This is a genomic window from Cupriavidus sp. BIS7, assembly GCF_000292345.1.
GTDB lineage: Bacteria > Pseudomonadota > Gammaproteobacteria > Burkholderiales > Burkholderiaceae > Cupriavidus.
Map to the genome: position 1 here is coordinate 1 of NZ_ALOU01000036.1, position 57,671 is coordinate 57,671.

The 57,671-nt window shown below is 65.2% G+C and carries 49 protein-coding genes and 1 tRNA gene (1 of these 50 running past the window's edge); 22 read left to right on the forward strand and 28 right to left on the reverse strand.

Translation table 11 applies throughout. From position 1 onward, the window contains the following. Positions 1 to 141: 141 nt before the first annotated feature. On the reverse strand, positions 142 to 1,425 hold the full coding sequence (locus B552_RS0113040; protein ID WP_019449467.1) for an ATP-binding protein: 1,284 nt from the start codon (positions 1,423 to 1,425) through the stop codon (positions 142 to 144). Continuing rightward, complete coding sequence (locus tag B552_RS0113045; RefSeq protein WP_019449468.1) at positions 1,422 to 2,156, reverse strand: response regulator; 735 nt, start codon at positions 2,154 to 2,156, stop codon at positions 1,422 to 1,424. Before B552_RS0113045 ends, B552_RS0113040 begins: the two co-directional genes overlap by 4 nt. A gap of 284 nt (positions 2,157 to 2,440) precedes the next feature. Between B552_RS0113045 and B552_RS0113050 the strand changes: the two genes are divergently transcribed. Genes B552_RS0113050 through B552_RS0113065 form a run of 4 tightly spaced genes read left to right on the forward strand, consistent with a single transcriptional unit; the run spans position 2,441 to position 11,867 of the window. Then, on the forward strand, positions 2,441 to 3,889 hold the full coding sequence (locus B552_RS0113050; RefSeq protein WP_019449469.1) for an MdtA/MuxA family multidrug efflux RND transporter periplasmic adaptor subunit: 1,449 nt from the start codon (positions 2,441 to 2,443) through the stop codon (positions 3,887 to 3,889). Between the two features lie 21 nt (positions 3,890 to 3,910). Then, positions 3,911 to 7,066: an MdtB/MuxB family multidrug efflux RND transporter permease subunit gene (locus B552_RS0113055; protein WP_019449470.1), complete on the forward strand. Its 3,156-nt coding sequence runs from the start codon at positions 3,911 to 3,913 to the stop codon at positions 7,064 to 7,066. Continuing rightward, positions 7,066 to 10,371 carry an efflux RND transporter permease subunit gene (locus B552_RS0113060; RefSeq protein WP_019449471.1) on the forward strand — a complete coding sequence of 1,102 codons (3,306 nt, stop codon included), beginning with the start codon at positions 7,066 to 7,068 and terminating at the stop codon, positions 10,369 to 10,371. The genes B552_RS0113055 and B552_RS0113060 overlap by 1 nt, the downstream gene beginning before the upstream one ends. 14 nt (positions 10,372 to 10,385) lie before the next feature. Next, entirely contained in the window at positions 10,386 to 11,867 is a 1,482-nt protein-coding gene (locus B552_RS0113065) for an efflux transporter outer membrane subunit (protein ID WP_019449472.1), read from the forward strand. 56 nt (positions 11,868 to 11,923) lie between these two features. On the opposite strand, the gene B552_RS0113070 is transcribed toward B552_RS0113065, so the two are convergent. From B552_RS0113070 to B552_RS0113080, 3 genes are all read right to left on the reverse strand, one after another. Next, complete coding sequence (locus tag B552_RS0113070) at positions 11,924 to 12,316, reverse strand: hypothetical protein (protein ID WP_019449473.1); 393 nt, start codon at positions 12,314 to 12,316, stop codon at positions 11,924 to 11,926. After that, positions 12,309 to 12,545, reverse strand: a complete 237-nt coding sequence (locus B552_RS0113075; RefSeq protein WP_019449474.1) for a DUF2164 family protein — start codon at positions 12,543 to 12,545, stop codon at positions 12,309 to 12,311. The genes B552_RS0113070 and B552_RS0113075 overlap by 8 nt, the downstream gene beginning before the upstream one ends. Before the next feature lie 149 nt (positions 12,546 to 12,694). Continuing rightward, complete coding sequence (locus tag B552_RS0113080) at positions 12,695 to 13,594, reverse strand: LysR family transcriptional regulator (RefSeq protein WP_019449475.1); 900 nt, start codon at positions 13,592 to 13,594, stop codon at positions 12,695 to 12,697. 262 nt (positions 13,595 to 13,856) lie between these two features. On the opposite strand from B552_RS0113080, the gene B552_RS0113085 reads away from it, so the two are divergent. Beyond that, positions 13,857 to 14,327, forward strand: coding sequence for a PACE efflux transporter (locus B552_RS0113085; protein ID WP_019449476.1), 471 nt, complete (start codon positions 13,857 to 13,859; stop codon positions 14,325 to 14,327). Positions 14,328 to 14,426: 99 nt separating this feature from the next. Further along, positions 14,427 to 15,992, forward strand: coding sequence for a D-alanyl-D-alanine carboxypeptidase/D-alanyl-D-alanine-endopeptidase (dacB, locus tag B552_RS0113090; protein WP_019449477.1), 1,566 nt, complete (start codon positions 14,427 to 14,429; stop codon positions 15,990 to 15,992). A gap of 129 nt (positions 15,993 to 16,121) precedes the next feature. Here the strand turns inward: dacB and B552_RS0113095 are convergent, their stop codons facing one another. The 7 genes from B552_RS0113095 to B552_RS0113125 form a co-directional block, all read right to left on the reverse strand. Beyond that, a complete protein-coding gene (locus B552_RS0113095) occupies positions 16,122 to 17,114 on the reverse strand; it encodes an L-threonylcarbamoyladenylate synthase (protein WP_026035614.1) in 993 nt (330 codons plus the stop codon). Between the two features lie 15 nt (positions 17,115 to 17,129). Next, on the reverse strand, positions 17,130 to 18,374 hold the full coding sequence (locus B552_RS0113100) for a 5-(carboxyamino)imidazole ribonucleotide synthase (protein ID WP_019449479.1): 1,245 nt from the start codon (positions 18,372 to 18,374) through the stop codon (positions 17,130 to 17,132). 39 nt (positions 18,375 to 18,413) lie between these two features. Continuing rightward, positions 18,414 to 18,911 (reverse strand): 5-(carboxyamino)imidazole ribonucleotide mutase, encoded by a 498-nt coding sequence (gene purE, locus B552_RS0113105; protein ID WP_019449480.1) that lies wholly within the window; start codon positions 18,909 to 18,911, stop codon positions 18,414 to 18,416. A gap of 19 nt (positions 18,912 to 18,930) precedes the next feature. Further along, positions 18,931 to 19,839, reverse strand: coding sequence for a phosphoribosylaminoimidazolesuccinocarboxamide synthase (locus tag B552_RS0113110; protein WP_026035615.1), 909 nt, complete (start codon positions 19,837 to 19,839; stop codon positions 18,931 to 18,933). Between the two features lie 102 nt (positions 19,840 to 19,941). Then, entirely contained in the window at positions 19,942 to 21,006 is a 1,065-nt protein-coding gene (fba, locus tag B552_RS0113115) for a class II fructose-bisphosphate aldolase (RefSeq protein WP_019449482.1), read from the reverse strand. Positions 21,007 to 21,254: 248 nt separating this feature from the next. Next, positions 21,255 to 22,694, reverse strand: a complete 1,440-nt coding sequence (pyk, locus tag B552_RS0113120) for a pyruvate kinase (RefSeq protein WP_026035616.1) — start codon at positions 22,692 to 22,694, stop codon at positions 21,255 to 21,257. Positions 22,695 to 22,769: 75 nt separating this feature from the next. Further along, positions 22,770 to 23,966 carry a phosphoglycerate kinase gene (locus B552_RS0113125; protein WP_019449484.1) on the reverse strand — a complete coding sequence of 399 codons (1,197 nt, stop codon included), beginning with the start codon at positions 23,964 to 23,966 and terminating at the stop codon, positions 22,770 to 22,772. A gap of 376 nt (positions 23,967 to 24,342) precedes the next feature. On the opposite strand from B552_RS0113125, the gene B552_RS0113130 reads away from it, so the two are divergent. After that, positions 24,343 to 25,449: a helix-turn-helix transcriptional regulator gene (locus B552_RS0113130; RefSeq protein WP_019449485.1), complete on the forward strand. Its 1,107-nt coding sequence runs from the start codon at positions 24,343 to 24,345 to the stop codon at positions 25,447 to 25,449. A 20-nt stretch (positions 25,450 to 25,469) separates the two neighbouring features. Continuing rightward, positions 25,470 to 26,594 carry a helix-turn-helix transcriptional regulator gene (locus B552_RS0113135; protein ID WP_237718205.1) on the forward strand — a complete coding sequence of 375 codons (1,125 nt, stop codon included), beginning with the start codon at positions 25,470 to 25,472 and terminating at the stop codon, positions 26,592 to 26,594. A 54-nt stretch (positions 26,595 to 26,648) separates the two neighbouring features. Here the strand turns inward: B552_RS0113135 and B552_RS0113140 are convergent, their stop codons facing one another. From B552_RS0113140 to B552_RS0113160, 5 genes are all read right to left on the reverse strand, one after another. Then, positions 26,649 to 26,972: an AzlD domain-containing protein gene (locus B552_RS0113140; protein WP_019449487.1), complete on the reverse strand. Its 324-nt coding sequence runs from the start codon at positions 26,970 to 26,972 to the stop codon at positions 26,649 to 26,651. Continuing rightward, positions 26,969 to 27,781, reverse strand: coding sequence for an AzlC family ABC transporter permease (locus B552_RS0113145; RefSeq protein ID WP_026035617.1), 813 nt, complete (start codon positions 27,779 to 27,781; stop codon positions 26,969 to 26,971). Before B552_RS0113145 ends, B552_RS0113140 begins: the two co-directional genes overlap by 4 nt. Before the next feature lie 203 nt (positions 27,782 to 27,984). Beyond that, positions 27,985 to 29,310 (reverse strand): MFS transporter, encoded by a 1,326-nt coding sequence (locus tag B552_RS0113150; RefSeq protein WP_019449489.1) that lies wholly within the window; start codon positions 29,308 to 29,310, stop codon positions 27,985 to 27,987. A gap of 46 nt (positions 29,311 to 29,356) precedes the next feature. Then, entirely contained in the window at positions 29,357 to 30,841 is a 1,485-nt protein-coding gene (locus B552_RS0113155; RefSeq protein WP_019449490.1) for an amidase, read from the reverse strand. Positions 30,842 to 31,162: 321 nt separating this feature from the next. Then, positions 31,163 to 34,105, reverse strand: coding sequence for a DEAD/DEAH box helicase (locus tag B552_RS0113160; RefSeq protein WP_157160249.1), 2,943 nt, complete (start codon positions 34,103 to 34,105; stop codon positions 31,163 to 31,165). Positions 34,106 to 34,265: 160 nt separating this feature from the next. On the opposite strand from B552_RS0113160, the gene B552_RS0113165 reads away from it, so the two are divergent. From B552_RS0113165 to B552_RS0113190, 6 genes are all read left to right on the forward strand, one after another. Next, positions 34,266 to 35,186 carry a branched-chain amino acid transaminase gene (locus tag B552_RS0113165; protein WP_019449492.1) on the forward strand — a complete coding sequence of 307 codons (921 nt, stop codon included), beginning with the start codon at positions 34,266 to 34,268 and terminating at the stop codon, positions 35,184 to 35,186. Positions 35,187 to 35,243: 57 nt separating this feature from the next. Further along, the gene (locus tag B552_RS0113170) at positions 35,244 to 35,438 is read left to right on the forward strand and encodes a zinc-finger domain-containing protein (RefSeq protein ID WP_019449493.1); all 195 of its coding nucleotides are present in this window, start codon (positions 35,244 to 35,246) and stop codon (positions 35,436 to 35,438) included. A gap of 115 nt (positions 35,439 to 35,553) precedes the next feature. Then, positions 35,554 to 36,576 carry a lipopolysaccharide heptosyltransferase II gene (waaF, locus tag B552_RS0113175; RefSeq protein WP_026035619.1) on the forward strand — a complete coding sequence of 341 codons (1,023 nt, stop codon included), beginning with the start codon at positions 35,554 to 35,556 and terminating at the stop codon, positions 36,574 to 36,576. A 10-nt stretch (positions 36,577 to 36,586) separates the two neighbouring features. Then, positions 36,587 to 37,027, forward strand: a complete 441-nt coding sequence (locus tag B552_RS0113180; RefSeq protein ID WP_019449495.1) for a nuclear transport factor 2 family protein — start codon at positions 36,587 to 36,589, stop codon at positions 37,025 to 37,027. A gap of 17 nt (positions 37,028 to 37,044) precedes the next feature. Beyond that, positions 37,045 to 38,079 carry a hydrolase gene (locus tag B552_RS0113185; protein WP_019449496.1) on the forward strand — a complete coding sequence of 345 codons (1,035 nt, stop codon included), beginning with the start codon at positions 37,045 to 37,047 and terminating at the stop codon, positions 38,077 to 38,079. 67 nt (positions 38,080 to 38,146) lie between these two features. Further along, on the forward strand, positions 38,147 to 38,719 hold the full coding sequence (locus B552_RS0113190; RefSeq protein ID WP_019449497.1) for a DUF2946 family protein: 573 nt from the start codon (positions 38,147 to 38,149) through the stop codon (positions 38,717 to 38,719). 58 nt (positions 38,720 to 38,777) lie between these two features. Here the strand turns inward: B552_RS0113190 and B552_RS0113195 are convergent, their stop codons facing one another. Next, the gene (locus tag B552_RS0113195) at positions 38,778 to 40,580 is read right to left on the reverse strand and encodes a M48 family metalloprotease (RefSeq protein WP_237718206.1); all 1,803 of its coding nucleotides are present in this window, start codon (positions 40,578 to 40,580) and stop codon (positions 38,778 to 38,780) included. Positions 40,581 to 40,651: 71 nt separating this feature from the next. Between B552_RS0113195 and moaC the strand changes: the two genes are divergently transcribed. From moaC to B552_RS0113210, 3 genes are all read left to right on the forward strand, one after another. Further along, positions 40,652 to 41,137, forward strand: a complete 486-nt coding sequence (gene moaC / locus B552_RS0113200) for a cyclic pyranopterin monophosphate synthase MoaC (protein WP_019449499.1) — start codon at positions 40,652 to 40,654, stop codon at positions 41,135 to 41,137. Positions 41,138 to 41,417: 280 nt separating this feature from the next. Continuing rightward, positions 41,418 to 41,894, forward strand: coding sequence for a hypothetical protein (locus tag B552_RS0113205; protein WP_019449500.1), 477 nt, complete (start codon positions 41,418 to 41,420; stop codon positions 41,892 to 41,894). Next, positions 41,891 to 42,421, forward strand: a complete 531-nt coding sequence (locus tag B552_RS0113210) for a glycine zipper family protein (RefSeq protein ID WP_019449501.1) — start codon at positions 41,891 to 41,893, stop codon at positions 42,419 to 42,421. Before B552_RS0113205 ends, B552_RS0113210 begins: the two co-directional genes overlap by 4 nt. 55 nt (positions 42,422 to 42,476) lie before the next feature. Here the strand turns inward: B552_RS0113210 and B552_RS0113215 are convergent, their stop codons facing one another. The 10 genes from B552_RS0113215 to recA form a co-directional block, all read right to left on the reverse strand. Then, positions 42,477 to 44,264 (reverse strand): O-antigen ligase family protein, encoded by a 1,788-nt coding sequence (locus tag B552_RS0113215; RefSeq protein ID WP_026035620.1) that lies wholly within the window; start codon positions 44,262 to 44,264, stop codon positions 42,477 to 42,479. A 99-nt stretch (positions 44,265 to 44,363) separates the two neighbouring features. Further along, positions 44,364 to 44,888 (reverse strand): pilin, encoded by a 525-nt coding sequence (locus B552_RS0113220; protein WP_083860290.1) that lies wholly within the window; start codon positions 44,886 to 44,888, stop codon positions 44,364 to 44,366. Positions 44,889 to 44,968: 80 nt separating this feature from the next. Next, complete coding sequence (locus B552_RS29365) at positions 44,969 to 45,496, reverse strand: pilin (protein ID WP_083860291.1); 528 nt, start codon at positions 45,494 to 45,496, stop codon at positions 44,969 to 44,971. 238 nt (positions 45,497 to 45,734) lie between these two features. Continuing rightward, positions 45,735 to 46,277, reverse strand: coding sequence for a pilin (locus tag B552_RS0113230; protein WP_019449505.1), 543 nt, complete (start codon positions 46,275 to 46,277; stop codon positions 45,735 to 45,737). Between the two features lie 315 nt (positions 46,278 to 46,592). Beyond that, positions 46,593 to 47,288, reverse strand: a complete 696-nt coding sequence (locus B552_RS0113235; protein WP_019449506.1) for a TerC family protein — start codon at positions 47,286 to 47,288, stop codon at positions 46,593 to 46,595. Positions 47,289 to 47,609: 321 nt separating this feature from the next. After that, entirely contained in the window at positions 47,610 to 48,491 is an 882-nt protein-coding gene (gene sucD, locus B552_RS0113240; RefSeq protein WP_019449507.1) for a succinate--CoA ligase subunit alpha, read from the reverse strand. A gap of 58 nt (positions 48,492 to 48,549) precedes the next feature. Further along, a complete protein-coding gene (gene sucC / locus B552_RS0113245; protein ID WP_019449508.1) occupies positions 48,550 to 49,716 on the reverse strand; it encodes an ADP-forming succinate--CoA ligase subunit beta in 1,167 nt (388 codons plus the stop codon). An 89-nt stretch (positions 49,717 to 49,805) separates the two neighbouring features. Further along, positions 49,806 to 50,477, reverse strand: coding sequence for a DUF2889 domain-containing protein (locus B552_RS0113250; protein WP_019449509.1), 672 nt, complete (start codon positions 50,475 to 50,477; stop codon positions 49,806 to 49,808). A gap of 338 nt (positions 50,478 to 50,815) precedes the next feature. Then, on the reverse strand, positions 50,816 to 51,280 hold the full coding sequence (recX, locus tag B552_RS0113255) for a recombination regulator RecX (RefSeq protein WP_019449510.1): 465 nt from the start codon (positions 51,278 to 51,280) through the stop codon (positions 50,816 to 50,818). 238 nt (positions 51,281 to 51,518) lie between these two features. Next, entirely contained in the window at positions 51,519 to 52,580 is a 1,062-nt protein-coding gene (gene recA / locus B552_RS0113260; protein WP_019449511.1) for a recombinase RecA, read from the reverse strand. Positions 52,581 to 52,807: 227 nt separating this feature from the next. Between recA and B552_RS0113265 the strand changes: the two genes are divergently transcribed. The 5 genes from B552_RS0113265 to B552_RS0113285 all read left to right on the forward strand — a co-directional run. After that, positions 52,808 to 53,497 carry a response regulator transcription factor gene (locus B552_RS0113265; RefSeq protein WP_019449512.1) on the forward strand — a complete coding sequence of 230 codons (690 nt, stop codon included), beginning with the start codon at positions 52,808 to 52,810 and terminating at the stop codon, positions 53,495 to 53,497. 21 nt (positions 53,498 to 53,518) lie between these two features. Further along, positions 53,519 to 55,093: a sensor histidine kinase gene (locus B552_RS0113270; protein ID WP_019449513.1), complete on the forward strand. Its 1,575-nt coding sequence runs from the start codon at positions 53,519 to 53,521 to the stop codon at positions 55,091 to 55,093. After that, a complete protein-coding gene (locus tag B552_RS0113275) occupies positions 55,090 to 55,410 on the forward strand; it encodes a DUF4212 domain-containing protein (RefSeq protein WP_019449514.1) in 321 nt (106 codons plus the stop codon). Before B552_RS0113270 ends, B552_RS0113275 begins: the two co-directional genes overlap by 4 nt. 337 nt (positions 55,411 to 55,747) lie before the next feature. Beyond that, entirely contained in the window at positions 55,748 to 57,445 is a 1,698-nt protein-coding gene (locus B552_RS0113280; protein ID WP_019449515.1) for an MFS transporter, read from the forward strand. Between the two features lie 167 nt (positions 57,446 to 57,612). After that, positions 57,613 to 57,671, forward strand: a tRNA-Met gene (locus B552_RS0113285); it runs 18 nt beyond the window's last position.

Sequence of the window (57,671 nt, forward strand, 5' to 3'; positions counted from 1 at the left end):
CTCCCCTCTCCCACTTGTGGGAGAGGGGCGGGGGAGAGGGCAAGCGAGTCAAGTTGGGACGTGTCGCAATTTGAACCTCGGTACCCTCTCCCCCAACCCCTCTCCCGCACAGCGGGAGAGGGGAGCAAGAACAGAAGGCAACTAAGCTGCCTGCGCCATTGCCGTGAAGGGGAACACCATCTCCACGCGCAGGCCGCCTTCCTCGCGGTTGGTGATCGACAGGCGTCCGCCGGCCTGCCGCACGAGCCGATCCACGATCGCCAGTCCCAGTCCCGAATGTGCGTTGCCGCCGCGCGCCGGATCGAGCCGCACGAATGGCATCGTCACGCGGTCGATCGCTTCGTCCGGAATTCCCGGTCCCTGGTCCTCTACCGTCAGCCGCCAGCCTTCCTGCGTGCGCGCAGTCGCCACATAGACCGGAGGCTGGCCATAGGCGTAGGCATTGTCGACGAGATTGCCGACGATGCGGTCCAGCTGCGTCGCGATCATGCGGAAGCCGTCGCCGGCACTCAGTTCCAGTACCACAAGCCTGTCCTGTTCGTGCAGCGACGCAGCCAGTTCGCCGATGCGCTTGTCCACTGGAACCGGCCGCGCGGTCGGCTCGCTGCTTTGCGCGAACGTCAGGAATTGCTCGACGATTGCGGACATCGATTCGACATCACGCGTTACCCCTGCGGCCGCCTTCGGGTCGGACAGCATTTCCGCGCGCAGGCGCAGCCGTGCCAGGGGTGTCTTGAGATCGTGGGCGATGCCGGCCAGCATCGTATTGCGCTCGTGGTCGATGCGCACAAGGTCCGCCACCATGCGGTTGAATCGTACGATCAACTGGCGCAGCTCGTGCGGCCCGCGTTCGCGCAGCGGCGAGACAAGCTGCTGGCGCGACAGCTTTTCGGCCGCCTCGGCCATGTCGCGCACCGGGCGCTGGATCTGCCACGCAATCAGCAGCGCAAAAATGATTGCTATGCCCACCACCAGCACCACACCCGGCACCAGCCGGTTATCGGGCGGCGGGTTGTGGACGAACAGGATCGGCATGGCGATCCAGCGGCTGCGCTTGGGCAGCTTGATCCACAGGCGCGGCGTGGTCGAGTCGTCCTCGAGCCGCACCTCGGTGCCCGGCGGCAGGCGCCGCGTGAACTGCTCAACCAGCCGGCGCGGACGCGTGCTCTTCGGCGCGGTCGCATGTTCGTCGGCAGTGGCGGTATCGGCCACTTCCACCAGGCTCGGCAGCGCCAGCGGCGGGTTCGCGTCAAGCGCACGCTGGATACTGTCGAGCTGGAACATCATCTGCTCGACCGAATAGTCGATCTGCTGCTGGCGCCGATCCATGCGAAGGATGGCCAGCCAGGAGAAATGGCTGATCACAAGCACGGCCGCAATCAGCAGCGCCATGCGGCCAAACAGGGTGTCGATGCGAAGCTTCATTGCGGAATGCTGTCCTCGGCCTCATCGGGCACAAAGGTGTAGCCGCGGCCACGTACGGTCTGGATATAGCGCGGGCGTTGGGCGTCCTCGTCAAGCAGGCGGCGCAGGCGCCAGATCTGCACGTCGATGCCGCGGTCGCTGATGCCGTTGGCGGTGCCATACATCAGCTCGACAATACGTTCACGCGACAGCACTTCCAGCGGGTGCGACAGCAGCAGCTTGAGCAGCGCGAATTCGGTATCGCTGATCGAAACAGCCTGGCCACTGCGCTCCAGCGAGCGCTGGCGGAAATTCACGCGGAACGGGCCGAACACCACGGATTCGCGGTCCTCGGGCGCCGCCGCAGGCCGGGCCAGCTTGCGGCGCAGCACGGCATTGATCCGCGCCAGCAGCTCACGCGGCGAAAACGGCTTGCCGAGGTAATCGTCGGCACCGATTTCCAGCCCGACGATGCGGTCGATCTCGTCGCTGCGCGCGGTCAGCAGGATCACGGGGATATCGTCATTCTTCGCGCGCAGGTTGCGCAGCGCGGTCAGGCCGTCGACCTTCGGCATCATCAGGTCAAGCACGATCAACGACGGGCGTTCGCGCTCGAGGCGGGCCTGCAGGCCGTCGCCATCATGCAGCACGGATACAGCGAACCCCTGGGACGTCAGGTATTCGCGCAGCAGGTCGCGCAGTTCGGGGTCGTCATCGACGACGAGGATCTGGGTGGGCTGGTTAGTACGCATAGGCACATGATAGTCAGGGCAGGCATGCGGCTTTGCAAATGGCCCAAACCGTTTTGTTTCCGGAGGTTACACCCATGCCGCTGGTAATCCGCTGTAATAAAAGCCGGATGCCGCGAAACACGTGGGATGGCGGCTCCACATTATGCTTCAGCCCATCCCCTCTGATGGCGGGGCACCCTGCCCGTGCGATGCGGCATACTGCTGCAACTTCGCCGTCACATAGCTAGTGCGAATACCGTTGGCACGCACCTCCTTTTCGTCGTGCCGCTCCCAGGATTCCGGTCATGTCCAACCCACAACAAGGTCAACCCACCCCTCCCAATCCGCCTGCTCCGCGCGGCGGGAATGACAGGTCGCACCGCCGCACCTGGATTGTTGCCGCCATCGTCATCGTGCTCGCGGGCGCCGGCTGGTACTGGCACGGCCACCGCAAGGCCGCCCGGGAAGCCAGCGCCGCAAGCGCCGGCGCGGCCAGTAGCGCGGCGGGGATGGGCGCGGGCCGACGCGGGCCCGGTGGCGCAAGTGGCGCTGGCGGCCCGGGAGGCCCAGGCGCACAGCAGCGCTCGCCGGTGGTGGTCAACACGGTGACGCGGCGCAACATGGACGTCGTACTGAACGGACTGGGCAATGTGACGCCGGTGGCCAACGTCACCGTGCGCGTGCAGGTCTCGGGCCCGCTGCTCAAGGTGCTCTTCAAGGAAGGCCAGATGGTCAAGGCCGGCGACGTGCTGGCGGAAATCGATCCCCGCCCGTTCCAGGCCACGCTCGATCAGGCCGTTGGCCAGCTTGCGCGCGACCAGGCGCTGCTGCAGAACGCGCGGCTGGACCAGAAACGCTACAAGACGCTGCTGGCGCAGGACTCGATCTCCAGCCAGCAGGTTGATACGCAGGACGCGCTGGTGCGCCAGTACGAAGGCACGGTCAAGACGGACCAGGGCAACGTCGACAACGCACGGTTGCAGCTTGGCTACACGCGCATCGTGGCACCGGTGTCAGGCCGCATCGGCTTGCGCCAGGTCGATCCTGGCAATATCGTCAACACCACCGACACCAACGGCATTGCGCTGATCACGCAGATCCAGCCGATTGCTGTGCTCTATACGATTCCCGAGGACAACCTGCCGTCCGTGCTCAAGAAGCTCAACGCCGGCGAGAAGCTCCCGGTGCAGGCCTGGGATCGCCAGATGCGCAACCAGATCGGTGACGGTACGCTGCTGACCACGGACAACCAGATCGACACCACCACGGGCACCGTCAAGCTCAAGGCAATCTTCCCGAACACGGACGGCCTGCTGTTCCCGAACCAGTTCGTCAACGTGCGCACGCGCATCGATACGCTCGAGAACGCTGTCGTGATGCCAATTGCCGCGATCCAGCGTGGCCAGCAAGGCACGTTCGTCTATGTGGTTGGCGATGACAGCAAGGTCAAGGTGCAGGTGGTCACGCTCGGACCGGGCGACGGCAGCCACACCGCGGTGCTCAAGGGCCTGGAGCCCGGCCAGCGCGTGGTGGTGGATGGCGCGGACCGTCTGAAGGAAGGCATGACAGTGGAGGCGGTGGACCCGGCCGCACGGGCCGCCGCGCTGACGCCGGCAAGCTCGCCGCGTGGCCGCGGTCGTCGTGGCGGTGCCAGTGGCGCGCATGCAGCCAGCGGCGCACACGGCGCGGGTGCGAGCGCAGCCGCGGCCGCAGGCGCAGGCGCAGGCGCAGGCCAGCAGCGGCCGCAGCAGTAACGCGAGAAGTCGAGGAGCAGCATGAATCCCTCACGCATCTTTATCGAGCGGCCGGTAGCCACGGCGCTGCTGATGGTGGCCATCCTGCTGTCGGGGCTGGTTGCGTTCCGGCTGCTGCCACTCTCGGCCCTGCCCGAGGTCGACTACCCGACCATCCAGGTCACCACGCTCTACCCCGGCGCCAGCCCGGACGTGATGACCTCGTCGATCACCGCGCCGCTCGAGCGCCAGTTCGGCCAGATGCCGGGCCTCAAGCAGATGTCGTCGTCGTCGTCGGGCGGCGCTTCGGTGATCACGCTGCAGTTCGAGTTGACGCTGTCGCTGGACGTGGCCGAACAGGAAGTGCAGGCCGCCATCAATGCGGGCAGCAACCTGCTGCCGGCTGACCTGCCGATGCCGCCGATCTACAGCAAGGTCAACCCGGCCGATGCGCCGATCATGACGCTGGCGATGATGTCCGACACGCTGCCGCTGCCCAAGCTGCAGGACATGGTCGATACGCGCGTGGCAGCGAAGATCTCGCAGATCCAGGGCGTGGGCCTTGTCACGATCAGCGGCGGCCAGCGCCCCGCGGTACGCATACAGGCCAACCCCACTGCACTGGCCAACCTTGGCATGTCGATCGACGACCTGCGCACGGCCATCGGCAATGCCAACGTCAACGGCGCGAAGGGCAGTTTCGACGGCCCGGCGCGCGCCTCGACGATCGACGCCAACGACCAGCTCAAGTCGGCCGACGAGTACAAGCAGATCATCATCGGCTACCAGAACGGCGCACCGATCCGCATCACGGACGTGGCCGACATCGTCGACGCCGCGGAGAACAGCCGCCTGGCCGCCTGGGCCAACGCCAGGCCCGCCATCGTGCTGAACATCCAGCGCCAGCCCGGTGCCAACGTCATCGAGGTGATGGATCGCATCAAGACGCTGCTGCCACAGTTGCAGGCTTCGCTGCCGGCGTCGGTGCACGTGCAGCAACTGACCGACCGCACCACGACGATCCGCGCCTCCGTCGAGGACGTCGAGTTCGAACTGCTGCTGGCCGTCGCGCTGGTGGTGATGGTGATCTTCATCTTCCTGCGCAACCTGTCGGCCACGATCATTCCGGGCGTGGCCGTGCCGCTGTCGCTGGTCGGCACGTTCGGTGTGATGTACCTGGCCGGTTTCTCGATCAACAACCTCACGCTGATGGCGCTGACGATCGCCACGGGCTTCGTCGTTGACGACGCCATCGTGATGATCGAGAACATCATGCGCTACATCGAGGAAGGCGACCCGCCGATGGAGGCGGCGCTCAAGGGCTCGAAGCAGATCGGCTTCACGATCATTTCGCTGACGTTCTCGCTGGTGGCGGTGCTGATTCCGCTGCTGTTCATGGGCGATGTGGTGGGCCGGCTGTTCCGAGAATTCGCGATCACGCTGGCGGTGTCGATCCTGATCTCCGCCGTGGTGTCGCTGACGCTGACGCCGATGATGTGCGCGCGCCTGCTGCGCCACGTGCCGGAGAGCGAGCAGTCGCGCTTCCATATCACCACGGGCCGCTTCTTCGACTACGTCATCGACCGCTACGGCCGCGCGCTGAACTGGGTGCTCGAGCGCCAGACGGCCACGCTGCTGGTTGCGGTGGGCACGCTGGTGCTGACAGTGCTGCTCTATGTACTGGTGCCGAAGGGCTTCTTCCCGGTCCAGGACACGGGCATGATCCAGGCGATCACCGAGGCCGCGCAGACCAGCTCGTTCCAGTCGATGGGCCGCAAGCAGGAGGCCGTGCAGAAGGTCATCCTCGAAGACCCGGCCGTGGCCAGTGTGTCGTCGTTCATCGGTGTCGACGGCACCAACACGACGATCAACGCGGGCCGCATGCTGATCAACCTGAAGCCGAAGGGCGAGCGCGACCCGATGGATGTGGTGACGCAGCGGCTGCAGAACTCGGTGCAGAACCTTGGCGGCGTGGCGCTGTACATGCAGCCGGTGCAGGACCTGACGATCGAGGATCGCGTGGCGCGCACGCAGTACCAGTTCACGGTGGAAGACCCAGACCCGGCCGTGCTGGCGGAGTGGGTGCCGAAACTGGTCGAGCGGCTCAAGCAGGAACCCGAGATGCGCGACGTGGCCAGCGACCAGCAGAACAACGGCCTGCGCGCGTTCGTGGAGATCGACCGCGACGCCGCCGCGCGCTTCGGCATCACGACGGCGGTGATCGACAGCGCGCTGTACAGCGCATTCGGCCAGCGCCTGGTGTCCACGATCTTCACGCAGTCGAACCAGTACCGCGTAGTGCTGGAAACGATGCCGCAGTTCCGCACAAGTCCGGAGTCGTTGTCCGAACTTCGCCTGCCTTCGTCGTCGGGTGGCCAGGTGCCGCTCGGTTCGGTTGCGCATATCTCGGAGCGTACCGGCCCGCTCGTGATCAACCACCAGGGCCAGTTCCCGTCGGCGACGATCTCGTTCAACCTGGCGCCCGGTGAATCGCTTGGCGCGGCCGTCGACAAGATCACCAAGGTCGAGAACGAACTCGGCCTGCCGATCTCGATGGCCACCGAGTTCCAGGGCGCCGCGCTGGCGTTCCGTGCATCGCTTTCCAATACGCTCTGGCTGATCCTGGCCGCCGTGATCACGATGTACATCGTGCTCGGCGTGCTGTACGAAAGCACGATCCACCCGGTAACGATCCTGTCGACGCTGCCGTCTGCCGGCGTTGGCGCGCTGCTGGCGCTGTTGGTATCCGGCCAGGAAATCGGCATCATCGCGATCATCGGCATCATCCTGCTGATCGGTATCGTCAAGAAGAACGCCATCATGATGATCGACTTCGCGCTGGAGGCCGAACGCGATGGCGGCATGGCGCCGCGTGATGCGATCTTCCAGGCCTGTCTGCTGCGTTTCCGCCCGATCCTGATGACCACGATGGCCGCATTGCTGGCGGCACTGCCGATGATGCTTGGCACGGGTATCGGTTCCGAACTGCGCCGTCCGCTCGGTATCACGATGGTGGGCGGCCTGCTGGTCAGCCAGGTGCTGACACTGTTCACCACGCCGGTCATCTACCTGGCGTTCGACAGTGTGGCCGTGCGCCTCAAGGCCTGGCGCCGACGCCGCTTTGGCGACCCTGACGAGGGTGGCGATAGCGGAGACGACGGCCAGCACGCACCGCGTCCGCAGGAGCCAAACGTCTGATGAACCTGTCGGCCACATTCATCCATCGCCCGGTTGCCACCGCACTGCTGACCATCGGCATCCTGCTGGCGGGCATCGCGGCGTTCCGGCTGCTGCCGGTTTCGCCGCTGCCGCAGGTGGACTTCCCCACGATCTCGGTCACGGCAACGCTGCCGGGCGCCAGCCCCGAGACGATGGCCGCCACCGTGGCCACGCCGCTCGAGCGCGCGCTGGGGACGATCGCCGGCGTGACCGAGATCACGTCGACCAGTTCGCTCGGTTCCACGCGCGTGACGATGCAGTTCGACCTGTCGCGCAATATCGATGGCGCGGCGCGTGACGTGCAGGCAGCAATCAATGCCTCGCGCGCCACGCTGCCCACGAGCCTGCCGAACAATCCGACCTATCGCAAGGTCAACCCGGCCGACGCGCCGATCATGATCATCGGCCTGACCTCGCAGACGATGACGCGCGGCCAGCTTTACGATGCGGCATCGACGATCCTGGCGCAGAAGCTCTCGCAGGTGGATGGCGTCGGCCAGGTCACGATCGGCGGTTCCTCGCTGCCGGCCGTGCGCGTGGAGCTGAATCCCACGGCGCTGAACAAGTACGGCATCTCGCTGGAGGATGTGCGCAACACGATCAGCGCCACCAACGCCAACCGGCCGCTTGGCGTGCTGGAGAACAGCAACAACGCGTGGCAGGTCTATGCGAACGACCAGGCGATGGCGGCCAAGGACTACATGCCGCTGATCATTCGCTACGCCACACCGGGTACCTATTCGTCGGCTTCGGCCGGTGCGCTGATCGCCAGCACGGCCAATGCCGCAGCCGGCGGCAACGTGAGCACGAAGACCGTCAACGGCGTCACGACCACGACGATCACCACCAGCAGCGGCACCACCACCATCACCACCGGCGCCACGGGCGGCAGCACCGGCAACAAGGGACCGAACGGCTTCGCCGTGCCGATCCGGCTGCAGGACGTGGCCAATGTGACCGATTCGGTGCAGGACATCCGCAACGCCGGATCGGCCAATGGCAAGCCGTCCGTGCTGCTGGTGCTGAACCGCTCGCCCGGCGCCAACATCATCGAGACCGTCGACCGCGTCAACGACATCCTGCCGCAACTGCGCAAGATGATCCCCGGGGCGATCTCGATGGACGTGATGATGGATCGCACGCCGACCATCCGCGCCTCGCTGCGCGAGGTGGAACGCACGCTGATCATCTCCGTGGCGCTGGTGGTCATGGTGGTGTTCCTGTTCCTGCGCAACGTGCGCGCCACGCTGATTCCGAGCGTGGCGGTGCCGGTGTCGCTGGTCGGCACGTTCTCGGTGATGTACCTGGCCGGGTTCTCGCTGAACAACCTGTCGCTGATGGCGCTGACAATTGCCACGGGCTTCGTGGTCGACGATGCGATCGTGGTGCTGGAGAACATCTCGCGCCATATCGAGGAAGGCATGAAGCCGCTGGCCGCCGCGCTGCGTGGCGCACGCGAGGTGGGCTTTACGGTGTTGTCGATGAGCCTCTCGCTGATTGCCGTGTTCATCCCGCTGCTGCTGATGGGCGGCATCGTGGGCCGCCTGTTCCAGGAGTTCGCGATCACGCTTTCGGTTGCCATCATGGTGTCGCTGGTGGTGTCGCTGACCACCACGCCGATGATGTGCGCGCGGCTGCTGCGCCCGGTGTCCGAGCATTCGCCGGGCCGTTTCCATCACGCCACCGAACGCGTCTTTACATGGATGCAGCGGAGCTATGCGCGCACGCTGGACGTTGCGCTGCGCCGCAGCGCACTGGTCTGGGTCGTGCTGCTGGCAACCATCGTGCTCAACGGCTACCTGTACGTGATCGTGCCAAAGGGCTTCTTCCCGCAGCAGGACACGGGGCGGTTGATCGGCTTTATCCGCGCGGACCAGGCCACGTCGTTCCAGGCGATGACCACCAAGCTCGACAACTTTATCCGGATCGTGCAATCCGATCCGGCCGTGGTCAACGTGGTGGGCTTCACGGGCGGCACGCAGCGCAACACCGGCATGATGTTCGTCACATTGAAATCGCTGTCCGAACGCAGTGAATCGGCCGACGGCGTGATTGCGCGGTTGCGCGGCAAGCTTGCCAAGGAGCCGGGCGCGAGCCTGTTCCTGCAGTCCGTGCAGGACATCCGCGTTGGCGGACGGCAGAGCAGTTCGCAGTACCAGTTCACGCTGCAATCCGATGACCTGGACGTGCTGCGCGAGTGGGAGCCCAAGGTGCGCGCGGCAATCTCGAACATCAAGGGCATCGAGGACGTAGACACCGACACCAACGACAAGGGCCTGCAGACCACGGTGACCATCGACCGCGACACGGCGTCGAAGCTTGGCGTCACCGCGCAGCAGATCGACGCGATCCTTAACGATGCGTTCGGCCAGCGCCTGGTTTCAACGATCTACCACCCGCTCAACCAGTACCGCGTGGTGATGGAACTGAGCCCTGAGTATCTGCAGGGTCCGCATGCGCTGCAGGACATCTACGTGGTGGTCGGCGGCGGCAAGCGCGTACCGCTCTCGGCATTCACACACGTGACGCCGACCAGCACGCCGCTTGGCGTGAACCACCAGGGCCAGTTCGCCGCATCGACGATCTCGTTCAACCTGGCCGAAGGGTACTCGCTGTCGCAGGCCACCGACGCGATCAAGGGCGCATTGGCCCGCATCGGCGCGCCCGAGACCCTGCAGGCCAACTTCGCCGGTGGCGCCAAGGCATTCCAGGACTCGCTCAAGAGCCAGCCGATCCTGATCCTGGCGGCAATCATCACGATCTACATCGTGCTGGGCATTCTCTATGAGAGCTACGTGCACCCGCTGACGATCCTGTCCACGCTGCCATCGGCGGGCGTGGGCGCGCTGCTGGCGCTGCTGCTGTTCAAGACGGAGTTCAGCATCATTGCGCTGATCGGCGTGATCCTGCTGATCGGTATCGTGAAGAAGAACGCGATCATGATGATCGACTTCGCGATCGATGCCGAGCGGCGCGACGGCCTGAGCCCGCGCGAAGCGATCCACCGCGCCTGCCTGCTGCGCTTCCGCCCGATCATGATGACGACGATGGCCGCGATGCTGGGTGCGATTCCGCTGGCGCTGGGTCATGGCGACGGCGCCGAGCTGCGCGCGCCGCTGGGTATCTCGATCGTCGGCGGCCTGCTTGTCAGCCAGTTGCTGACGCTGTACACCACGCCGGTGGTTTATCTCACGCTGGACCGCTGGCGTCTGAAGGTCAAGGCGTGGCGCGCACGCCGCCGCGGCCAGGAAGGTGGCGACGCCACGCCGCACCTCGAACACTGATAAAGGCGATTGCCATGTATCGAAGCTCTTTCTCGTTCACTGTCATCGCGCTGGTTTGCGCGCTGCTGGCCGGGTGTGCGGTCGGCCCCGACTACAAGCGCCCCGACGCGCCCGTGCCGAAGGCGTTCAAGGAAACCGCGGCAGATATGCCCGCATGGACCGGTGACTGGAAGACCGCCGAGCCACAGGATGTGATGGGACGCGCCGACTGGTGGCGCGTGTTCAACGATCCGGTGCTGGACGAGCTGATGCCGCAGGTCAAGGTCTCGAACCAGAACATCAAGGCAGCCGAGGCGCAATATCGCCAGGCCACCGCATCGCTGGCCGCGGCACGCGCGGGCTACTTCCCCACGCTCAACGCCAACGCCGGTGTGTCGCGCGGCGGATCGTCGACGTCGTCCAGCGGCAGCCACATCATCAACGGCCAGAACCTGACGTTGTCCGCCAGCTGGGAGATCGACGTCTGGGGCCGCGTTCGCCGTCAGGTGGAAAGCGCCCAGGCCGGCGCACAGGCAAGCGAGGCCGACCTCGCCTCGGCGCTGCTGTCGACACAGGCCACGCTTGCGCAAAGCTACTTCCTGCTGCGCGTGGCTGATGCCCAGCGCGCGCTGCTGGACCGCACCGTGGCCGACTACGCGAAGTCGCTGCAGCTTGTTCAGAACCAGTACCAGGTGGGCACCGCGCAGCGGTCTGACGTGCTGCAATCGGAAACGCAGCTCAAGTCCGCCCAGGCGCAGCAACTCGATATCCAGATCACGCGCGCGCAGCTGGAGCACGCGATAGCGGTGCTGGTTGGCAGGCCGCCAGCGGACCTGAACGTGGTTACCGTCGACAACCGCGACGCGATTCCCAAGGTGCCGGTGGCCGTGCCGTCGGAACTGCTGGAACGTCGCCCCGACATTTCGGCAGCGGAACGCCGCATGGCATCGGCCAACGCCAATATCGGCGTGGCGGAGGCTGCCTACTACCCGACGCTTACGCTGTCGGCCACTGGCGGCCTGACGGCCAGCACGCTGGCACGCTGGCTGTCGCTGCCCGATCGCGTCTGGTCACTCGGCGCGGGCCTGGCCGGCACCATATTCGATGGCGGCCTGCGCAGCGCCAACAAGGCGATCGCCGTGGCATCGTACGACCAGACCGTGGCGAACTATCGCCAGACGGTGCTGACCGCTTTCCAGGAAGTCGAGGACAACCTTGCCGCAGCACGCGTGCTGGAACAGGAATCGGCCGTTCAGGGCGATGCGCTGCGATCCGCGCGCGAAGCACTCTCGCTAGTCAACAACCGCTACAAGGCTGGCACCGCCGCATTGCTGGACGTGCTGACAGCCCAGACCGCCGCCTATACGGCGGAGAACACCACGCTGACGATCATGGGCCGCCAGTACACGGCTTCCATCACGCTGATCAAGGCGCTGGGCGGGGGGTGGCATGGGCAGGATGTGGAGGTGGGGAAAGCGGAGGGAGCACCGGCAAGCGCGGGGGCGACGCCGCAGTAACGCCACCTCGCCGTCGGCCTCGTTGGAGTCGGGTCGCACATAGGACCGCGCCACGGCTACTTTTCGGCGGCCCCGCTTTTGTCCCGAAGGTAAAGCGACGCGATGCGCCAGCTGCCTTCGGTGGATATCCAGAATTCAGAGAAATCGCAGTTGCTGATCTGTCGGCCATTTCGGCTGGAGACGAAGGATCCCACAACGGTCGCCCATGACTCACGCTCCAGCGTTCTATGGACGGATTGCGTGAAGCTGAAGTCGCCGGTCCGACCACCAGGAAACTTCTGCCGGCTTCGCTCAAGATACGCGATCTGCTCAGCCTTCGATACCAGCGTTGGACCGTCCACGACGACAAAGCATGGTGCTTCCAGATATTCCAGCCAGCCCGCGTCTCCATTGAGGTATGCATCCAGCCATACCTCTCTGATGCTCGCCAGCGAATACTTCCTACTCATCCTGCAACAAGAAATCGAACTGCTCCGAGACATCGGCCAGCTTTCGATCAACAACCCGTTTCGCGTCGAATATGGCCTCGTTATAGGCTTGTGCGCGGATCATCTTGTATAGCTTCTCGGCAAACGGCACGACCTCCATATTGCCGACCGACACGCCCAGCTCGCTATCCAACAAGTCTCGAATTTTCGAGGAGAAGCGGATCAGATCGAATTTCTCGCTGCTTGTCATCGGCACGTCTCCTCTAGCATGAATATCGGTAGGCGCCACATGCTATCGAACCTTGCCAGCACATCGTTTGATGCGGGTCACCGGCGACGATGGCCGCTAGGCCAAATTCGAACGATGGCCTCGCGATCGTGGAAATGGTTGGCCGTTGCCTACCGCCCCTCAGGCACCGGCAACGGCTGCTGACTGACCCGTTCCCGCAGCCATGTGGCCGCTTTCCCCAGCGGGCGCTGCTTGTGCCAGACCAGTTCCATCGCCACGGGCCAGTCCTGGTCCTGGAAGGTCAGTTGTGGCGATACCAGCCCGGCGGCGGCTGGTGAGTTGGCCGCCACGTGCCACGGCACGAAGGCCCAGCCGAGCTTGCGCTTGACCAGTTCGACGATCACCCACTGGCTTTCCACCCACCAGACCTCTGCTGCCACGCGCAGCCGTTTCTTTTCCTCGCTGTCGCTGCGCGTGGCCACCATCAGTTGGCGGTAGCGCTTTAGTTCCTCGAAGTCCACACGCGGCTGCGCAGCCAGCGGATGGTCGGGCGCGCAGATGATCGGCATTGGCACCCAGCCGAGCGCGTGGAATCCCAGTTCGGGCGGCAGCACTTCCTGGCGCCACATGATGCCGAGGTCCGCTGACTGGCTCAGCACGAGGCGGCTCACGTCCTCCATCAGCGGGAACAGCAGTTCAAGCTCGACCGAGGGGAAGCGTTGCGAGAATTCGTCGAGCAGCACGCCGAGCGTTTCTTCCGGATAGAGTTCGTCGACGGCCAGCGTCAGGCGTGATTCGACGCCCTCCCCCAGGCTCTTGGCCACGCCGCGAAAGTGCTCGCAGCGCTCCAGGATCACACGCGCTTCGACAAGCAGCCGCTCGCCAGCCGGCGTCAGCACGGGATAGCGGGCGCTGCGGTCGAACAGCGCGTTGCCGAGGTCGATTTCGAGATTGGCAACGGCTGCGCTGACAACGGATTGGGCCTTGCCGAGCTGGCGGGCTGCCGCGGAGAACGATCCGGTTTCGGCGGCGGCGGCAAACGCTTGCAACTGGTCGATGGACAGGCTCATGGCGTGGGTCTCGCGTTGGGTGGCTCCCCTCTCCCACGCGTGGGAGAAGGGTTGGGGGAGAGGGCAGGCGGGTCAGGCAAAGTGACGCCGCCACGCAAAACAACCGCTGGCCCTCTCCCCCGCCCCTCTCCCGCAGGCTGGAGAAGGGAGAGAACCATAGGGAACTCAATCCCCCTCCTATCGGAATAACCGATACTACCCAACTTGCGATTAGCTGTCCTGCCGATAGAATGCGCTCCATCGTTTGACAAAGGAGAGCTTCATGCGCACCACCGCAGACCGGATCCGTCACACCGTCGGTTTCGAGCTGATCGGGCTGCTGATCTTCGCGCCACTTGCCAGCCTGGTATTCGGCTTTGCGCTGCACCAGATGGGCCTGGTGGGCGCCGTCGCGTCACTGATCGCGGCGGTCTGGAACTATGTCTACAACATCATTTTCGATCGCTCGATGCTGCGCTTCACGGGCCAGCTCAAGAAATCGGTGCCGATCCGCGTGCTGCACGCGATCCTGTTCGAAGGCGGCCTGCTGATCGTGTTCCTGCCGTCGGTGGCGTGGTATCTGAACATCAGCCTGATCGACGCCTTCATCATGGACATCGCCGTGGCCGGCTTCTATATGGTCTATGCGCTGATCTACAACTGGATCTACGACTGGGTCTTCCCGATCCCGGGCACCAGGTCGACGCAGGCTCGCCAATCGACTGATTCGGTCGATTGCCAGTCGGCCAGCTAGCAGTGACCGGCCGTGCGGCGCACGGTCGACCTCACCAGCGAATTGCGGCCCGAAACGGCTGCATTCGCGTCATCCGGCGGGCATGGACCATGCGTTAACATGCTCGCCATGTCCATTCGCCTCTCCCTGCTCCGCCGCAGCCTGCCTTCCGTCATCACGGCGGCCATGCTGCTCGCACTCGGCCTGTCCGGAGCCCAGGCCAAGTCCGCCAAGTCCATTAAAACCGCCCAGGCCGGCAAACCCACCGTACAGCGTGTCAGCGCGGAAGCCGCCGACCCGGCCGCCGCGCGCACGGGCCTGCCCACGGCGGTCACAGCGGCCTTGCGCCGTGCGCACGTGCCGCTGTCGGCCGCAAGCTTCTATGTGATCAAGGTTGGCGCCCCGCAGGCGCGCGTGAGCTGGAATGCGCAAACGCCGATGAATCCAGCGTCGACGATGAAGCTCGTCACCACGTTTGCGGGCCTGCAGCTGCTTGGGCCCGACTACCGCTGGCTGACCTCGCTCTACGCGGACGGCCAGCCCGGCCCAGACGGCGTGATCAACGGCAACGTCTATCTGCGCGGGCGTGGCGATCCGAAGCTGGTGCCCGAGGAAATGGCCAAGCTCGTGGCCACGGCCCGCTCGACTGGCGCCACGGCCATCAACGGTGACCTGGTGCTTGACCGCAGCTTCTTCTCGGACAGCCTGGACGGCAATTTCTCGATCGATGGTGAATCGCAGCGCGCCTACAACGTCAATCCCGATGCGCTGCTCTATGCGTTCAAGACGCTCTCGTTCACGATTACGCCCGACGCCGCCGGCCGCAGCGTAGACGTGGCCGTCACGCCGGCGCTGGCGCAGTTGCGTGTGGATAATCGCCTGACGCTGGCCAATGGCCGTTGCGGCGACTGGCGCACGCGCGCCACGCCGAACATCATGCCGCAGCCCGACGGCACCATCGTCGCCGCGTTTGACGGCAGCTACGCGGCCGATTGCGGCGAGCACGTGGTGAACCTGGCCACGCTGTCGCACAGCGACTTCATCTGGGGTGGCTTTGTCGCCGAATGGCAGCAGGCCGGCGGCCGCTTCGTGCGTCCACCGGGGCTGCGCAGCGGCACCGTGCCGCGCGGCGCATTCCTGCTGGCGCGGCACTATGGGCAGCCGCTCGGCGATATCGTGCGCGACATCAACAAGTTCTCGAACAACGTGATGGCGCGCCAGCTCTTCCTGACGATCGGCGCGGAGATTGATCGCAGCGGCCCGGCCAGTACCGAGAAATCGTCGCGCGTGATCAAGCGCTGGCTGGCACGCCAGGGCCTGGACATGCCGGACCTGGTGCTGGAAAACGGTTCGGGCCTGTCACGTGACGAACGGATCAGCGCCTATGACATGGCGCGGTTGCTGCAACAGGCAGTGGCCAGCGATGTAGGACCGGCGCTGATCGATTCCCTGCCGATCCTCGGCGTGGACGGCACGCTACGCAACCGCCTGACGCGCGCCAATGCGGCCGGCAACGCCTACCTGAAGACGGGCACGCTGCAGGACGTGCGCGCACTGGCCGGCTATGTCGATGCACTCAATGGCCAGCGCTATGTGGTGGTGGCGTATATCAATCACCCCAACGCATCGGCCGCGCAGGAAGCGCACGATGCGTTGATGCAGTGGGTGTACAAGGGCGCGCCTTGATCTTCTGCGGGGTGGGGATTTGATGCGCTGCCCCTGGAGAACACCAAGGGCATATCAAACGCTGCGGGTCTGCTCCCCTCTCCCGCCTTGCGGGAGAGGGGCCGGGGGAGAGGGTTCAGCCGTGAATCTTCAGGAATCCTCGAACGCAGCCGCAGCCCTTCCCAGGCGGTCCCGCACGCCATCCCACTCCAGGCTCTCAGGCACCGGCTCGAACACCAGCCGCTGGAATCCTTCCTTGTCGAGCCGGCGCAGCAGCCGGTACAGCTCATGGGCATAGGCATCTGGCGTTGCCGGTGCCTCGACGAACCTGCAACGTGAATCAGTAGTGGCCGGAGTGCGGCCCACCCACGCGAGCGTGCCATCGGCAGGCAGCGCATGCAGGTACTGCGGCAATGCATCGGCAGGCGCCAGCGTCAGCGTGGTGCGCGGCGCGTAGTGGGCCTTGAGCGTGCCCGATGCACGCGGCGCGGCTGCGTCCGGCGGCAGCGGCATCGTGCCGAGCACGTCAGCCATCATCGCCGCGGTAATCGCGCCGGGGCGCAGCAGCACAGGTCCGGCAGTATCGAGACGTGACAAATCGACGATCGACGATTCGATCCCCACATCGACACCATCGCCCTCCAGCACATAGACCGATCCACCAAACTCGTCGCGCACATGCTCGGCCGTGGTCGGGCTGACCTGGCCGAACTTGTTCGCCGACGGCGCCGCAATGCCGCCACGGCCACGACGGAAGCGCGACAGCAGCGCCTGGGCCACCGGATGCGACGGGCAGCGAAGGCCGATGCTGTCCTGCCCGCCGGCTACGGCGGCTGGAATATGCGCGGCGCGCTTCAGGATGATCGTGAGCGGGCCGGGCCAGAACGCGTCGATCAGCTTCTGCGCGGCCTCGGGGACTTCATCGCTCCAGTAGCCAACATCGGCGCCATCGACCAGATGAACGATCACCGGATGGTTCGACGGACGGCCCTTGGCGGCGAAGATACGCGCCACGGCTTCGGGGTTCTCGGCGTCAGCACCGAGACCGTAGACGGTCTCGGTCGGAAACGCCACCAGCTCGCCAGCTTCGAGCAGACGAACGGCTTCATCAAGCTCGGCGGCGGTGGGCATGCGTGAGGACATTGCAACCACCCGATGTCAGAGCGGAATATGCAGCGCCCTGGCGGCGGCGTCGAACGCGTGTGCGGCGCCTTCGGCGTGCTCGCCCACACAGTTCACGTGGCCCATCTTGCGCGACGGCCGCGCGTCGTTCTTGCCATACAGATGCAGCTTGGCACCGGGCTGGATCAGCACTTCGTTCCAGGCCGGCGTACGTTCGAGGCCGAATTCGAACCAGCAGTCGCCCAGCAGGTTCAGCATCTTGCCCGCCGAGTGCTGACGTGTGCTGCCCAGCGGCAGGCGCGCCATCGCGCGGACCTGCTGCTCGAACTGGCTCGTCTCGCAGGCATCCATCGTGATGTGCCCCGAGTTGTGCGGGCGCGGCGCCATTTCGTTGGCTACCAGCGTGCCGTCGGTCAGCACGAAGAACTCGATGCACAGCACGCCGACGTAGCCCATTTCCGAGGCAATCGTCGCGGCGGCTGCGCGTGCGCGGTCGGCGATGTCATCAGACACGCTTGTCGACGGCATCGTCGTCGAGAACAGGATGCCGTCGCGGTGCACGTTCTCGGCCAGCGGCCAGGTGGCGGTGGTGCCGTTGGCCGCACGCGCGGCCAGCACCGAAACTTCATACGCCAGCGGCAGCATGCGCTCAAGCACGCATGGCACGTGCTGCATTGCCTTCCAGGCAGCGCGCACGTCCTCGCGCGTCTTCACACGCGCCTGACCCTTGCCGTCATACCCCATGCGCGCGGTCTTCAGGATGCCGGGCAGTACCTCGTCCGGAAGCTGGTCGACATCGGCATCATGCTGGATCACCCAGTGCGGGGCGGGCGGCACGCCGGTACGCTCCGCGCAGGCCGCGAAGAACTTCTTTTCGCCGATACGGTTCTGCGCAATCGACACGCAGTAGCCGCGCGGCGCCACGAACACGCCGGCCTCTTCCAGACGCTCCAGCGAGATCGACGGCACGTTCTCGAATTCGGTGCTCACGGCCTCGCACAGGCTGGACAACTCGGCCAGCGCCGCATCATCGGTAAAGGCGGCACAGATATGGCGATCGGCCACGTTGCCGGCCGGGCTGTCCTGGTCCGGGTCGAGCACGCACACGCGGTAGCCCATCGACTGCGCCGCGTGCGTGAACATGCGGCCAAGCTGGCCGCCGCCGAGCATGCCGAGCCACGCGCCGGGCTGAATCGGCGAGCTAGGGCTGTCCACGCCGAACTCGGCGCGCGATTCCGGCGTGTGCGCTTCGGACAGGTAGGGATGGATATCGGTCGGCATGGCTTGGGGCCTGAAGGCTACGGTGGAACTTGAATCAGTTTATACGGGCAGCGTCATCGCGCGCGCGGCTTCGGTCTGCTTGGCGCGGAACGCTTCCAGCGCGCTGGCCAGCGCGTCATCGGTGGTGGCCAGCGTGGCGATGGCATGCAGCGCGGCGTTGGCGGCACCGGCCTCGCCAATGGCGAACGTGGCCACCGGCACGCCCTTGGGCATCTGCACGATCGACAGCAGCGAATCCTCGCCGCGCAGGTACTTCGACGGCACCGGCACGCCAAACACGGGCACGATGGTCTTGGCGGCGATCATGCCCGGCAGGTGGGCGGCACCGCCGGCACCGGCGATGATCGCGCGGATGCCACGGCTGCGCGCCGACTCGGCATAACGGAACATGTCGTCGGCCATGCGGTGCGCGGACACCACCTGGGCCTCGAACGGCACGTTGAAATCCTTGAGCATGGCCACGGCGTGCTGCATTACGTCCCAGTCGGAACTGCTGCCCATCACCACGCCCACCACCGGCTTTGCTGCGTTGCTCATGTCTGTTCTTCCTCGCGCCTTATTGCAGTTGCTCGCCGGTCAGGCGGGTCAGCGCTTCCTTGTACTTGTCGGCGGTCTTCTGCACCACGTCCTCGGGCAGCTGCGGCGCCGGCGCGGTCTTCGGCCACGGCTTGCCGTCGATGCGCACGGCTTCGAGCCAGTCACGCACGAACTGCTTGTCGAACGACGGCGGGTTGGTGCCCACCTGGTACGAATCGGCGGGCCAGAAGCGCGACGAATCGGCGGTCAGCACTTCATCCATCAGCGTCAGCGTGCCGTTCTCGTCCAGGCCGAACTCGAACTTGGTGTCGGCGATGATGATGCCGCGCGTGGCCGCGTAATCGGCCGCTTCCTTGTACAGGCGGATCGAGATGTCACGCATCTTCTCGGCCAGCTCCTTGCCGATGCGCTGCTCGACTTCGTCGAACGAGATGTTCTCGTCGTGCTCGCCCATCTCGGCCTTGGCGGCCGGCGTGAAGATCGGCTCGGGCAGCTTCTGCGCGTTCTGCAGGCCGGCCGGCAGCGCAATGCCGCACACCTTGCCCGTTGCCTGGTAATCCTTCCAGCCGCTGCCAGCCAGGTAGCCGCGCACCACCGCTTCCACCAGGATCGGCTTCAGGCGCTTGACCACCACGGCGCGCCCCTTCACCTGGGCGACTTCGTTCGGCGCCACCACGCTCTCGGCGGTCACGCCGGTCTCATGGTTCGGCACGATATGCGCGAGCTTCTTGAACCAGAAATTCGCCATCTGGTTCAGCACGCGGCCCTTGGCCGGAATCGGCTCGCCCATGATCACGTCGAAGGCCGACAGGCGATCGGTGGTCACGATCAGCAGCTTGTCTTCGCCAACGGCGTAGTTGTCGCGGACCTTGCCTTTGCCGAGCAGCGGCAGGGACTGGATGGAGGATTCGTAGAGGGCGTCGGACATGGTGATAAAGCGGCAGCGGCTGAAAAACAAGCGGGGCTTCGAGCGCGATGCGAAGCCCCATGAACAAGCAATGCCCCGCACCGGGCGGGGCAACGACACAATTTACTGCACGACCTGGGCGAGCTTGCCGGCCTTGTACTGACCAGCGATGTCGACCAGCGACACCGACTTGATCTTGCTGGCCTGGCCTTCGCAGCCGAAGGCGATGTAACGGGCCTTGCACACCTGCTTGGCGGCTTCGCGGGCCGGCTTCAGGTACTCGCGCGGGTCGAACTTGCTCGGGTTCTCCACGAAGAAGCGGCGGATCGCGCCGGTCATCGCCAGACGGATGTCGGTGTCGATGTTGATCTTGCGCACGCCGTACTTGATGGCTTCCTGGATTTCTTCCACGGGCACGCCATACGTTTCCTTCATGTCGCCACCGAACTTGCGGATCTCTTCCAGCAGTTCCTGCGGCACCGACGACGAACCGTGCATCACCAGGTGCGTGTTCGGGATACGGGCGTGGATTTCCTTGATGCGGTTGATCGCCAGGATGTCGCCGGTGGGCTTGCGCGTGAACTTGTACGCGCCGTGCGAAGTGCCGATGGCGATGGCCAGTGCGTCGAGCTGGGTGGCCTTGACGAAGTCGGCGGCCTGCTCCGGATCGGTCAGCAGCATCGAGTGGTCGAGCTTGCCAACGGCGCCGATGCCGTCTTCCTCACCGGCTTCGCCGGTTTCCAGCGAGCCCAGGCAGCCCAGTTCGCCTTCCACGGTCACGCCGACCGCGTGGGACAGTTGCACGACCTTGCGGGTCACGTCGATGTTGTACTCGTAGTCCGACGGGGTCTTGCCGTCTTCCTTGAGCGAGCCATCCATCATCACCGACGAGAAGCCCAGGTCGATCGCGGCCTGGCAGATCGCCGGCGACTGGCCGTGGTCCTGGTGCATGACCACCGGGATGTGCGGATAGGCTTCCACGGCGGCTTCGATCAGGTGGCGCAGGAAGTGCTCGCCCGCGTATTTGCGCGCGCCAGCCGAGGCTTGCATGATCACCGGAGCATTGACCTCGTCGGCGGCCTGCATGATGGCCTGCACCTGTTCGAGGTTGTTCACGTTGAAGGCCGGCAGACCGTAGTTGTTCTCGGCGGCATGGTCCAGTAGCTGGCGCATGGATACGAGTGGCATGTCTAACTCCTGAATAAAGAAATCTTTTGGGGTATCGGTGTTCTTGTCGATGCGAGCCGTGAGACGCTATAAAAACGAAGCGAAGCGGTTCTGGCTAGGGTGTAGCAGGGGTTTCGGCTCGCATGCGAGCCGCCTGCGTAACAACATGTGCCTGCCAGCACATGTGCGCCCTGCAAGGGTGCGACCGCAGACAGTACAAGTGGTACGGCAAGGTCGCGCAACGACGCCAGAATCGTTTTTATAGCGTCTCATCTGGTGCCTACCCTCACAATTTTCAGCGTGTTCGTGCCGCCCGGCTGGCCCATCGGCTCGCCGATCGTCAGCACGATGAAATCGCCACGCTGCACCACGCCTTGCGCCAGCAGCAGTTCTTCGGCCTGCTCCAGCGCCACATCGCGATCGGTGCTCGAGTGCAGCGGCAGCGGTATCACGTTGCGATAGAGCTGCATCTTGCGCTGCGAGGCCAGGTTCGGCGTCATCGCGTAGATCGGCACATGAATGCGGTGACGGCTCATCCACAGCGCCGTGGCGCCGGAATCGGTCAGCGCCGCAATCGCCTTGACTCCTAGATGATAGGCGGTGAACAGCGCACCCATCGCGATCGACTGGTCGATCCGCGCGAACGTCTGGTTCAGGAAGTCGGTGTCCAGTTGCACCACTTCCGACTTCTCCGCCTCCAGGCAGATCGCGGCCATCGCCTCCACCGTCTCCACCGGATAGCGCCCGGCGGCGGTTTCGGCCGATGTCATCACCGCGTCGGTGCCGTCCAGCACCGCGTTGGCCACGTCGGACACTTCCGCGCGCGTCGGCACCGGATTGACGATCATGCTTTCCATCATCTGCGTGGCGGTGATGGTCAGCTTGTTGGCTTCGCGCGCGAGCCTGATCATGCGCTTCTGCAGCGCGGGCACGGCGGCGTTGCCGACTTCCACGGCCAGGTCGCCACGCGCGACCATGATGCCGTCGGACGCCTGCAGGATTTCCTCGAGCACACCCGGGCGGATCGCCTCGGCGCGCTCGATCTTGGCGATCATGCGCGCCTTGTGGTTGTGCTGCTGGCCCGCCACGTTGGCAAGCTGGCGCGCCATTTCCATGTCGGTGGCGTTCTTCGGGAAGCTCACCGCGACGTAGTCCGCGCCCAGCGCCATGGCGGTCTTGATGTCCTCCATGTCCTTGGCGGTCAGCGCCGGCGCCGACAGGCCGCCGCCCTGGCGGTTGATGCCCTTGTTGTTGGACAGGTCACCGCCCACGCGCACCGTGGTGAATATCTCGGTGCCAAGCACGCGATCCACCACCAGCACGATCAGGCCGTCGTTGAGCAGCAGCAGGTCGCCCGGGCCCACGTCGCGCGGCAGGTCCTTGTAGTCCAGGCCCGCGCGCTCCTGGTTGCCCATCTGGCAGGCCGAATCCAGGATGAATGCGTCGCCCGGCGCAAGCGTGATCTTGCCGTGCTCGAACTTGCCCACGCGGATCTTGGGGCCCTGCAGGTCGGCCATGATGGCCACCTCGCGCCCGCAGGCCGCTGCCGCCTCGCGCACCATGGCGGCGCGATCGATATGGTCCTGCGCGGTGCCGTGGGAGAAGTTCAGGCGCACCACGTCGACCCCTGCCGCGATCATGCGGGTCAGCACGTCCAGCGTGCTGGATGCGGGGCCAATCGTGGCGACGATCTTCGTGGAGCGTGTCATGCGGGCGGCTTCCATGGGTCGGGGGCGTTTCAGTTCGGACCGAACGGGGACACCCCGCACCGGCCCGGCAAGTCGTCAGCCGGCGGCGCGCTGTTCCAGCACTTCGAATGCGGGCAGCTTCTTGCCTTCCAGGAATTCCAGGAACGCACCGCCACCGGTCGAGATGTAGCCGATGCGATCGGCAATGCCGTACTTGGCGATGGCGGCCAGCGTGTCGCCGCCACCGGCGATGGAGAATGCCTTGGACGAGGCAATGGCTTCGGCCAGCACCTTGGTGCCGTTGCCGAACTGGTCGAATTCGAACACGCCGACCGGGCCGTTCCAGACGATGGTGCCGGCGGCCTTGAGCTGGTCAGCCAGCATGGCGGCGGTCTTCGGGCCGATGTCGAGAATCATGTCGTCGTCGGCCACGTCCTTGACGTCCTTGACCGTTGCGGCGGCCGAGGCGCTGAATTCCTTGGCGCAGACCACGTCCACGGGGATCGGCACCGATGCGCCGCGGGCGGCCATGATGTCGATGATCGCCTTGGCATCGCCAACGAGATCGGCTTCGGCCAGCGACTTGCCGATCTTCAGGCCGGCGGCCAGCATGAACGTGTTGGCGATGCCGCCGCCAACGACGAGGTTGTCCACCTTGTCGGCCAGCGACTTCAGGATGGTCAGCTTGGTCGACACCTTCGAACCGGCGACGATGGCCACCAGCGGGCGGGCCGGCTGGCCCAGCGCGCGGCCCAGCGCATCGATCTCGGCGGCCAGCAGCGGGCCCGCGCAGGCGACCGGCGCAAACTTGGCGATGCCGTGGGTGGTGGCTTCGGCGCGGTGGGCGGTGCCGAACGCGTCATTGACATAGACGTCGCAGAACTTGGCCATCTTCTGGGCCAGCTCGTCGCTGTTTTTCTTCTCGCCCTTGTTCACGCGGCAGTTTTCCAGCAGCACGACCTGGCCGGGCGCCACTTGCACGCCGTCGACCCAGTTCTGCACCAGCTGGACAGGCTTGCCGAGCAGTTCCGACAGCCGCGCGGCGATCGGAGCCAGCGAATCCTCGGGCTTGAATTCGCCCTCGGTCGGGCGGCCCAGGTGCGACGTCACCATCACGGCCGCGCCGGCGTCCAGGCAGGCCTGGATGGCCGGTACCGAGGCGCGGATACGGGTGTCTTCGGTGATGTTGCCTGCGTCGTCCTGCGGCACGTTCAGATCGGCGCGGATGAACACACGTTTGCCGGAGATGTTGCCTTGGGAAATGAGATCGGTAAGACGCAGGACAGAGGTCATGGCGGTAAGAGCGGGACGTGGGCGACATGCGCCGCCCGTGAAAATCGGAAAACGGGCATTTTACCTGATCGCCACCAAGGATCGACGCGATCTGGTCGTTTCAGGGCATATCGATCACATCGTCCGCCATACAGGAAATGTCCCCTACCGAAGTAGGGGAATTCGATTGCACCCGACACCCCTCGAATGGAGTAAGGTACGCGGCAATGTACTAAACATATGCATTGTCAGAAGATCGCACTATTTTTGGCGATTTTGGTACATCATCACAAATCCGGCTCGACCGGAAAAACAAAAAAACAGACTCGCGGACCGGGGCACATCGGCTACCGCGACGGAAGAAGCAACTGTCGAGAACGCAAAGGGGTAGTCAGAAATGGATCAAGCGACCATGCATGGCGCGATCCGGGGGCTTTACGAGGGCATCCTGGACCCAGCAGCCTGGCAACAGAGCTTGCGCGCACTGTCCGAATTGGCCGGTAGCGAGCACGCCTCCATGATGGTCTGGGACACCGTTCGCGACCAGGTGACCGTCAACGAGACCGTCAACCCGGTCGAGGAACTGTTCCTCGCCTATGAAAACGATTTCCAGGCCATCGACCCGGCCAAGGGCTTTGCGCCCAGGCTGGTGCCGGGCGCCTGGTATGTGGACGCGCGCGACCTGGGCCCGCACCGGATGGCGCGGGACCCGTTCTACGGCGATTTCCTCAACAAGTTCGAACTGGGCTCCTACATGGCCTGCCTGGTCGAGCGCCAGCCGCATTACGAAGTCTATTTCTCGATGCAGCGCGCGCTGTCGCAGGGGCACTTCGCCGGCGACGATTCGCGCAGGATGGACTGGGTGGTGCCGCATATGCGCTCCGCAATCGCCATGCGCGACCGCACGCTGGCACTGTCCACATTGGCCACGCTGGCCACGCGGATGATCGAACGGCTGGCCTTTGCCGTGGCCGTCTATTCCCCGGAGCGGCTGCTCCTGCTTGCCAACATGGCCGGCGAGCGCTGGGCGCGGCGCCTTGACCCTTCTGGCAAGACTTCGGAATGGCAACTGTCGCGCAGCTTCAACGAAATGCTGCAGGCGGCCTGCGATCCGGCAACGCCGCAGGCCGCGCTGGCCGCACGCGCCATCGACACGCATGGCAATCAGGCCGAAGTACTGGTGCTGCCGCTGCCCGCCACCCATGCGTTTGCCGCATCGTGGCAACAGCCCGCCGCGCTGGTCGTCGTGCATGAAGCGGGGGCGCCGTCGGTGCTGCTTGATTCGGTCATGCGCAACCTGTATGGGCTGACGCCGGCCGAGACGCGGCTGGTTGCGCGGCTGGCCACCGGTGAAGGGCTGCCCGAGGCAAGCCGCCACCTGCACATCCAGCACGAGACCGCGCGCACGCAGCTCAAGTCGATCTTCCTGAAGACCGGTTGTACCAGCCAGCCGCAGTTGACGAACCTGCTGACGCGACTTGCCTCCACGCTGGACGGGGGCTGATCTCGATGCTGACACAGGACATGCACGAGACCATTCGTGGTCTCTATCAGGGCATTCTCGAGCCGCGGGCATGGCAACGCAGCCTGTCCGCGCTATGCGACATCACCGGCAGCGCGCAGGCGACGCTGCTCGTGCGCGACACCGAACGCGGCGGCTTGCAGGTCAGGCAGACGGCCAGCCGGCTGCCCGACGATCTCGCCATGCAAAACCTGCACGAAGGGACTGCCCGGAGCCTGACGTTCCCTGACCGGCTGCAGGTAGGCGGCTGGCACATCCACCGGCCAGACCCTGGCTTCACGGCAATGCGCAGCCTGTACGCGCACGACGACTTCGCCGACATGGCGATAGCCTCGACGATGACCTGCCTGGTGGACCGGCAGCCCGGCCAGGAGCTTTACCTGACACTGCAGCGGCCAGCCGGCGCCGAAGGCTTCCTGGAAGACGATGCCCGCGCGCTGGACTGGGTCATTCCGCATGTGCGCGATGCCGTGACCATGCGCGATCGCACGCAGGCCACCGCCACGCATGGTCATGTTTCGGCAAACCTGCTGAACCAGTTGCCGTTTGGCGTCATTGTCTTCGCGAACTCGGGCCAGGTATTGCTGGCAAATGCAGCCGGGGAACCGTGGATCAGGCGATTGCTGCCAACGCACCAGGACGTCGCCCCGGACAGCGTACTGCCCGGCGGATCCGGCTGGCGGCTGTCGCGGCCGTTCCCGGATGTCATGCGTACGCTGACCGACCCCATCGCAATGCAAGCCGCCGGCGCCATCCACGCGGTTGGCAGCGATGGACGCGTGGCTCAGATCGTGGCGATGCGGCTCACGCCGGGCATCGTGCTGGCATCGGCGTGGGAGGGTCAGCCTGTGCTGGTGGCCATTCATGAAGCGCATGCCGCACCGCGCGCTACGCCGGCCGTGCTACGCGACCTCTACGGCCTGACGCCGGCCGAAACCCGGCTGGCCGCGCTGCTCATTACGGGCCTGGGGCTGCCGGAGGCCACGACCCAACTCGGCATCAAGCGCGAAACGGGCCGCTCGCAGCTCAAGGCAATCTTCGTCAAGACCAGTACAAGCACGCAGGCCCAGCTCGCTCACCTGCTCACGCGGCTGGGCGGCCTGGTGGCCGAACCGGCCAGCGCCTGAGCCGGTGCTGCGCAGGTACCCGGCACCAGGTACCTGCGCAGCACCCGGCAGCAATCAGCCAAGCAGGCGCAGCGCCGTGTAGACCGCCATACCAACCACGATCATGCCGACCATGCGGCGCGTGAGCAGGTAGCACGCGGTGGCCGCAATGCCTGCCATCAACTTGTCGTTGGTCCACGAGAACGTGAAATGGCCTTCGAAGCTCAGGAACTCGGGCAGGATGATCGCCGCCAGCGCGGCGGCCGGCGCGTAGCGCAGCGCGCGCTGGATGCGGTCGGGCACGGTCACGCGCTCGCCCGCCATCAGGAACAGCGCGCGCGTGAGCACGGTGACGAGCGTCATGCCGACGATGGCGATCCAGGTTTCGAGATGGCTCATGCCTGGTCTCCCGCCTTGTCTGCTGCTGGTGGTTGCGCGGTCCTGCGTGCCCGCATGCCGCGCAGCGTGGCACGTGCGGCCAGTTCGTCGCTGGCCATGCCTGCCGCAATCGCCCCGATCACCGCCACAACCAGCGCCAGCCGGTACGGCAGGTCGAAGCACAGTAGCGCCAGCACCGAGGACACCGCCACGGCCAGAAGCGTCGATCGGGAATTGATCGTCGAGACCATCACCGGGATCAGCGCCATCGTGCCGGCCAGCGCCAGCCCCCAGCTATCGGGGAACAGGCTGGCCAGCAGGATGCCGATGAGCGACGATACCTGCCACGTGACGCAGTTCAACAGCGCCATGCCCCAGAAGTACCCCTCCTTGCCTGGCGCATAGCCTGGCTCGGTGTAGCGCTGCATGAAGTACACGAAGTGCAGGTCGCCGTTATAGAAGCCCAGCACTGTGCGGCGCCATAGCGGCAAATAGCTGAAATGCGGCTGCAGCGCCGCACTGAAGATCACGAAGCGCAGGTTGACCACGGCGGTGGTCAGCAGCACCGTCCAGATCGGCATGCCCGCGGCAAACAATGGCAGCACGGCCAGTTGCGCGGAACCGGCATAGACCAGCAGCGACATGCCGATGGCCTCCGGCACGGTCAGCGCCGATTTGCTCATGGCCACCCCGGTGACCAGCCCCCAGGAAAATACGGCTGGCTGGAAGCGCGCGAAGAAGCGCGCGCCTTCGAGAAAGGCGTTGCGTTCCACCTCGGCAAAGCGATGCCAAAGGCGCTGCCACACCGGGGGCGATGTTCGGGGTGTCATGACCTGGATGAGCCTGGATGAGAAGAGATGGACCGGCATCCCGACTGACGCGGTTTTACCGTCCTGAAATGCGATCGGCCACGCAGGGCGTGGCCGATCGCGAGAAGCCATTATAGGCGTGAGACAGCCGCAAGTAAGCAGCGGCTTAAAAATGTTGTTTCGGGGTCAAACCCGGGCCTGATTCCCTTGGCCGATTCCCAGGGTCAGGCGGTACGTCCCGCAGTGGGCGTCAGCGTGGCGGGGTCGCCAGCCAACCGTGCTTTCTCGCCATGGTCGTCATCGCCGCCCGTTTGCCCAAGGTCGATGCCCGAGGTTTCCGGCAGCAGCGCGGCGGATACCATCACCAGCGCGTAGCCGACGCCGGCCACCATCGCGATGGCCAGCGCCAGCGTGGTGCGCCCGCTGTTGAGCCAGCCCACCGCAAGCGGAAAGAACGAGCCGATCACGCGGCCGAGGTTGTAGGACACACCGTAGCCGGTGGCGCGGATGCTGTTCGGATACGACTCCGAGATCGTCGCGCCAATGCCCGAGAACACGCCCTGCATCAGCACGCCAAGCGGAAAGCCCAGGAACAGCATCGACGTATTCGACACCGGAATCACCATGTAGATCATCGCCATCACGAACGCACCGGCCGCGAACGCGATATAGGTGAGCCGGCGGCCCCAGCGGTCCGTCGCGTAGGCGCCGGCCACGTAGCCCACCAGCGAGCCGACGATCGTCACGGCCAGGTATGAACTGGTGCCGAACACCGACAGGCCGCGCTCGGTCTTCAGGAACGTCGGCAGCCACGTGGCGATGGCGTAGTAGGCGCCCAGCATGCCGCCCGAAAGCAGGCTGCACAGCAGCGTCTTGCGCAGCAGCGGACCGCGGAACACGCGCGCGAGATCCGCGCCCGGGGACACGTTGCCGCGTTCGGCGCGGCTCTTGAGGAACACCTCGGGCTCCTCCAGGTTGCGGCGCAGGTACACCACCACCAGCGCGGGCAGGATGCCCAGGAAGAAGCAGACGCGCCACGCCACTTCGGGCGAGAACAGGTTGAACGTGATCGCATAGGCGATGGCTGCGCCGCCCCAGCCGAACGAATAGCTGCTTGCCGTGAAGCCCGAGTACTTGCCGCGATGCGCGGGGTTGCGGATCATTTCGGTCACCAGCACCATGCACAGCGACGACTCGCCGCCGAAGCCCAGGCCCTGGAGCATGCGGAACACCATAAGCTGCTCGGGCGAATTGGAAATGCCGCACAGGAAGCACGACACGGCGAACACCAGGATCGTCCAGCGCAGCACGCGCACGCGGCCAAAACGGTCCGCCAGCAGCCCCGCGCCGATCGCGCCGATCAGCGACGACACCAGCGTCCACGTGACGATGGCGCCCGCCATCGACTTGCTCATGCCCCACTGCGCCAGCAGCGTGGAGATCAGAAACGAATAGATCATGAAGTCGAACACATCGACCGCATGACCGAGAAACGCCCCGTAGAACCCCTTGCGCTCGGCGCGTGACAACTCCCTGAACCAGTCCAGCATGATCGCTCCCTCCCCTCTCTTCGGTCTCTTTTCCCTGCGGTATGAACTACGCGAAATCGCGCGGCGGCCGGAACGCATGGCCAGCCGACTCGAGCAACTGCGCGAAGCGCAGCGATGTCATGTCGCCAAAGCGCGGCGCCACGATCTGCACGCCAACCGGCAGGCCGTCTCGTGCCGGACCGATCGGCGCCACCGTGGATGGCAGCCCGCATAGTCCGGAATGGCCTGCCCAGAACAGTTGCGATGTCAGCGGCCACGCACTGCCGTTCACGTCGATCGTGCGCTGCCACGGTTCGCCAGACTCGTTGAGCGGGAATGCCGTGGTCGATGCGGCGGGACACAGCAGCACGTCGTAGTCGGCAAAAAAGCGCTGCCACGCGGCGGCAAACTGCGCGCGCGCATGCTGCAGCAGCAGCCAGTCCCGATGGCTGAGCGTGGCGCCGGTGAACTGGAGCGTGGCGTAGTCATCGCCAGCGCCATGCGCCTTGCCGAGTGCATCGGCAAACGCGGCATCGTCCATGTAGAGCGAGGTGGTTGCCCGCAGCAGCAGCACGTAGGTGCGCCAGAGCGCTGCCGCATCGAAATCGGGGCGCACGTTCCAGTCCACCTGTGCACCCTGCCGCGCCAGCCAGTGGCCCAGCCCTTCGATTGCTCCGCTCACCGTGGCATCGGCTTCGGCCAGCGGATGAGTGGGCAGCACCGCCACACGGAAATCGGCCAGACGGGCGTGATCGCACGGCGGCAGCGCGAGTTGCCAGGCAGGTGCGTCCGCGGCGTCCGGGCCTGCAATCGCACGCAGGACCAGTTCAAGGTCGAACGCGCTGCGCGCCACGGGGCCGGCCACATTGATGTCCTGCGCGGCAAACCCCGCCGCAGCATTGCCATGGCCACGCAGCGGCACGATGCCGTGGCTGCTCTTGTGCGAAAACACGCCACAGTAGTGCGCGGGGTTGCGCAGCGACGAACCAATATCGGAACCGATGTCGAAGTAGCTCAGTCCGGCGCAGACGGCCGCGGCGCTGCCGCCCGAGGAACCACCCGGCGTGCGCGAGAGATCGTGCGGATTGCGCGTGGTGCCGTAGATCGCGTTGTAGCTCTGCCAGTCGCGCAGGCCGAGCGGCACGTTGGTCTTGCCCAGCAGCACGGCACCCTGCGCACGCAGTCGTTCCACCACCACGGCATCGCTGGCCGCGCGATGGTCGCGGCGCGCCGGACTGCCGCAGGTAGTCGGCCAGCCCGCCACATCGAACGATTCCTTGATCGAGAACGGGATGCCATCAAGCGGCCCCAGCGTCTGGCCGGCGCGGCGCCGTGCGTCGCTCTGCGCCGCAGCATGGCGCGCGGCCTCGAAGTCCGCCAGGACAATCGCATTGATGTCGCCGTTGCGGGCGGCCCAGGCTGCGTGGCAGGCATCGACCAGCGCCAGCGCCGTGGTCTCGCCACGCGCGAGTTGCGCGGCGGCTTGATGAACCGGGAGAAAGCTCGCCTCGGGCTGAGCAAGGTCAGCCTGCGGCAGATCTGGCAGGGTCACGGTGGCTCCGTTGTCTTCTTGGACCGTGCCGATCGTGACAGGCCGGTCTGCGGGGGCGATTGGAGAAGCGATCGGTATACTATATTCACAAAACCGAGGACGACAAGGCAGTATTTCTACCAGCCCGGAATGCACCGGAACATAGATTAGAAGCGGAAGTTGTGGGGATGGAGGCGGTTGTGTGGTGGTGCATTGCACCAAACAGGTGGCAAATTTGTATACCGTTTGGTGCGGGAGGGCTTGCCCTCTCCCCCAACCCCTCTCCCGCCTTGCGGGAGAGGGGAGCCAACCGAGAGCATCTGAAGTACCGCCAACGCCCACTCAGCGCCGCAGCAATCCAACCAGTTCGTCGATGTCGGGCAGCGGCACGTCGCGGCCGACTGTCTCGCCGTCCATCGCTTCGAGCACGCCGTCGGCCAACGCGCGCTTGCCCTGGTGCAGGTCGACGATGCGCTCCTCGATCGTGCCGGCGGCAATCAGCCGATAGACCGTGACCGGCCGTTGCTGGCCGATGCGGTGCGCGCGGCCCATTGCCTGGTCCTCGGCGGCGGGGTTCCACCAGGGGTCGGCAATCACGATGTAGTCCGCCGCAGTCAGGTTCAGGCCGAAGCCGCCTGCCTTCAGGCTGATCAGGAACACATCGCCCTCGCCCGCCTGGAACGCCGCCACGCGCCGCGTACGCTCGCCGGCCGGCGTGGCGCCATCGAGGTACTGGTAAGCCAGGCCCGCGTCGTGCAGCGTCTGCCGCAGCATCTGCAGGAAATCGACAAACTGGCTGAACACCAGCGTCTTGTGCCCGTTCGCGGCCAGCGTGGCCGCAAGGTCCGCAAACGCGCGCACCTTGGCACCGGGCTGCCCCGCGTCTGGCGTGACCAGACGTGGATCGCACGCGGCACGGCGCATGCGCATCAGTTGGGCCAGCACGTGGATGCGTGCCTCAGGCGCGGTCAGTTCTGCGGGCGCTTTCTTGTCCTTGCGCGGACGCAGCAGCGCCCGTTCGGCCTCGGAAAGCGCCTGCCGGCGCAGCGCCTCGTAGTGGGCCGCCTCGGTCGGTTCCGGCGTGACGCGGATCACCAGTTCCGTGCGCGGCGGCAACTCGTCGAGCACCTGTGCCTTGGTCCGCCGCAGCACGAACGGCGCGATCATGCGCCGCAGCCGATGGCGCGGATCGCGCGCGCCATTGCGTTCGATCGGATTTGCAAAATGCTCGTTGAAACGCGCCAGCGAGCCAAGCAACCCCGGCGTGCAGAAGCGCATCACGGCCCAGAGTTCCGACAGGCGGTTCTCCACGGGTGTGCCGGAGAGCGCGATGCGGCAATCGGCCGGCAGCGCGAACATCGCCTGCGCGCGGCGCGATGACGGGTTCTTGAACGATTGCGCCTCGTCCGCGACCACCGTGTGCCAGTGCCGATCGCAGAACGCCTTGCGTGCCTGCTGCAGCAGGTTGTACGAAACGATCACCAGATCGTGCGCGGCGGCATGGCCGACGATTGCCTCGCGGTCGCCATCGGCATAGACATGGACCTGCAGCGCCGGTGCGAAGCGGCGTGCCTCCGCAGCCCAGTTGCCACAGACCGACGTCGGCGCGACGACCAGAGCCGGCCCGCCCGTCGCGCGCGCCAGCAGCACGGCCAGCGACTGCAGCGTCTTGCCAAGCCCCATGTCGTCGGCCAGGCAGGCGCCAAACCCGGCATCGGCCAGCGACATCATCCAGCGATAGCCCTCGGCCTGGTACGGCCGCAGTTCGGCGGCCAGTGTGGGCGGCACCGGCGCGTCGTGCTCGCGCGCGGCACGCAGCCGCTTCACGCGTGTACGGAAATGCGCATCTGGATCGATACCGGCGCCGGCCAGCACGTCGTCCAGCCACGGCGTAGCCACCAGCGGCACGCGAATACCGTCGCGAACGCCGTCGCTCACGCCCGCCAGATCACGCAGGCGGTCTCGCAACTGGCGGGTCAGCGCTACGTAGACGCCATGCGCCATCGGCATGAAGCGGCCCGCATGGCCATGCGCCCACGCCACCAGCTTTTCGAGCGAGATCACGAGCCCTTCGGCCACGCGCAATTCGCCCACAAGCTTGAACCACTCGCTGCCGGTCTCGACGCTGACGGCAAGCTGCGCGACGTCTGCCGGCAGCACGCGCAGTTCGCGGCCACGCGGCCATTCGAGATCGATCACGCCGGCCAGCCCCGGCAGCACTTCGATCACGGTCAGCGCATCCTCGGGGTCATCGAGCGTCCACGTGTGTTCGCCACTGGCGGGCGCCTGCTGCACGAGGAACGGCAGCGCTTCGAACACCTCGGCCACATTTGCCTGCTCGGCATCGAGATCGCGATGCGTGACCTGCGTTTCGCCGCCGATCGTCGCCATCAGTTGCGCGCGGCCATGGCCCGGAGCGAGCCGCGGCCCCAGCACGCCCAGCGGTGTGACCACGAGCCGCAGGCTGATGCCGCGCCCGACCGGTGCCACTTCAGCGCGCAGGCGCGACTCCGGGTCGCGTTCGCGCGCTTCCCCCGAGCTGTCGGCGTGAATCTGGAAATGTCCGGCCAGCGCGCGCAGCGTGCTGTCGAGCCGCGCCTGGGCGTCTGCCGGCACGGCAAGGCCGCCTGCAATGAGCTTTGCCGCGCCCTGCTGGGCCGGTGTGAAGCGAATCACACGCAGCCTGCGCGGGCCATCCTGAAGCACGGTGACCTGGCGCAGTGATTCGGCCTCCTGGCGCGCGGCGGCGGGCAGGAAATCCTCCATGGCCAGCGCCTCGCGCAGCGGCGGGACGATGCGCAGCAGGTAGCGGTCGCCCTCGCGCACGGCTTCGAGCGACGGCGCGGATTCCACCACCTCCATCGGCACGGTCGGCGCATGGGACAGCACCACGGCGGGATGGCCCACCAGCGCCACCACGGCAGCGGCGCGGTCCAGCACATGGCGGCGGTTGCGCGATGCGTCGCGGCGAATGGCGCGCGCCACGCGGACATCCCACGGCGGCAGGGTATCGTCGTCGGCCACCCGGGCCAGCGGAACGGGCCGTGGCTTGCCCCAGCCGCGCGGGCCATGGGTCTGCTCCATCGGCTCGATGGTCCCGACCACGCCGTCGGCGTCGAGCGTCAGCGCCCAGACCAGCCGGCGGCCGTCGCCCGGGCCAGCGGCCGCATCGCCACCAGCCAGCGCCTCAAGTGCACCAAGCGTGGCCTGCCAGCGGTCGATGCCGGCGGGATCGGCCGCATGGTCGATGTCAGGGGTGGCGCGATCGGCGGGGCGTTCAGGCATGGACATGCGGGTGCGGGCCGGCGGCTGTGACTGGCTGTGGCTGGCTGTGGCTGGAGGTGCGATTGTAGAACGGTCAATCCGCCGCCCTTCGTTGGCACGCAAGGACGCGCGGCTTACAATGGCGACTTTGCGACATTACCGGGGCAGCAGGGGGACGACCATGTCGATGGCAGATCGCGACGGCAAGATCTGGATGGATGGCAAGCTGATTGAGTGGCGTGACGCCAAGATTCACGTGCTCACCCACACGCTGCACTACGGCATGGGCGTATTCGAAGGCGTACGCGCGTACAAGACGCCGGAAGGCACCGCGATTTTCCGCCTCAAGGAGCACACGCGCCGCCTGTTCAACTCCGCCAAGATCTTCCAGATGGCCATGCCGTTCGACGAGCCCACCCTCGAAGCGGCCCAGCGCGAAGTGGTACGCGCCAACAACCTGGAATCTTGCTACATCCGCCCGCTGGTGTGGATCGGCTCCGAAAAGCTTGGTGTTTCCGCGCGCGGCAACACGATCCACGTGGCCATTGCCGCCTGGCCGTGGGGCGCCTATCTGGGCGAGGAAGGCATGGAACGCGGCATCCGCGTGAAGACCTCGTCGTTCACGCGCCATCACGTCAACGTGTCGCTGGTACGCGCCAAGGCCTCCGGCTACTACATCAACTCGATCCTGGCCAACCAGGAAGCCACCGGCCTGGGCTACGACGAAGCGCTGCTGCTCGATACCGAGGGCTATGTCAGCGAAGGCTCGGGCGAGAACGTGTTCATCGTGCGCAACGGCGTGATCTACACGCCTGATCTGGCATCGTGCCTGGACGGCATCACGCGTGACGCCACGCTGACGATTGCGCGCGACCTTGGCCTCGAAGTGCGCGAGAAGCGCATCACGCGTGACGAGATGTACTGCGCCGACGAAGCATTCTTCACCGGCACCGCCGCCGAAGTGACGCCGATCCGCGAACTGGATGACCGCGTCATCGGCGAAGGCCGCCGCGGCCCCATCACCAAGCGCATCCAGGACGCGTTCTTCGCGGCCGTAGGCGGCACCGACGAGAAGTACAAGAAGTGGCTGACGCTGGTCTGAGCGCCGGCGCCATCCTTCAAACAACGCTCAATCCCTGCAAGACTCAAAAGCAACACCATGACTCAAACCGCAACCGTTATCGAAATCGGCGCAGAAGATATGCCGCTGCATTGCCCCACGGCCAACACGCCGGCGTGGAACTACCACCCCCGCGTATTCCTGGACGTGGCGGACACCGGAGAGGTCAAGTGCCCGTACTGCGGCACCGTGTACAAGCTCAAGCCGGGCACCGTGCTGAAGGGCCACCACTGACCCGCCCGGCCCACGCCAACGCCTGCCGTTTCGACCTGACGCCCCGGGCCGCCCAGCGCCCCGGGGCGTTGACATGCCCGGGCACCGCATCACAGGGCCACGCAATACCCACAATATGAGAAAAGCCCTCGTTATCGCCCCGAACTGGATCGGCGACGCCCTGATGGCGCAGCCGCTGTTCGCGCTGCTCAAGGCCCGTCACCCGAATCTGGTCATCGACGCCCTCGCCCCCAAATGGGTGGCGCCCGTGCTTGCGCGGATGCCCGAGATCAGCAAGGTGTTCCCGAGCGATCTGGCACACGGCAAGCTGCAACTGAGCGCGCGCCTGCTGTTCGCGCAGCAGCTCAAGCACGAAGGCTACGACGTGGCCTATGTGCTGCCGAATTCGCTGAAGTCGTCGCTGATTCCATTCCTGGCCGGCATTCCGCTGCGCGTCGGCTATCGCGGCGAGTCGCGCTTCGGCATGCTCAACGTGCGCCATGGCAATCCGCCGCGCGACAAGCGCCCGCCGATGGTGGAGCACTACGCACGCCTGGCGCTCAAGCCCGGCGCGCGCCTGCCGGAGTCGATTCCCGACCCGAAGCTCAAGACCGATCCCGTCCGCATGGCCGCCACGGCCGAGCGCTTCGGCATTGCGCCGGGCACGCGCGTGATCGCGTTCTGCCCGGGCGCCGAGTTCGGCCCCGCCAAGCGCTGGCCGGCCGGTCATTTCGCCGGACTGGCGCAGATGCTGCGCCGCTCGTTCCCGTACGCGCTGATCATCACGCTGGGCTCGGGCAAGGACGCCGAGATCGCCGACGAGATCGTCAAGGACGCGCCGTTCGTGAGAAATCTGTGCGGTCAGACATCGCTCGACGACGCCGTGGACCTGCTGGCGCTGGCCGAAGCCGCGGTCTGCAACGATTCCGGCCTGATGCATGTCACCGCTGCCCTGAACCGGCCCCAGGTGGCCGTTTTCGGGTCGAGCGACCCTCGTCACACGCCCCCGCTGTCACAGGCAGCGAGTATCATGTGGCTTCAACTCGAGTGCAGTCCCTGCTTCAAGCGCGAGTGTCCGCTCGGCCACCTGCGCTGCCTGAAGGAGATCGAACCCGAAATGGTGTTCGTCGAGCTGCGCAAGCTCCTGCAACGTCCCTGATCACGCCAACATGCCTCGTTTCGCCCGCCTGTTCGATTCCGCCGAAGACATCGTCGATGCCTTCCGTGAAGCCTTGAAACTGCGTGACGCCGAGGGTGCGCTGCGGCTCTGGCTGGACGAAGACTCCGTCACCTGCGTGATGCCCGACGGCCAGCGCCTGATCGGCCACGAGCATCTGCGCCAGGCCTTCGCGCATCTGCTGGAAGAACAGCCCGTGCTGGTCGATGCGATCGAGACCAGCAGCCATGCGTCGATGGGTGTCTCGATCTTCGATGTGACCGAAGCCATGCGTTTCGGCGCCGACCGCGTCGAAGCCGACCTCTACGTGCACACCACGTACGTGCTGATGCAGAACCACGAAGGCTGGCGGCTTGCCCATATCCACTGCAGCCCGGCCAATGCGGTGCAGGTGGCCGCAGTTGCCGCCGCGCCGGGGCAGGCGCTGCACTGATCTCCGTGCAGGACGCCATGCTGTTCGGCGAGGCCTTCCAAACCCCCTGGTGGTTACGCGGCGGCCACGCGCAGACGATCCTCCCGGCGCGCTTCACGCGACATCGCCGCATCACGTTCCGGCGCGAGCGCTGGGACACGCCTGACGGCGACTTCATCGATCTCGACTGGACCACGCACACGGCGGCCGGCGGCTCGCCGCTGGTGGTGATGTTCCACGGGCTCGAAGGCGACTCGCGCAGCCACTACGCGCAGGCGCTGATGGCGGCGCTGCGCGAGCGCGGCTGGCAGGGCGTGATACCGCATTTCCGCGGCTGCTCCGGCGAGCTGAACCGCGCACCGCGCTTCTATCATTCGGGCGATTCGGCCGAGATCCGCTGGGTGCTGGAACGGCTGCGCAGCCAGGTCCATGCCGTGCAGCCGGGGCGGGAGATACTCGCAGTAGGGATCTCGCTGGGCGGCAACGCGCTGCTGCGCTACCTCGGCGAGGACGGCCGCGCTGCGAGTTTCCTGACGGCCGCCGCATCCGTCTCAGCGCCGCTCGACCTCGCGGCAGGCGGCGCGGCGCTGTCCAGCGGCTTCAACATGGTCTACACGCGCATGTTCCTGCAGACGCTCAAGCGCAAGTCGCTGGCCAAGCTGGAGCAGTTTCCCGGCCTGTACGACCGCGAAACGATGCTGGCCAGCCGCGACCTCTACGCGTTCGACAATGTCGTGACCGCGCCGCTGCACGGCTTTCGCGATACCGACGACTACTGGGCGCGCGCATCGAGCAAACCGATACTCGGTGAGATCCGCATCCCGACGCTGGTGCTCAACGCGCGCAACGATCCGTTCCTGCCCGCCCGCCATCTGCCGGGCCCGGGCAACGTGAGCGCCGACGTGCTGCTGGAGCAGCCCGAACACGGTGGCCACGTCGGTTTCATGACACCACGCGATGGCCTGCTGGGCCAGTTGCCGTTGCTGCCCTTCGCGGGCCATATCGAGTGGCTGCCCACGCGCATACTCGATTATTTCGACAGCGTGCGCACAGCACGGAAATCGCCAACCTGATGCGAGCTACGCCAATCGGGCCAGACACCGGGCGCGTGCGGCCCGTCGTGCCAAGGAGGAGACAAAGATGGATGAAATGGTCAAGCAAGCCATGGCGCGCTGGCCCAATGTGCCCAACTGCTACGGCTGGCTGGCGCTGGACCGGCGCGGACAATGGCGCATGCGTAACGAATTCGCGCAGCAGCATGGGCTCTCGGGCGACCCGATCCGGCATGAGGCGCTGATCGGCTTTATCGAACGCAACTACACGCACGATGCGCGCGGCGCCTGGTACTTCCAGAACGGCCCGCAACGGGTGTTCGTTTCGCTGATGTACACGCCGTGGGTGGCAAGGCTGCACAACGGCGCACTGACCACGACGTCGGGCCATCCGTTCACGCCGCAGGCCTGCCATGCCGACGAGCATGGCAACGTGGTCTTCGAGGGGATGGTGCACGGCATCGACGATGGCGCGCAGGTTGCGCTGCTGCACGACCATGATCTCGACGCGTTCAGCGTGGCCTGCGACTGGCATGGCGAAGCATGCGGCGCCACGTTGGGCGTGTTTCATTTCGCCGGGCGGGACATCGATATCGAGCCGGTCCTGGAAGCCGAACTGCCGAAGCGCTATGGCTTTGTGAGGACGCCGGAGGCGGAGTAGAGGGTTTAGTCTCCCCTCTCCCGCGCAGTGGGAGAGGGGAGCATCCGTCAGCCTGCCATCAGTTAGGCATGCCCTTGTTGTCCTGCTTCTCTTCCTTGTACTGGAGCTGGAGCTGGTGCAGCCGTGCATCGACCTCTGACAGCGTATAGAAGTCGCCGTCGCCAGCCTTGCGCGCGATCTGGAGCTGTTCGATGGCCGCCTGGTAGGAACCGTCCATCGCGTACTTCTCCGCCATCGCCTGATGCTGCTGCACACGCTTGCCCTGTGCCGCGTAGGCGCGCGCGAGCAGTTCCCACCATTCGGAGCGCCCGGTTTCCTCACGCGTGCGCGCACGCAGGAACGTCACGGCATCGTCGAGCTTGTTCGCGGCCACCAGCGTGTCGGCATAGGCCAGCGCCGCCGCATGCGACAGCGGGAATGCGCGCAGTGTCGCGGTGGCCTGCGTCAGCGCATCCGGCATCCGGCCTTCGGCCCGCGCAAGCTCCACCGCCATCACGTCGAGCATCGGGCTACCCGAAGTCGCGCCCGGGATGTTGCCGTAAAGGCGGCGAGCCTCGGCAAGCGCCTTCTCCGCATCGGCATAGCGGCCCAGCCGCTGGTTCGTGAACGCAATGCCGTAGTAGACCGCCGGCAGACGTACCGCCGAAGCATTGCTGTTCAGTTGCGCCTGGAACACGGTCAGCACGTTGCGCAGATCATTCGGCGTGGGTTCCTGGATCACGCGCGCCCGGACCCGTGCGAACTCATACTCGGGCGTGTTCTGCACCTTGTGAGCAGGCACGTGGCGCACGCGGTCCTGCATGTCGGCGATACGCTCGGACGTCAGCGGGTGGGTGCGCACGTAGGACGGTATCGAATTGTTGTCGGAGATACCCGTCACGCGCTGCAGCCGCTGGAAGAAATCGGGCATGCCCTGCGGGTCGAACCCCGCCGCGGTCATGATCTGGAAGCCGACACGGTCAGCCTCGCGCTCGGCACCGCGCGAGAACGAAAGCTGGTTCGCCACTGCCGCGCCCTGCCCGCCCATTGCCAGCGCCGCTGCGGCATCGCCGCTCTTGGTGGCGGCCAGGCCGGCCAGCACCATCGACGCCAGCGCGATCCACATCGACTGGTTCTGGTTGGTAATGCCGCGGGCAATGTGCCGCTGCATCACGTGGCCGATTTCGTGGCCGAGCACTGAAGCCAGTTCCGATTCGGTGTCCGATTGCACCAGCAGCCCGGTATGCACGCCGACGTAGCCGCCGGGCATCGCGAACGCGTTGATCGAGCGGTCACGCACGCCAAACAGTTCGAAGCCGGTAGCAAACGTGCCGGCGCCATTCGACCCCGAGATGTTCTGCCTGCGCGCGGCCTGTACGAGCCGGTAGCCAAGCGAATTGAGGTAATCGTTCAGCAGCGGGTCCGACACGTAATCGGGATCGCGGCGGATATCGCGCATGATGCGATCGCCAAGCCGCTTCTCCATGTCCGGCGAGAGCGAGGCCGTCGACGGATCGCCAAGGTCTGGGAGCTGGGACCCGGCGCTCTCGACCACCGTATTGCCGCTGCGCAGGCCAAACTCGGACTTCTGCCCGGCCCGCACGCTGCGGTTGAGGTTGTCGTAGACCTGGTCGCTCACCTCGCCCGTTTCGCCCGTATCGCCCGATACGGCAGGTGCCGCCGGTGCACTACTCGTCGTATTCTGCAGCAGCAGCGGTACTGCAGACCCGCCCTGCGGCCACGCGGGGGCGGCCATGGTCAACACCAGCACGGCGGCTAGCGCGCGCGTCATATGTGACGCACGCACGGCTGGCGCGGCGATGACTTGGGCGTGGGCGCTCGACCGATCGAGCGGGCGGGAAGGCCGGGAGGTCTTTGGCATGTTGCTATGATAGCGGCCTGCGCATGACGTTCCCATCGGGCAAGCCCCAGCATCAATTACCTCCTGTTTCCATGAGCCAGCTCACCCATTTCGACAATGCCGGTCAGGCCCATATGGTCGACGTCGGCAACAAGGCCAGCACCCATCGCGTCGCCGTGGCGACTGGCACGATCACGATGCTGCCCGCGACCTTTGCGCTGGTACGCGATGGCAACGCCAAGAAGGGCGATGTACTCGGCATTGCACGCGTGGCCGCGATCATGGCCACCAAACGTACCGCCGACCTGATCCCGCTCTGCCATCCGATCGGCCTGACCAAGGTGGCGGTGGACTTTGCCCTCGATGAGCCCAGCGCAACGATCGCCTGTATCGTCCGCACCGAAACGCACGGCCAGACCGGCGTGGAGATGGAGGCGCTGACCGGTGTGCAGGTGGCGCTGCTGACCATCTACGACATGTGCAAGGCGGTAGACCGTGGCATGGTCATGGGCAACGTGAAGCTGCTGGAAAAGCATGGGGGGAAGTCGGGGGACTGGGTGGCTGGCACCGCCGTCTAGCGCCCCCATGGCAAACGCCCGGACCTGCGGATGTCGTCGATACCGTACCCGCGGCGTATCGTGATGTATCGCCGCGACAATGGCGATGCGCCAAGTACCCCCCACCGCATATCCCGTCCGTAATAAAGGTAACGCCACATTTCGGGATGATCCGAAATGCCCCTGCCTGAGGCAAATTGATATTCAATGAAAGGATCACTGCGCGCCACCGCCCAAGGTGCGCGCAATTCCGGTGATGCGCGTTAACAGCGGTACACAGGCAGCAGGCAGGGGGCACATCATGAACGGGCGCAAGCTTTGCCAGATAGCGCTGGCGTTCGCGGCGATTTCGGCAGGCGTCAGCACACAGGCGCTGGCGCACGGTAGCGGCCACGGCGGTGGCGGACATGGACATGTCGGCGTCGTCGTCGGCGTGGGGGGCTGGGGTTGGGGCCCCGGCTGGGGATGGGGTCCTGGCTGGTATCCGTATGGCCCGTACTACTACCCTGGCTACTATCCCGGCTACTACCCGGGCCCGGGCTACTACCCCGGCTATCCGCCAGCAGCCGCCGCGCCCTCGGAACCCGCGCAGTATGTAGAGCAGGGCAACGTCAGCCATGATTCGGGCGCTGACGCCAATGCATGGTGGTACCACTGCAGCCAGCCCGAGGGCTACTACCCGTATGTCAAGGAATGTCCCGGCGGCTGGAAACGCGTGCCGGCGCAGCCGCCTTCGTCGTCGAACTCGTCTTCCCCCGTCTCCGGAGCATCTTCATGAATCTGCGTTGCCTGAGCTTGCTGATGGCGGCCTCGCTTGGCCTTGGTGCCTGCGCTGTGATGCCTTCAGGGCCCACCGTGATGGCGCTGCCGGGCTCCAACAAGACGTTTGACCAGTTCCGTGGCGACGATTACAACTGCCGCCAGTTCGCGTTCGAACAGATTGGTGGAACCACGGCCCAACATAACGCCAATGCGGCGGCGGTTGGCAGCACGGTAGTCGGCACGGCGCTGGGCGCAGCGGCCGGCGCCGCGTTCGGCGGCAGCAGCGGCGCGGCGGTCGGTGCCGGCGCGGGTATGCTGACCGGCGCTGCGGTTGGCACGAGCGCCGCGTACAACTCCGGCTATGGCACGCAGCGGCAGTACGACGCGGCGTATGTCCAGTGCATGTACGCGACTGGCAACCGGGTACCGGTGTATGGTCAGATGGTTTCGGCGCCAGTGGCGGCAGCACCGCATGAGCCGGTCCCGCCGTCCAACTACCAGCCCTACTATCCGCCGCCTCCGCCGCCGGGCTACGCGCACTGAGCACACCCGGAGATACGCCACGTCTTCGCGCCAGCGGCCTCGGCCGCCCGGCGTTTCAGCCGCGGCGCGCGCGCAGGTGCACCCAGGCGCAGAATTCGCGTGGCCGGCGGTCGGCGCCTACGGTATTGCAATCGCGTGAGAGCGTCTGGAATTCGACGGCCTCGTCGCCCTGGTAGTAGTAGCGCAGGCGTTCCATCCACAGGCGTGCGCGCTCCTGCTCTCCGGTCAGCGCCAGCAGCCATGCGGTCCGCGCGATCAGGCTCGGTGTCGGCAGCAGATGCAATGCCGCCATATGGGCCGGCAGCAGGCTGGCCGCGTTGTCAGGTGTGATCGTGGCGTGCTCGATGGCATCCGCGGCAGCATGCTGGCGGAACCAGAGTTTCGGCATCGGCAGGCTGTCCCGCCTTTCGTCGCGCGCGTACTCGCGCGCCTCGACGCGCTTGTAGTCCTGCCATTGCGTCACCAGCACGAACGCCGACACGACGATAAACACCACGCTTGCGACGACCGAAACGGCGCGAGGCAGGCGCGGGCCAAACCCGGCTGGTTCGAGCCAGACAAGCACGAAGCAGAACGGCAGGAAGAAGTAGAGGTAGTGCAGCGGATACTCGAGCATCGAATGCGCGGCGAGCATGGCCAGCCAGAACAGCATCGGCACGGCCATCGCACGCTCTCCCGACGACGCAAGCCAGAGCCGGTGACGCACCACCCGCCAGAGCCATCCCGCAAGCACCAGCGCCACACCCGCCGTGCCGGCCACACCGGTCTTGGCGAGCAGGTCGAGGACGGCGTTGTGCGCGTGCAGTGACATCTCGGCCGTGACGCCAACCTCCGCCATCTGCTGGAACTGTGCCCAGCCAAACTCGCCATAGCCGACGCCGAACAGCGGATTGGCGCGGAACATCGCCCATGCATGCGCCCACAGCGCGCCGCGTGCGGAGACCTGGTCGCCTGCCTTGAGCTGGGCCACGGTATCGAACAGCCGCCAGTCGAAGACCTGGCCGGCGTGCTTGATGACGGGCTGGAGCACGGCGATTCCGACAACCATCAGCACGGCCGCGGCAATCAGGCCCGGTGCACGGTGCATCGGATCGGCGCCGCGCGGGGTGCCGCGTGCCATGTAGGCCGCGATCAGCGCATAGATCGCAGCCAGCCCAACGTGCAGCAGGCCCGTGCGCGATCCCGACAGCACGATGCCGCTCTCCAGCAGCGCCACCGCGACGAGCCAGCTCGGAAACCGCAGCCAGCCGCGCGTGGCCAGCCACACCGCTGCCACCAGCGCCAGCCCTTCCACCGTGGCCTGATGGTTGGGCTGGTTCAGGTTGCCCCAGAGCCGGCGGTTGCTGTCATAGAAATATTCGGAAACCAGGTTGAAGGCCTGGTCTTCAAGACGGAAGACCTGCACCCATTGCGCCACCGTGCCGAGCAGGCCGCCAAGGACGAACGCGATGGCCAGCGCATCGACGATGCTCGCGCGCTCGTCGGTTGACATCGCCTGGCTGGCGCGCCATGCAACAAGCATCAGCGCCGCGCCAAGCGCCAGCACGATCTGCGTGGTCAACCGGCTGCCGGTAACGTCGGCCATGCCGACTGCTGCCTGCAGGATCGTGGTGGCAATCAGCCAGACCGGCAGCAGCACAACCCACGGAAACGCCCTGGGCGACCGGTAGGTAGCCTGGCTTGGCTGGAGCGCCAGCGCAAGGACAAGGAGCGTGCCGAGCAGGCCAGCCGTCCACTCGCCATAGAACGTGGCCAGCGGTAGCGTGTGCTTCGAAACCAGCAAGGGTAAGGTGAATGCGACGACGATCGCCGTCGCGGGAAGCGTGGCTCGGGGTGCCGGCATGCGCGCGGATTGGTGGGCAAAGGCGACATGATAGCTTGGTGCGGCGCGGATGAAGCAGGCGATACGATCCTTGACCCAAATCTGACTGACGCCTTTACGCTAACTGACGCTCGCAGCCCGACAAGTCGCCGGCACGTGTCGCGGTTGCCATACCGATGTTTCACAACGCCACTGGATGGCGCCCTGCCCGGGCTCGATGATCAGCGAGATATGTCTGTTCTGCAACGGCGTGGAAACGTCCTTGTCCTTGAACCACGCGGTAATCACGCACGTGGGGGCGCCTCTATTAATTATCGTACCGACAATTACCCTTGCCACGTGCCTGCCGGTAATGCCAGTCTCGACAGGCAGCCCACGCCGCGGGCCTGTGGCTGGATCGGTCGCGACAGCATTGTGTCCGCACATGCCAGTCTGCAGATACTCTTCCAGGACAATTGCCTTTTGTCCCGAAGCGAGATTCAGGGCTTCGGTGAACTGCGCCTTGGCAACGTAGTCCTCGTAACGTGGCATGGCGATTGCGGCGAGAATGCCGACAATTGCCACCACGGTCATCAATTCCACCAGCGTGAAGCCTCCATCGTGAGGCGGCATCGCCCGGCGTCCGCCTGGGCATCGAGAACGCATCGTTACCTCCGGAGTTCAGCATGTTTCGAAGTTCCGGATCGGCACGCGCCGACCCGGACTGGATTGCGCGAAGCCGGAGCTTACGTCTTGGTCGACTTTGCGGGAGCCCTGCAGGCTTGCGGCAGATACCTGTCATTAGCGCTGGAACTGCAATCCCACGTCACGGAACCAGCGCCCGCATTGCCCATCTTCAGGGTCACAGTCTTGCCTGCGAGGCCCTTTGATACACCTCCACTCTGAAACGTGGCAACGATGGTGCACGAGCCATTCACGTCCGCCGTCCCACCAGTTTCCACCTGGGCAACGTACTTGCCTTTGATGTCCCCCGCTTTCGGGATCCCGCCCGCCGCGTCACTGGCGTTGCTGGGGCACGTACCAGATTCCGAGAAGGCCTCGGTCATCGCTACCTTCTGCGCCGAAGCCAGCGAAAGGCCTTCCGAGAACTGCGCGCGGGCGACGTAATCCTGATACTGCGGAATCGCAACAGAGGCCAGAATGCCGACGATCGCGACGACGATCATCAGTTCGATCAGCGTGAAGCCAGCGTGGCGACGTGCCACCGGTTGCGCGCGTCTGGATAAGGCGTGGTATTGAGCGTGGTTTTGCATATGACCCCCTAGGAGTTGTTGTTTGCACCTGAATCCGGAGCGGCTCAAATGCCGCCCGGTACGGGGCATATTCCAAGGGGGCCACCGCGCCGAAATTGACGATGCACAAGCGGCGGGGGAATGTCGCAATCTCAGAAACTTGCGATAAAACAGGGGAAATCACGGCCGTTCGGACATGGCTGATGGCGCGAACCAGATGCATCCGACCCACGCCATCAGCGACGCCACGCGCGAGGTATCACGCCGCGTCTGCCGCTTCTCCTTCAGAGGAATCAGTCAGTTGCGAGCAGGCCTGCGGCAGGTACTTCTTGTCCGCCGACGACTGGCACTGCCAGGCGACGGAGCCGCCGTCTGCATTGGTCATTGTCAGCGTGAGTTTCTTGCCGAGCAGGCCCTTGGCAATGCCCTTGTCCTTGAAGTTGGCCGTGATCGTGCAGCCGCCTTCGTCGGATGCCGTACCGCCCGTGGCCACGCTTTGCACGTAGCTGCCGTTTATGCCAGAAGCCAGCGGCACGCCATCGGCCGCCTTGCTGGCGTTGTTCGGGCAGGCGCCGGACGACGCGAACGCTTCAGTCACGGCGGCCTTCTGCCCCGACGCCAGGCTCATGCCTTCGGCGAGCTGAGATCGTGCGATGTAGTTCTGGTACTGCGGGATGGCGACACCGGCAAGAATGCCGATGATCGCCACGACGATCATCAGTTCGATCAGCGTGAAGCCGCGTTGCGGCACCAGTCTGCGGTGTGACGTGCTGCGGAGAATGGCATTGGATTGACGCTTCATATTGACCCCTTTCTTTACTGTTGCTCGATTGAAAAGTGCGTGTGCCATGCGTCCGCTTTTGGGGGCGCACGGCACGGGGGTCATGATTGCGAGGGTTGGTCCAGGGCTCCAATGACCTCCGACAATTCCGACAGCGCTGTGGGAATTGTTTGGAAAAACACAGGAGTGTGTGGCGCGGATGCTGCGCGGCGGTGTTGTATGGGAGCGACTGGTCGGTCGGCGGCAGGCCGACAGAATTCGATGGATCGTGCCGCAAAAACAAAACGGGCGGCCCGTTGAAGGCCGCCCGTTTCAGGCTCGCGATTTGTTTTGTGCTCAGGCCGTCTGTGTGGTGCGGCGTTGCAGCAGCTTGCCAACCAGTACCACCAGGATCGCGCCAACGGCGCCGAAAACGAGGTGGGCGTGCGGCACATGCACCTGGAACCATTCGGCGTCCACCGGATCGCTGACCAGCATTTCGCCGGCCAGGTAGCCCAACAGCGCGGCGCCCAGCACGATGATGACCGGGAAGCGCTCCATGACCTTGAGCAGGATCGTGCTGCCGAAAACGATCAGCGGAATCGACAGGCCCAGGCCAAGCACCAGCAGCATCAGCTGGCTGCCCTCGGGCCCCTTCTGTGCGGCGGCGGCCACGGCCACCACGTTGTCCAGCGACATCACGAGGTCGGCGATCAGGATCGTGCGGATCGCGGCCCAGATGTTGTCCTTGGCGTCGTGCCCATCTTCGTCGTCATCGCCGGTCAGCAGTTGCACGCCGATATAGACCAGCAGCAGCGCACCCACGATCTTCAGGTACGGCAGCGTCAGCAGCTTGACCGCGGCCACGGTCAGGACCACCCGCATGATGATGGCGGCGGCGCTGCCCCAGAAGATCGCTTTCTTCTGCTGGGCTGGGGGCAGGTTGCGCGATGCGAGCGCGATCACCACTGCGTTATCGCCCGACAGGACGATGTTGGTCAGGATGATCGATCCCAGCGCAATCCAGAATGTGCTGCTGGACAACAATTCCACGGCAAGACTCCTTCCTCTGTTTCTACTTTGTCTACGTTATTCCAGATCCGCGGCACTTCCACTGCGGACTTTTGGATGTCTGAACTACCAGACATGAAGATTTATCGCACGAACCTTACGATTCGATTTCAATCCGCAATGTGACGTCCTCAGGAAATACCCTAGGAGATCACATCGCCAGAATGCAGTTGCCCCCGCTTGTGGCGGGGGCAACGGGTGCGGTGCATGCGCTCCGGCAGAAGCAGGCATGCACCGCAAGTACGGCTGCCGCGCCAGGCGTGCCCTCCCGGACACTTCCAGCGCGGCGTCGGCGGGTAATGCTTACAGCATTGCCTTCAGCAGGCGGCCCATTTCCGACGGATTCTTGGTTACCTTGATACCGCAGGCTTCCATGATTTCCAGCTTGGCCTGGGCGGTATCGGCACCGCCCGAGATCAGCGCGCCGGCGTGGCCCATGCGCTTGCCCGGAGGCGCGGTCACGCCAGCGATGAAGCCAACCACCGGCTTCTTCATGTTTTCCTTGATCCAGTAAGCCGCGTTGGCTTCGTCCGGACCGCCGATCTCACCGATCATGACCACGGCGTCCGTATCCGGATCGTCGTTGAACATCTTCATCACGTCGATGTGCTTCAGACCGTTGATCGGGTCGCCACCGATACCGACGGCCGACGACTGGCCCAGGCCCAGCGCGGACAGCTGGCCCACGGCTTCGTACGTCAGCGTGCCCGAGCGCGACACCACGCCGATGCGGCCCTTCTTGTGGATATGGCCCGGCATGATGCCGATCTTGATTTCGTCCGGCGTGATCAGGCCCGGGCAGTTCGGTCCCAGCAGCAGCGTCTTCTTGTTCTGGCGACGCATCTTGTCCTTGACTTCCATCATGTCGCGGACGGGGATGCCTTCGGTAATGCAGACCACCAGGTCCAGGTCGGCGTCAACGGCTTCCCAGATGGCGGCAGCGGCGCCTGCGGGCGGCACGTAGATCACCGACACGGTGGCGCCGGTCTGTTCCTTGGCGTCCTTGACGCTGGCGTAGATAGGAATGCCTTCGAAGTCTTCGCCGGCCTTCTTCGGGTTCACGCCGGCAACGAATGCGTTCTTGCCGTTGGCATAGTCACGGCAGCCACGGGTGTGGAACTGGCCGGTCTTGCCGGTGATGCCCTGGGTGATGACCTTCGTGTCCTTGTTGATCAGAATGCTCATTTGCTAGTCCTTTTAGTCGCCCCGCCCGGCTGCGGCCAGGCGGCAACGAAAGTTGTCCTTACTTGCCAGCGACGGCGGCCACGACCTTCTGGGCGGCTTCTTCCATCGTGTCGGCCGAGATGATCGGCAGACCGGATTCGGCCAGCATCTTCCTACCCAGTTCTTCGTTCGTGCCCTTCATGCGGACGACCAGCGGCACGCCCAGTTGCACGGCCTTCGAAGCGGTGATCACGCCTTCGGCGATCACGTCGCAACGCATGATGCCGCCGAAGATGTTGACCAGGATGGCCTGCACGTTCGGGTTCTTCAGCATCAGCTTGAAGGCTTCGGTCACCTTCTCGGTGGTGGCGCCGCCGCCCACGTCGAGGAAGTTGGCCGGCTCGCCGCCGAACAGCTTGATGGTGTCCATCGTGGCCATTGCCAGGCCGGCGCCGTTCACCAGGCAGCCGATGTTGCCGTCCAGCGAGATGTAGGCCAGGTCGAACTTCGAGGCTTCGATTTCGTTGGCGTCTTCTTCGTCCAGGTCACGGTACGCAACGATTTCCGGGTGACGGAACAGTGCGTTCGAGTCGAAGTTGAACTTGGCGTCCAGGGCGATGACCTTGCCGTCGCCGGTCAGGATCAGCGGGTTGATTTCGGCCAGCGAAGCGTCGGTTTCCCAGAACGCCTTGTACAGGCCCTGCAGCGCCTGGCGAGCCTGGGCGATGCTTGCGTCGGGCACGCCGATCTTGCGGGCGATGTCGTCGGCGTCCGAATCCTTCAGGCCTTCCGACGGCTCAACGATCAGCGTGTGGATCTTTTCCGGGGTGTGGGCAGCGACTTCCTCGATGTCCATGCCGCCTTCGCTCGATGCCATCAGGGCCACCTTCTGCGACACACGGTCCACCACCAGCGAAACGTACAGTTCCTTCTTGATGTCGGCGCCTTCTTCGATCAGCAGGCGATTGACCTTCTTGCCTTCCGGACCGGTCTGGTGCGTGACCAGTTGCATGCCCAGGATGTTGGTGGCGTAGGTCTTGACCTCGTCGATGCTCTTGGCCACCTTCACGCCGCCGCCCTTGCCGCGGCCGCCTGCGTGGATCTGCGCCTTGACGACCCACACCGGGCCGCCGAGCTGTTCAGCCGCCTTCAGGGCCTCTTCAACCGAGAAAGCCGGGATGCCGCGCGGAACCGGCACATTGTATTTGCGCAGGAGTTCCTTGCCTTGATACTCATGGATATTCATGCGTGTTTCCTTTCGGGTAGGCGTAAAGGGATGGGAAAAAAGTTTGGAAGCGAAGGGCTCTCGCCTGTTTCCTGGGCCGACCGTGACAGTCAGCCCGACGTACCGTTGGGCCGGTGGGCCAGGGTGTCTTCGTCACCTGATGCGGGGGCATCGGTGCGTGACGCAGTCTGGGGGGACGACGCCGCAGCGCCGGCTCTCGGTTTCGGCTGGTGACCATACCAGCGCGGGTAAAACTGACGAACCACCTCGCCCTCGAAATGGAGCGCGTGGCATCCATGGAGTTGCATCGGCGGTTCGGGATTGGGGTCTTCGACGCCGTCGCGGATCTTGAATACGTCGCCCGCGAAGGCCTGGATTGCGGCTGTGGGCAGCACACCCGCCAGTTCGGTCAGATGGGTGCAGCCTGCCACACTGCCCAGCCGCTCGCGTACCGCCTTGCGGAACCCCTTCATCAGGTTCAGGCCGATCAGTTTCCGGTAGGCCGGGCCGATGGTGTCGCAATGCGTCGGGTAAGGCACCCAATCGGAACAGGCATCGGCATCCACGACGTTCATGCGCAGGTCGATCGTGACACGCAGCCACAGATCGTGCAGCGGCTGCCCTTCCGGGCGGACCCGGCCGCCAGCCAGCTCAATGTCACGCGGCTTGGTGTCCGTCAGGCGCGCTTCGATGTCCCACAGGCCGTCGTCCCGCAAATATGCCTCGGCCGTGATGGCACGGCGATGACGCAGGACTCGATTGACTGGCGGGGAAAGCGGCATGACACCAGAGGCTGACGCGGCAGGCTGTTGTGGCGGAAATCGGGGGCAAAACATCGCGGCAAACGGCTTGATCCATGGGTAAATCAACCACGGATGACCATCGGGGCCGCAGAACTCGTGGAGTTTAACATGCCGCGCCGCTTTGACCGGGAACATCCTGCGCGACCGACTGTCGGCCCGGGATTGTTGCAGGGACAGTTGCGGCAAACCCAGACTGCATAACGGTTTCACGGAATTCAGGAGGAGCGGCGCTGCGTTGCATCAGAGGTATGACAACCAAGGGAGACGCACAAAATACCCCTCTTGCGTACACAGGTATGCGACTGGCCGCATCCGGTTCATTCGCCGGACTCGTCCTCATCTTCGGCCCCTCGGATGATCTTGCCGACCACTGCCCGCGAAAAGCCGCGCGCCATCATGAAGCGAATCTGCTTGGCGCGCGCTTCCGGCGAATCGGGCGCCACGCCGAAGCGTTTGCGCCATACCTCGCGAGCACGTTCCAGTTCGGAATCTCGCAGGCGCTCCTGCAGGTCGCGCAGCTGCTCATTCCCTAGCTGATGCGTCTTGGCCTCCTGCATGACGCGCGCTGAGCCATATCGGCTGGCGCGGCGATGCACGAGGCTATCGACGAACCGTTCGTTGGAGAGCCAGTTTTCGCGCTCCAACGCATCTAGCAATGCATCCACTTCTTCGGCCGACTCCGCATGCGGCGCCAGCTTGCGCGCGAGTTCGGCACGGCTGTGCTCGCGGCGGGAAAGGTAGCCGACGGCTCGGGCTTTCAGAGAGAGGGGTGGGCGGGGCATTCGGCGGGTGCCAGGGTGGATGGCTATTAATGCGCCGGCCCTCTCCCCCGCCCCTCTCCCGCACGCGGGAGAGGGGCGAACACCACGGGCATTTCAACCGCCACTGGTCTGCTTCCCTCTCCCGCTATGCGGGAGAGGGGTTGGGGGAGAGGGCAAGGCGCCAACTGCGCGATAGATCAAAAACAAAAAAGCCGCCGCACAGTCATGCGACGGCTTTCCTTTACCAGCAGCGTCAGCCTCAGCCCGCGATCTCGGCCGGCGCACCTGCAGTGGCGTTCATCGGGGCCACGCCCAGTGCCGCGCGCACCTTGTTCTCGATCTCCTCGGCAATGTCCGGGTTCTCGCGCAGGTATTCGCGTGCGTTGTCCTTGCCCTGGCCGATCTTCTCGCCGTTGTAGCTGTACCACGCACCCGACTTCTCAACGATCTTGGCGTCCACGCCGAGGTCGATGATTTCACCCTGGCGCGAGATGCCCTGGCCGTAGAGGATATCGAAGAAGGCTTCGCGGAACGGCGGCGATACCTTGTTCTTGACCACCTTGACCTTGGTCTCGTTGCCGACCACTTCATCGCCCTTCTTGATCGAGCCGATGCGGCGAATGTCCAGACGCACCGAGGCGTAGAACTTCAGCGCGTTACCGCCGGTGGTGGTTTCAGGCGAACCAAACATCACACCGATCTTCATACGGATCTGGTTGATGAAGATCACCAGGCAGTTGGTACGCTTGATCGTGCCGGTCAGCTTGCGCAGCGCCTGGCTCATCAGGCGGGCCTGCAGGCCGGGCAGCGAGTCGCCCATCTCGCCTTCGATTTCAGCCTTCGGCACCAGCGCGGCCACCGAGTCGATCACGATCAGGTCGATCGAACCCGAGCGCACCAGCGCATCGGTAATTTCCAGTGCCTGCTCGCCGGTGTCGGGCTGCGAGATCAGCAGGTTGTTGACGTCCACGCCGAGCTTGCCGGCGTATTGCACGTCCAGCGCGTGTTCGGCGTCAATGAACGCGCAGGTGCCGCCCAGCTTCTGCATCTCGGCCACCACCTGCAGCGTCAGCGTGGTCTTGCCTGACGATTCCGGACCGTAGATCTCGACCACGCGGCCACGCGGCAGGCCGCCCACGCCCAGCGCGATATCCAGGCCCAGCGAGCCGGTGGACACCACCTGGATGTCCTGCTCGATGTCGCCATCGCCCAGGCGCATGATCGAGCCCTTGCCAAACTGCTTCTCGATCTGGGAGAGCGCGGCGGCAAGCGCCTTCTGCTTCTCAGCGCTCACGCCGGCGCCGGCCTTCTTGTCGTCCATGGTCGTCCTTCAGTCAATGGTGTATAAATAGCCCGCATGCGGCAGCGCGGCGCTTGATCTAGAAGCCTTTTCCAAGGCAGAGCGCCTTGCCCGGCACGCCGTGCGATTGCCTTTTCTGGCAGCTCGCCCGGAATGACGGGTACTGTATAAAAAAACAGTATGCTTGGCAAGCCCCACCGGTACCGCAACCGGCGGGCGGCTTTCGCCGGCCAGAGGTGGAGACAACAATGCGGATTCTTATCGCCGAAGATGACGATGTGCTGGCAGACGGCCTGACACGCTCGTTGCGCCAGTCCGGCTATGCCGTCGATCACGTCACCAATGGCGTGGAAGCCGATTCGGCCCTTTCCACACAATCGTTCGACCTGCTGATCCTCGATCTCGGCCTGCCGCGGATGCCCGGGCTCGAGGTGCTCAAGCGCCTGCGCGCGCGTGGCGCCATGCTGCCGGTGCTGATCCTGACGGCGGCAGACAGCGTGGGCGAGCGCGTGAAGGGCCTGGACCTGGGCGCCGACGACTACATGGCCAAGCCGTTCGCGCTGTCCGAACTCGAAGCCCGCGTGCGCGCGCTGGTGCGGCGCGGGGCCGGCGGCGGCGCCACGCTGATGCGCCATGGGCCGCTGGCGTTCGACCAGGTCGGCCGCATTGCCTACATGAACGAGCAGATGCTGGATCTCTCCGCACGCGAGATTGGCCTGCTGGAAATCCTGCTGACGCGCAGCGGCCGGCTCGTGTCGAAGGAACAGCTTGTCGATCACCTCTGCGAATGGGGCGAGGAAGTCAGCAACAACGCGATCGAGGTATATGTGCACCGCCTGCGCAAGAAGATCGAGATCGGCGGCATCCGCATTGCCACCGTGCGCGGGCTGGGCTACTGCCTCGAGAAGTACCAGCCGGCCGTGGCCACGCACGACTGACATGATGGGGACCGAGCGCGCATGAGCCTGCTGCGACTGCCGTGGCGACGCCGTACCGCCGCGGGCCCTGCACGCGCACCGGACCCTGCGCGGCCAACGCTGGCCGATGCAGCGGCCGAGGACCAGGCACTGGCTGACGCCCTGCCCCACCTCGAAGAGTCGTCGGCGCACCCCGTACCCCGCTCGCTGTTCGGCGAGATCCTGGACTGGATGCTCGCACCGCTGCTGCTGCTCTGGCCGATGAGCATCGCGGTCACGTACCTCGTCGCCAAGTCGATCGCCAACGGACCATACGACCGCTCGCTCGAAGCCAGCGCCATCGTGCTGTCACAGCAGGTGCGCGAAGTGAACGGACGCGTCACGCTGCAATTGCCGCTATCCGCGCGCGAGATCCTGCGCGCCGACGAAACCGACAACATCTATTACCAGGTGGTTGGCAAGCACGGCGAATACGTGGCGGGCGACCATGACCTGCCGCTGCCGTCCGAAGAGGAGGAAGGCCACGCCGGGCTTGTATCGCTGCGCGACGACCGCGTGGCCGGCAACGATGTGCGCGTGGCCTATACCTACGTGGACCTGAAGAATGTCAGCGGCACGCAGCCGGTGCTGGTGCAGGTGGCCGAGACGCTCGACAAGCGCGCCCGGCTGGCCAATGAAATCATCAAGGGCGTGATCCTGCCGCAGTTCGTCATCCTGCCGCTTGCGGTGGTGCTCGTGTGGTTCGGTCTCTCGCGCGGGCTGGCGCCGCTGAACGCGATCCAGCAACGCATTCGCGCACGCAATCCCGGCGATACGAGCCCGATCGACGAGCGCGCCGCGCCACAGGAAATCACGCCGCTGGTGGCGTCGTTCAACGACCTGCTCTGGCAACTCGATCAATCGGTGCAGACGCAGAAGCGCTTCATCGCCGATGCGGCACACCAGATGAAAACCCCGCTGGCGGGCTTGCGCATGCAGGCCGAACTGGCCCAGCGCGAGCAATCGCCGGAAGAACTGCGCCGGTCGCTCGCGCAGATCGCAGGCAGTTCCGAACGCACCGCGCACCTGGTGACGCAGTTGCTGTCGCTGGCACGCATGGAGAACCTGGCCGGCGCAGGCGGCATGGCGCCGCTGGACCTGAACACATTGGCCCGCGACGTGGTCAAGGACCTGCTGCCGCAGGCGTGGGCACGCAAGATCGACCTGGGCCTGGAAGTCGACGATCATCCGGTGACGATCACTGGCAACCGCCTGATGCTGACTGAAATGCTCAACAACCTCGTCGACAACGCCATCCGCTATACGCCGCCCGGCGGCCACGCCACGGTACGCGTCTCCACCGACGCGTTCGAGCCTTTTGCCTATCTCGACGTGGAAGACACCGGGCCCGGCATCGCAGCGGCCGAGCGCGAACGCGTGATGGAACGCTTCTATCGCGTGCTGGGCACCAATACCGAAGGCAGCGGCCTGGGCCTGGCCATCGTGCGTGAGATCGTGCAGCAGCATGGCGGCGAAGTGTCGATCGAAGACAACGTCTACCAGGCCGAGCCGCGCATGGCTGGCGCCCGCTTCCACGTGACGCTGCGCCGCGCCACGCCAGACGAAGCCACCGCATGAGAAAAGCCCCGCCTGACAGCCTGACTCCGCGCGAGCGTCGCGCGTGGCGTCACAATCTGCGCTGGATTGGCGCGTTGCTGGTGATCTGGTTCGTGGTGTCGTTTGTTGTCAGCTGGTTCGCACGCGAACTGCGCTTCGACTTCTTCGGCTGGCCGTTCTCGTTCTGGGTGGCCGCGCAGGGTGCGCTGATTGTCTATGTACTGATGACCGCGCTCTATGCGTGGCACATGAACCGGGTGGACCAGGAGGTGGATCGCCCCGAATCGGATGCCGACGCACACCCCGCACCGCCTGTCGATCCCACCCGCCGATCCTGACGACAACGGCCACCCCCCACGTAAGGGGCAAGCGGCGGGCCATTGCCGATTAAACGCGCCGATGCTGCAGAGCAAGAACGTCCCACACCCCTCACGCCAAGCCGCTTGCGGGCAGCAGACCGACGCAATGCAGCAAGAATTCGCCTCTGAATGCCTCAAAAATGGCTAGCGTATACCCCGACGCTTCCAGCCTCTTTTACGGCATTTCTGTCAGAACTCAGTAAGTTTCGCCTCCCACAATCCTTGCAGCTTCGGTGAAGAGGCCGGCACGCGCGGGTGCTTCAGGCGCGAGACACGGCCAGGCCGGGGACCCTTTCGACAGACGGAGGAGACAACAATGGCAAACGCGCAAAACGTGGCCGTGCCTGGTGGCACCGCCCACAATGCGCCGATGACGCGCGAAGAAAAGAAGGTCATTCTGGCCTCGTCGCTCGGCACGGTGTTTGAGTGGTACGACTTTTATCTGTACGGTTCGCTGGCGGCTGTGATCGCCAAGCAGTTCTTCGCTGGCCTCGACCCGACTTCCGCATTCATCTTCGCGCTGCTGGCATTCGCGGCGGGCTTTATCGTGCGTCCGTTCGGCGCGCTGGTGTTTGGCCGTCTTGGCGACATGATCGGCCGCAAGTACACGTTCCTGGTGACGATCCTGATCATGGGCCTGTCGACGTTCGTCGTCGGCCTGCTGCCCGGCTTCGCCATGATCGGATGGGCCGCACCGATCATCCTGATCGCCCTGCGCATGCTGCAGGGCCTGGCGCTCGGCGGCGAGTACGGCGGCGCGGCCACCTACGTGGCCGAACACGCGCCGCACGGCAAGCGCGGCGCCTACACCGCGTGGATCCAGACCACCGCCACGCTGGGCCTGTTCCTGTCCCTGATCGTCATTCTGCTGTGCCGCGAAGCCACGGGCGCGCAGTTCGAGGTGTGGGGCTGGCGCATCCCGTTCCTGGTCTCGATCCTGCTGCTGGCCATGTCCGTGTACATCCGCCTGTCGATGAGCGAATCGCCGGCGTTCCAGCGCATGAAGGCCGAGGGCAAGACCTCGAAGGCTCCGCTGACCGAGGCATTCGGCCAATGGCGCAACATGAAGATCGTCATCCTGGCACTGGTGGGCCTGACCGCCGGCCAGGCCGTGGTGTGGTACACGGGCCAGTTCTACTCGCTGTTCTTCCTGACGCAGGTGCTGAAGGTGGACGCCAAGACGGCCAACCTGCTGATCGCCGGCGCACTGGTCATCGGCACGCCGTTCTTCATCTTCTTCGGCTCGCTGTCGGACAAGATCGGCCGCAAGTGGATCATCATGCTGGGCTGCGCGCTGGCAGTGCTGACCTACTTCCCGCTGTTCAAGGCGATGACCCACTACGCCAACCCGGCGCTGGAACGTGCCCAGCAGACTGCGCAGATCGTGGTCACGGCCGATCCGAAGACCTGCTCGTTCCAGGGCAGCCCGATCGCCCGCGAGATCGACTTCCGCAGCTCATGCGACATCGTCAAGCGTACGCTGGCCCAGGCATCGGCAAGCTATGAAGTGGTGGAGGCTCCGGCCGGCACCATGGCTACCGTGAAAATCGGCGACAAGGAGATCAAGGCCTTCGACGCCACCGTGACCGGCGGCCACAGCTTCGACGACGCCAGCAAGAAGCAGATCGCAGCGTTCAAGAAGGAAGTCAGCGAGTCCATGACGGCCGCCGGCTACCCGACCAAGGCCGACCCGGCCCAGATGAACACGATCATGGTGCTGGTGATCCTGGTCATCCTGGTCATCTACGTGACCATGGTCTACGGCCCGATCGCCGCGATGCTGGTGGAAATGTTCCCGACCCGCATCCGCTACTCGTCGATGTCGCTGCCGTACCACATCGGCAACGGCTGGTTCGGCGGCCTGCTGCCGACCATCTCGTTCGCGCTGGTAGCCCAGAACGGCAACATCTACTACGGCCTCTGGTACCCGATCATCATCGCGGCCATGACCTTCGTGGTGGGTGCGCTGTTCGTCCGCGAAACCAAGGACGTCGACATCTACGCCAACGACTGATCGACATTCAGCAGCGATCGCTCAGGATGGCCAGCCGGCAGGTTGGCCTCCGCTTCCCCGGCAGGCCTTGTGCCTGCCATTTTTTTGGGCAGCTGCGAAAGCTTGCACAAAGTTGTCACAAAGGTGTTGACAGGCCGAAAGGCGTAGGTATAATTGCGGTCTTCGTTGGCGAATTAGCTCAGTCGGTTAGAGCGACGGAATCATAATCCGCAGGTCCGGGGTTCGA

Coding starts and splice junctions, on each gene's coding strand:
- B552_RS0113165 (WP_019449492.1), top strand. CDS start 34,266: ATGTCGATGGCAGATCGCGACGGCAAGATCTGGATGGATGGCAAGCTG.
- B552_RS0113185 (WP_019449496.1), top strand. CDS start 37,045: ATGCTGTTCGGCGAGGCCTTCCAAACCCCCTGGTGGTTACGCGGCGGC.
- sucD (WP_019449507.1), bottom strand. CDS start 48,491: ATGAGCATTCTGATCAACAAGGACACGAAGGTCATCACCCAGGGCATC.
- B552_RS0113250 (WP_019449509.1), bottom strand. CDS start 50,477: ATGCCGCTTTCCCCGCCAGTCAATCGAGTCCTGCGTCATCGCCGTGCC.
- B552_RS0113080 (WP_019449475.1), bottom strand. CDS start 13,594: ATGAGCCTGTCCATCGACCAGTTGCAAGCGTTTGCCGCCGCCGCCGAA.
- moaC (WP_019449499.1), top strand. CDS start 40,652: ATGAGCCAGCTCACCCATTTCGACAATGCCGGTCAGGCCCATATGGTC.
- purE (WP_019449480.1), bottom strand. CDS start 18,911: ATGAGCAACGCAGCAAAGCCGGTGGTGGGCGTGGTGATGGGCAGCAGT.
- B552_RS0113135 (WP_237718205.1), top strand. CDS start 25,470: ATGCACGAGACCATTCGTGGTCTCTATCAGGGCATTCTCGAGCCGCGG.
- B552_RS0113160 (WP_157160249.1), bottom strand. CDS start 34,105: ATGCCTGAACGCCCCGCCGATCGCGCCACCCCTGACATCGACCATGCG.
- dacB (WP_019449477.1), top strand. CDS start 14,427: ATGCTCGCCATGTCCATTCGCCTCTCCCTGCTCCGCCGCAGCCTGCCT.
- B552_RS0113150 (WP_019449489.1), bottom strand. CDS start 29,310: ATGCTGGACTGGTTCAGGGAGTTGTCACGCGCCGAGCGCAAGGGGTTC.
- B552_RS0113275 (WP_019449514.1), top strand. CDS start 55,090: ATGAGAAAAGCCCCGCCTGACAGCCTGACTCCGCGCGAGCGTCGCGCG.
- B552_RS0113220 (WP_083860290.1), bottom strand. CDS start 44,888: ATGCGTTCTCGATGCCCAGGCGGACGCCGGGCGATGCCGCCTCACGAT.
- B552_RS0113100 (WP_019449479.1), bottom strand. CDS start 18,374: ATGCCGACCGATATCCATCCCTACCTGTCCGAAGCGCACACGCCGGAA.
- B552_RS0113215 (WP_026035620.1), bottom strand. CDS start 44,264: ATGCCGGCACCCCGAGCCACGCTTCCCGCGACGGCGATCGTCGTCGCA.
- B552_RS0113280 (WP_019449515.1), top strand. CDS start 55,748: ATGGCAAACGCGCAAAACGTGGCCGTGCCTGGTGGCACCGCCCACAAT.
- B552_RS0113270 (WP_019449513.1), top strand. CDS start 53,519: ATGAGCCTGCTGCGACTGCCGTGGCGACGCCGTACCGCCGCGGGCCCT.
- B552_RS0113125 (WP_019449484.1), bottom strand. CDS start 23,966: ATGACCTCTGTCCTGCGTCTTACCGATCTCATTTCCCAAGGCAACATC.
- B552_RS0113045 (WP_019449468.1), bottom strand. CDS start 2,156: ATGCGTACTAACCAGCCCACCCAGATCCTCGTCGTCGATGACGACCCC.
- B552_RS0113230 (WP_019449505.1), bottom strand. CDS start 46,277: ATGAAGCGTCAATCCAATGCCATTCTCCGCAGCACGTCACACCGCAGA.
- B552_RS0113095 (WP_026035614.1), bottom strand. CDS start 17,114: ATGTCCTCACGCATGCCCACCGCCGCCGAGCTTGATGAAGCCGTTCGT.
- fba (WP_019449482.1), bottom strand. CDS start 21,006: ATGCCACTCGTATCCATGCGCCAGCTACTGGACCATGCCGCCGAGAAC.
- B552_RS0113170 (WP_019449493.1), top strand. CDS start 35,244: ATGACTCAAACCGCAACCGTTATCGAAATCGGCGCAGAAGATATGCCG.
- B552_RS0113210 (WP_019449501.1), top strand. CDS start 41,891: ATGAATCTGCGTTGCCTGAGCTTGCTGATGGCGGCCTCGCTTGGCCTT.
- B552_RS0113055 (WP_019449470.1), top strand. CDS start 3,911: ATGAATCCCTCACGCATCTTTATCGAGCGGCCGGTAGCCACGGCGCTG.
- B552_RS0113075 (WP_019449474.1), bottom strand. CDS start 12,545: ATGACAAGCAGCGAGAAATTCGATCTGATCCGCTTCTCCTCGAAAATT.
- B552_RS0113145 (WP_026035617.1), bottom strand. CDS start 27,781: ATGACACCCCGAACATCGCCCCCGGTGTGGCAGCGCCTTTGGCATCGC.
- B552_RS0113060 (WP_019449471.1), top strand. CDS start 7,066: ATGAACCTGTCGGCCACATTCATCCATCGCCCGGTTGCCACCGCACTG.
- B552_RS0113265 (WP_019449512.1), top strand. CDS start 52,808: ATGCGGATTCTTATCGCCGAAGATGACGATGTGCTGGCAGACGGCCTG.
- B552_RS0113130 (WP_019449485.1), top strand. CDS start 24,343: ATGGATCAAGCGACCATGCATGGCGCGATCCGGGGGCTTTACGAGGGC.
- B552_RS0113180 (WP_019449495.1), top strand. CDS start 36,587: ATGCCTCGTTTCGCCCGCCTGTTCGATTCCGCCGAAGACATCGTCGAT.
- B552_RS0113195 (WP_237718206.1), bottom strand. CDS start 40,580: ATGCCAAAGACCTCCCGGCCTTCCCGCCCGCTCGATCGGTCGAGCGCC.
- sucC (WP_019449508.1), bottom strand. CDS start 49,716: ATGAATATCCATGAGTATCAAGGCAAGGAACTCCTGCGCAAATACAAT.
- B552_RS29365 (WP_083860291.1), bottom strand. CDS start 45,496: ATGCAAAACCACGCTCAATACCACGCCTTATCCAGACGCGCGCAACCG.
- B552_RS0113190 (WP_019449497.1), top strand. CDS start 38,147: ATGGATGAAATGGTCAAGCAAGCCATGGCGCGCTGGCCCAATGTGCCC.
- recA (WP_019449511.1), bottom strand. CDS start 52,580: ATGGACGACAAGAAGGCCGGCGCCGGCGTGAGCGCTGAGAAGCAGAAG.
- B552_RS0113050 (WP_019449469.1), top strand. CDS start 2,441: ATGTCCAACCCACAACAAGGTCAACCCACCCCTCCCAATCCGCCTGCT.
- B552_RS0113110 (WP_026035615.1), bottom strand. CDS start 19,839: ATGTCCGACGCCCTCTACGAATCCTCCATCCAGTCCCTGCCGCTGCTC.
- waaF (WP_026035619.1), top strand. CDS start 35,554: ATGAGAAAAGCCCTCGTTATCGCCCCGAACTGGATCGGCGACGCCCTG.
- B552_RS0113065 (WP_019449472.1), top strand. CDS start 10,386: ATGTATCGAAGCTCTTTCTCGTTCACTGTCATCGCGCTGGTTTGCGCG.
- B552_RS0113070 (WP_019449473.1), bottom strand. CDS start 12,316: ATGAGTAGGAAGTATTCGCTGGCGAGCATCAGAGAGGTATGGCTGGAT.
- B552_RS0113140 (WP_019449487.1), bottom strand. CDS start 26,972: ATGAGCCATCTCGAAACCTGGATCGCCATCGTCGGCATGACGCTCGTC.
- B552_RS0113040 (WP_019449467.1), bottom strand. CDS start 1,425: ATGAAGCTTCGCATCGACACCCTGTTTGGCCGCATGGCGCTGCTGATT.
- B552_RS0113085 (WP_019449476.1), top strand. CDS start 13,857: ATGCGCACCACCGCAGACCGGATCCGTCACACCGTCGGTTTCGAGCTG.
- recX (WP_019449510.1), bottom strand. CDS start 51,280: ATGCCCCGCCCACCCCTCTCTCTGAAAGCCCGAGCCGTCGGCTACCTT.
- pyk (WP_026035616.1), bottom strand. CDS start 22,694: ATGACACGCTCCACGAAGATCGTCGCCACGATTGGCCCCGCATCCAGC.
- B552_RS0113205 (WP_019449500.1), top strand. CDS start 41,418: ATGAACGGGCGCAAGCTTTGCCAGATAGCGCTGGCGTTCGCGGCGATT.